This window comes from Methanobacterium bryantii, from assembly GCF_002287175.1.
GTDB classification, from domain to species: domain Archaea; phylum Methanobacteriota; class Methanobacteria; order Methanobacteriales; family Methanobacteriaceae; genus Methanobacterium_D; species Methanobacterium_D bryantii.
This window is the reverse complement of record NZ_LMVM01000041.1, coordinates 1-57,074: the sequence shown is the minus strand read 5'-3', so window position 1 is coordinate 57,074 and position 57,074 is coordinate 1. Positions and strand designations below refer to the sequence as shown.

65 protein-coding genes (1 of these 65 running past the window's edge) are annotated in these 57,074 nt (G+C 35.9%); 21 read left to right on the top strand and 44 right to left on the bottom strand.

What is annotated here, in order from left to right:
* Positions 1–229 carry the 5' portion of a 50S ribosomal protein L16 gene (gene rplJ / locus ASJ80_RS16265; protein ID WP_048081877.1) on the bottom strand. 254 nt of this gene lie to the left of the window's left edge, so only the first 229 of its 483 coding nucleotides appear in the window; its start codon is at positions 227–229; its stop codon lies beyond the left edge, outside the window.
* A gap of 127 nt (positions 230–356) precedes the next feature.
* Here rplJ and ASJ80_RS16260 point away from each other — a divergent pair, with 127 nt between their 5' ends.
* From ASJ80_RS16260 to serS, 3 genes are all read left to right on the top strand, one after another.
* Positions 357–1,130, top strand: coding sequence for an ATP-binding protein (locus tag ASJ80_RS16260; RefSeq protein WP_069582480.1), 774 nt, complete (start codon positions 357–359; stop codon positions 1,128–1,130).
* Between the two features lie 15 nt (positions 1,131–1,145).
* On the top strand, positions 1,146–1,385 hold the full coding sequence (locus ASJ80_RS16255) for a KEOPS complex subunit Pcc1 (RefSeq protein WP_069582484.1): 240 nt from the start codon (positions 1,146–1,148) through the stop codon (positions 1,383–1,385).
* A gap of 62 nt (positions 1,386–1,447) precedes the next feature.
* Positions 1,448–2,998 carry a serine--tRNA ligase gene (gene serS, locus ASJ80_RS16250; protein WP_069582488.1) on the top strand — a complete coding sequence of 517 codons (1,551 nt, stop codon included), beginning with the start codon at positions 1,448–1,450 and terminating at the stop codon, positions 2,996–2,998.
* A 294-nt stretch (positions 2,999–3,292) separates the two neighbouring features.
* On the opposite strand, the gene ASJ80_RS16245 is transcribed toward serS, so the two are convergent.
* The 3 genes from ASJ80_RS16245 to ASJ80_RS16235 form a co-directional block, all read right to left on the bottom strand.
* Positions 3,293–3,718, bottom strand: a complete 426-nt coding sequence (locus ASJ80_RS16245; RefSeq protein WP_069582492.1) for a hypothetical protein — start codon at positions 3,716–3,718, stop codon at positions 3,293–3,295.
* Positions 3,719–4,048: 330 nt separating this feature from the next.
* Positions 4,049–4,783: a peptidylprolyl isomerase gene (locus tag ASJ80_RS16240; protein WP_069582495.1), complete on the bottom strand. Its 735-nt coding sequence runs from the start codon at positions 4,781–4,783 to the stop codon at positions 4,049–4,051.
* Positions 4,774–5,874 carry a nucleotidyltransferase family protein gene (locus tag ASJ80_RS16235; protein WP_069582500.1) on the bottom strand — a complete coding sequence of 367 codons (1,101 nt, stop codon included), beginning with the start codon at positions 5,872–5,874 and terminating at the stop codon, positions 4,774–4,776. Before ASJ80_RS16235 ends, ASJ80_RS16240 begins: the two co-directional genes overlap by 10 nt.
* A gap of 158 nt (positions 5,875–6,032) precedes the next feature.
* Here ASJ80_RS16235 and ASJ80_RS16230 point away from each other — a divergent pair, with 158 nt between their 5' ends.
* From ASJ80_RS16230 to ASJ80_RS16220, 3 genes are read left to right on the top strand one after another with little or no spacing between them, the layout of a single operon-like run.
* A complete protein-coding gene (locus ASJ80_RS16230) occupies positions 6,033–8,270 on the top strand; it encodes a phospholipase D-like domain-containing protein (protein ID WP_069582504.1) in 2,238 nt (745 codons plus the stop codon).
* Positions 8,271–8,327: 57 nt separating this feature from the next.
* Positions 8,328–9,608 (top strand): dihydroorotase, encoded by a 1,281-nt coding sequence (locus tag ASJ80_RS16225; RefSeq protein WP_069582506.1) that lies wholly within the window; start codon positions 8,328–8,330, stop codon positions 9,606–9,608.
* 48 nt (positions 9,609–9,656) lie between these two features.
* On the top strand, positions 9,657–9,839 hold the full coding sequence (locus tag ASJ80_RS16220; RefSeq protein WP_069582508.1) for a CooT family nickel-binding protein: 183 nt from the start codon (positions 9,657–9,659) through the stop codon (positions 9,837–9,839).
* 337 nt (positions 9,840–10,176) lie between these two features.
* On the opposite strand, the gene ASJ80_RS16215 is transcribed toward ASJ80_RS16220, so the two are convergent.
* From ASJ80_RS16215 to ASJ80_RS16200, 4 genes are read right to left on the bottom strand one after another with little or no spacing between them, the layout of a single operon-like run.
* Positions 10,177–11,379, bottom strand: a complete 1,203-nt coding sequence (locus tag ASJ80_RS16215) for a 4Fe-4S binding protein (RefSeq protein WP_069582509.1) — start codon at positions 11,377–11,379, stop codon at positions 10,177–10,179.
* A gap of 22 nt (positions 11,380–11,401) precedes the next feature.
* A complete protein-coding gene (gene mvhA / locus ASJ80_RS16210) occupies positions 11,402–12,820 on the bottom strand; it encodes a F420-non-reducing hydrogenase subunit MvhA (RefSeq protein ID WP_069582511.1) in 1,419 nt (472 codons plus the stop codon).
* Positions 12,821–13,759, bottom strand: a complete 939-nt coding sequence (locus ASJ80_RS16205; RefSeq protein ID WP_069582514.1) for an NADH-quinone oxidoreductase subunit B family protein — start codon at positions 13,757–13,759, stop codon at positions 12,821–12,823.
* Between the two features lie 2 nt (positions 13,760–13,761).
* Entirely contained in the window at positions 13,762–14,202 is a 441-nt protein-coding gene (locus ASJ80_RS16200; protein WP_069582516.1) for a hydrogenase iron-sulfur subunit, read from the bottom strand.
* 735 nt (positions 14,203–14,937) lie between these two features.
* Between ASJ80_RS16200 and sufC the strand changes: the two genes are divergently transcribed.
* The 3 genes from sufC to fae all read left to right on the top strand — a co-directional run bounded on the left by sufC (position 14,938) and on the right by fae (position 17,546).
* Positions 14,938–15,690, top strand: coding sequence for a Fe-S cluster assembly ATPase SufC (gene sufC, locus ASJ80_RS16195; RefSeq protein WP_069582546.1), 753 nt, complete (start codon positions 14,938–14,940; stop codon positions 15,688–15,690).
* Positions 15,672–16,904: a SufB/SufD family protein gene (locus ASJ80_RS16190; protein ID WP_069582519.1), complete on the top strand. Its 1,233-nt coding sequence runs from the start codon at positions 15,672–15,674 to the stop codon at positions 16,902–16,904. Before sufC ends, ASJ80_RS16190 begins: the two co-directional genes overlap by 19 nt.
* Before the next feature lie 147 nt (positions 16,905–17,051).
* Complete coding sequence (gene fae, locus ASJ80_RS16185) at positions 17,052–17,546, top strand: formaldehyde-activating enzyme (protein WP_069582521.1); 495 nt, start codon at positions 17,052–17,054, stop codon at positions 17,544–17,546.
* 37 nt (positions 17,547–17,583) lie between these two features.
* Here fae and ASJ80_RS16180 read toward each other — a convergent pair whose 3' ends face one another.
* Positions 17,584–17,781, bottom strand: a complete 198-nt coding sequence (locus ASJ80_RS16180) for a DUF5320 domain-containing protein (RefSeq protein ID WP_069582523.1) — start codon at positions 17,779–17,781, stop codon at positions 17,584–17,586.
* Positions 17,782–17,903: 122 nt separating this feature from the next.
* On the opposite strand from ASJ80_RS16180, the gene ASJ80_RS16175 reads away from it, so the two are divergent.
* Positions 17,904–18,296: a winged helix-turn-helix transcriptional regulator gene (locus ASJ80_RS16175; RefSeq protein WP_069582526.1), complete on the top strand. Its 393-nt coding sequence runs from the start codon at positions 17,904–17,906 to the stop codon at positions 18,294–18,296.
* A gap of 29 nt (positions 18,297–18,325) precedes the next feature.
* Here ASJ80_RS16175 and ASJ80_RS16170 read toward each other — a convergent pair whose 3' ends face one another.
* Both ASJ80_RS16170 and ASJ80_RS16165 read right to left on the bottom strand, forming a co-directional pair.
* The gene (locus ASJ80_RS16170) at positions 18,326–18,598 is read right to left on the bottom strand and encodes a PRC-barrel domain-containing protein (RefSeq protein ID WP_048081859.1); all 273 of its coding nucleotides are present in this window, start codon (positions 18,596–18,598) and stop codon (positions 18,326–18,328) included.
* Positions 18,591–19,184 (bottom strand): NTP transferase domain-containing protein, encoded by a 594-nt coding sequence (locus tag ASJ80_RS16165; RefSeq protein WP_069582528.1) that lies wholly within the window; start codon positions 19,182–19,184, stop codon positions 18,591–18,593. The genes ASJ80_RS16170 and ASJ80_RS16165 overlap by 8 nt, the downstream gene beginning before the upstream one ends.
* A gap of 156 nt (positions 19,185–19,340) precedes the next feature.
* Between ASJ80_RS16165 and ASJ80_RS16160 the strand changes: the two genes are divergently transcribed.
* Positions 19,341–20,201: a zinc metalloprotease HtpX gene (locus ASJ80_RS16160; protein WP_069582530.1), complete on the top strand. Its 861-nt coding sequence runs from the start codon at positions 19,341–19,343 to the stop codon at positions 20,199–20,201.
* A 92-nt stretch (positions 20,202–20,293) separates the two neighbouring features.
* Here ASJ80_RS16160 and ASJ80_RS16155 read toward each other — a convergent pair whose 3' ends face one another.
* The 15 genes from ASJ80_RS16155 to mcrB all read right to left on the bottom strand — a co-directional run bounded on the left by ASJ80_RS16155 (position 20,294) and on the right by mcrB (position 32,395).
* The gene (locus tag ASJ80_RS16155) at positions 20,294–20,497 is read right to left on the bottom strand and encodes a DUF2795 domain-containing protein (protein ID WP_069582533.1); all 204 of its coding nucleotides are present in this window, start codon (positions 20,495–20,497) and stop codon (positions 20,294–20,296) included.
* A gap of 419 nt (positions 20,498–20,916) precedes the next feature.
* Positions 20,917–22,398 (bottom strand): methanogenesis marker 14 protein, encoded by a 1,482-nt coding sequence (locus ASJ80_RS16150; RefSeq protein ID WP_069583241.1) that lies wholly within the window; start codon positions 22,396–22,398, stop codon positions 20,917–20,919.
* A 212-nt stretch (positions 22,399–22,610) separates the two neighbouring features.
* On the bottom strand, positions 22,611–23,543 hold the full coding sequence (gene mtrH, locus ASJ80_RS16145; RefSeq protein ID WP_069583240.1) for a tetrahydromethanopterin S-methyltransferase subunit H: 933 nt from the start codon (positions 23,541–23,543) through the stop codon (positions 22,611–22,613).
* A 16-nt stretch (positions 23,544–23,559) separates the two neighbouring features.
* Entirely contained in the window at positions 23,560–23,811 is a 252-nt protein-coding gene (gene mtrG, locus ASJ80_RS16140; RefSeq protein WP_069583239.1) for a tetrahydromethanopterin S-methyltransferase subunit MtrG, read from the bottom strand.
* A 6-nt stretch (positions 23,812–23,817) separates the two neighbouring features.
* The gene (gene mtrF, locus ASJ80_RS16135) at positions 23,818–24,012 is read right to left on the bottom strand and encodes a tetrahydromethanopterin S-methyltransferase subunit F (RefSeq protein WP_069583238.1); all 195 of its coding nucleotides are present in this window, start codon (positions 24,010–24,012) and stop codon (positions 23,818–23,820) included.
* A gap of 12 nt (positions 24,013–24,024) precedes the next feature.
* Positions 24,025–24,744 (bottom strand): tetrahydromethanopterin S-methyltransferase subunit A, encoded by a 720-nt coding sequence (gene mtrA, locus ASJ80_RS16130; protein WP_069583237.1) that lies wholly within the window; start codon positions 24,742–24,744, stop codon positions 24,025–24,027.
* Between the two features lie 12 nt (positions 24,745–24,756).
* On the bottom strand, positions 24,757–25,062 hold the full coding sequence (gene mtrB / locus ASJ80_RS16125) for a tetrahydromethanopterin S-methyltransferase subunit MtrB (protein ID WP_069583236.1): 306 nt from the start codon (positions 25,060–25,062) through the stop codon (positions 24,757–24,759).
* A 12-nt stretch (positions 25,063–25,074) separates the two neighbouring features.
* The gene (mtrC, locus tag ASJ80_RS16120) at positions 25,075–25,893 is read right to left on the bottom strand and encodes a tetrahydromethanopterin S-methyltransferase subunit MtrC (RefSeq protein WP_069583235.1); all 819 of its coding nucleotides are present in this window, start codon (positions 25,891–25,893) and stop codon (positions 25,075–25,077) included.
* Positions 25,893–26,621 (bottom strand): tetrahydromethanopterin S-methyltransferase subunit D, encoded by a 729-nt coding sequence (mtrD, locus tag ASJ80_RS16115; protein ID WP_069583234.1) that lies wholly within the window; start codon positions 26,619–26,621, stop codon positions 25,893–25,895. The genes mtrC and mtrD overlap by 1 nt, the downstream gene beginning before the upstream one ends.
* An 11-nt stretch (positions 26,622–26,632) precedes the next feature.
* Complete coding sequence (gene mtrE / locus ASJ80_RS16110) at positions 26,633–27,520, bottom strand: tetrahydromethanopterin S-methyltransferase subunit E (protein ID WP_048081847.1); 888 nt, start codon at positions 27,518–27,520, stop codon at positions 26,633–26,635.
* 59 nt (positions 27,521–27,579) lie between these two features.
* Positions 27,580–29,232, bottom strand: a complete 1,653-nt coding sequence (mcrA, locus tag ASJ80_RS16105) for a coenzyme-B sulfoethylthiotransferase subunit alpha (RefSeq protein WP_069583233.1) — start codon at positions 29,230–29,232, stop codon at positions 27,580–27,582.
* A gap of 17 nt (positions 29,233–29,249) precedes the next feature.
* Entirely contained in the window at positions 29,250–29,999 is a 750-nt protein-coding gene (gene mcrG, locus ASJ80_RS16100; protein WP_069583246.1) for a coenzyme-B sulfoethylthiotransferase subunit gamma, read from the bottom strand.
* A 2-nt stretch (positions 30,000–30,001) separates the two neighbouring features.
* Positions 30,002–30,598 carry a methyl-coenzyme M reductase I operon protein C gene (gene mcrC, locus ASJ80_RS16095; RefSeq protein WP_069583232.1) on the bottom strand — a complete coding sequence of 199 codons (597 nt, stop codon included), beginning with the start codon at positions 30,596–30,598 and terminating at the stop codon, positions 30,002–30,004.
* A complete protein-coding gene (gene mcrD, locus ASJ80_RS16090; protein ID WP_048081844.1) occupies positions 30,595–31,038 on the bottom strand; it encodes a methyl-coenzyme M reductase operon protein D in 444 nt (147 codons plus the stop codon). The genes mcrC and mcrD overlap by 4 nt, the downstream gene beginning before the upstream one ends.
* A gap of 28 nt (positions 31,039–31,066) precedes the next feature.
* Entirely contained in the window at positions 31,067–32,395 is a 1,329-nt protein-coding gene (gene mcrB / locus ASJ80_RS16085) for a coenzyme-B sulfoethylthiotransferase subunit beta (protein ID WP_048081843.1), read from the bottom strand.
* A 296-nt stretch (positions 32,396–32,691) separates the two neighbouring features.
* On the opposite strand from mcrB, the gene mmp10 reads away from it, so the two are divergent.
* Entirely contained in the window at positions 32,692–33,939 is a 1,248-nt protein-coding gene (gene mmp10 / locus ASJ80_RS16080) for a methyl coenzyme M reductase-arginine methyltransferase Mmp10 (protein ID WP_069583230.1), read from the top strand.
* Between the two features lie 98 nt (positions 33,940–34,037).
* Positions 34,038–35,369 (top strand): methyl-coenzyme M reductase glutamine C-methyltransferase, encoded by a 1,332-nt coding sequence (locus ASJ80_RS16075; RefSeq protein ID WP_069583228.1) that lies wholly within the window; start codon positions 34,038–34,040, stop codon positions 35,367–35,369.
* Between the two features lie 44 nt (positions 35,370–35,413).
* On the opposite strand, the gene larC is transcribed toward ASJ80_RS16075, so the two are convergent.
* The 3 genes from larC to ASJ80_RS16060 form a co-directional block, all read right to left on the bottom strand.
* Positions 35,414–35,920, bottom strand: a complete 507-nt coding sequence (gene larC / locus ASJ80_RS16070; RefSeq protein WP_069583226.1) for a nickel insertion protein — start codon at positions 35,918–35,920, stop codon at positions 35,414–35,416.
* An 18-nt stretch (positions 35,921–35,938) separates the two neighbouring features.
* Complete coding sequence (locus ASJ80_RS16065; RefSeq protein ID WP_069583224.1) at positions 35,939–37,717, bottom strand: hypothetical protein; 1,779 nt, start codon at positions 37,715–37,717, stop codon at positions 35,939–35,941.
* Between the two features lie 138 nt (positions 37,718–37,855).
* Positions 37,856–38,488 carry a class I SAM-dependent DNA methyltransferase gene (locus ASJ80_RS16060; protein WP_069583223.1) on the bottom strand — a complete coding sequence of 211 codons (633 nt, stop codon included), beginning with the start codon at positions 38,486–38,488 and terminating at the stop codon, positions 37,856–37,858.
* 444 nt (positions 38,489–38,932) lie between these two features.
* Here ASJ80_RS16060 and ASJ80_RS16055 point away from each other — a divergent pair, with 444 nt between their 5' ends.
* Positions 38,933–39,751 carry an Mrp/NBP35 family ATP-binding protein gene (locus ASJ80_RS16055; RefSeq protein ID WP_069583245.1) on the top strand — a complete coding sequence of 273 codons (819 nt, stop codon included), beginning with the start codon at positions 38,933–38,935 and terminating at the stop codon, positions 39,749–39,751.
* Positions 39,752–39,871: 120 nt separating this feature from the next.
* Here the strand turns inward: ASJ80_RS16055 and ASJ80_RS16050 are convergent, their stop codons facing one another.
* The 13 genes from ASJ80_RS16050 to ASJ80_RS15990 all read right to left on the bottom strand — a co-directional run bounded on the left by ASJ80_RS16050 (position 39,872) and on the right by ASJ80_RS15990 (position 50,275).
* Positions 39,872–40,297, bottom strand: a complete 426-nt coding sequence (locus ASJ80_RS16050; RefSeq protein ID WP_069583222.1) for a metal-dependent transcriptional regulator — start codon at positions 40,295–40,297, stop codon at positions 39,872–39,874.
* A complete protein-coding gene (locus tag ASJ80_RS16045; RefSeq protein ID WP_069583221.1) occupies positions 40,294–41,502 on the bottom strand; it encodes a cation diffusion facilitator family transporter in 1,209 nt (402 codons plus the stop codon). The genes ASJ80_RS16050 and ASJ80_RS16045 overlap by 4 nt, the downstream gene beginning before the upstream one ends.
* 23 nt (positions 41,503–41,525) lie before the next feature.
* Positions 41,526–42,275, bottom strand: a complete 750-nt coding sequence (locus ASJ80_RS16040; protein WP_069583220.1) for a radical SAM protein — start codon at positions 42,273–42,275, stop codon at positions 41,526–41,528.
* A complete protein-coding gene (locus ASJ80_RS16035; protein ID WP_069583219.1) occupies positions 42,272–43,168 on the bottom strand; it encodes an ATP-binding protein in 897 nt (298 codons plus the stop codon). Before ASJ80_RS16035 ends, ASJ80_RS16040 begins: the two co-directional genes overlap by 4 nt.
* A complete protein-coding gene (locus ASJ80_RS16030) occupies positions 43,165–44,025 on the bottom strand; it encodes a nucleotide-binding protein (RefSeq protein WP_069583218.1) in 861 nt (286 codons plus the stop codon). Before ASJ80_RS16030 ends, ASJ80_RS16035 begins: the two co-directional genes overlap by 4 nt.
* A gap of 82 nt (positions 44,026–44,107) precedes the next feature.
* Positions 44,108–44,296 (bottom strand): 4Fe-4S dicluster domain-containing protein, encoded by a 189-nt coding sequence (locus ASJ80_RS16025; protein WP_069583217.1) that lies wholly within the window; start codon positions 44,294–44,296, stop codon positions 44,108–44,110.
* Between the two features lie 77 nt (positions 44,297–44,373).
* Positions 44,374–44,781: a NifB/NifX family molybdenum-iron cluster-binding protein gene (locus ASJ80_RS16020; RefSeq protein WP_069583216.1), complete on the bottom strand. Its 408-nt coding sequence runs from the start codon at positions 44,779–44,781 to the stop codon at positions 44,374–44,376.
* Between the two features lie 528 nt (positions 44,782–45,309).
* Entirely contained in the window at positions 45,310–46,158 is an 849-nt protein-coding gene (locus tag ASJ80_RS16015; protein WP_069583215.1) for an Mrp/NBP35 family ATP-binding protein, read from the bottom strand.
* 111 nt (positions 46,159–46,269) lie between these two features.
* On the bottom strand, positions 46,270–46,647 hold the full coding sequence (locus ASJ80_RS16010) for a NifB/NifX family molybdenum-iron cluster-binding protein (protein WP_176720212.1): 378 nt from the start codon (positions 46,645–46,647) through the stop codon (positions 46,270–46,272).
* 16 nt (positions 46,648–46,663) lie between these two features.
* Entirely contained in the window at positions 46,664–47,260 is a 597-nt protein-coding gene (locus tag ASJ80_RS16005; protein WP_069583214.1) for a DUF134 domain-containing protein, read from the bottom strand.
* Positions 47,261–47,610: 350 nt separating this feature from the next.
* The gene (locus ASJ80_RS16000) at positions 47,611–48,681 is read right to left on the bottom strand and encodes a metallophosphoesterase (protein ID WP_069583213.1); all 1,071 of its coding nucleotides are present in this window, start codon (positions 48,679–48,681) and stop codon (positions 47,611–47,613) included.
* Positions 48,682–48,863: 182 nt separating this feature from the next.
* Positions 48,864–49,775 (bottom strand): methanogenesis marker 7 protein, encoded by a 912-nt coding sequence (locus tag ASJ80_RS15995; RefSeq protein ID WP_069583212.1) that lies wholly within the window; start codon positions 49,773–49,775, stop codon positions 48,864–48,866.
* The gene (locus ASJ80_RS15990; protein WP_083240905.1) at positions 49,760–50,275 is read right to left on the bottom strand and encodes a hypothetical protein; all 516 of its coding nucleotides are present in this window, start codon (positions 50,273–50,275) and stop codon (positions 49,760–49,762) included. The genes ASJ80_RS15995 and ASJ80_RS15990 overlap by 16 nt, the downstream gene beginning before the upstream one ends.
* A 284-nt stretch (positions 50,276–50,559) precedes the next feature.
* Between ASJ80_RS15990 and ASJ80_RS15985 the strand changes: the two genes are divergently transcribed.
* Positions 50,560–50,823, top strand: coding sequence for a PRC-barrel domain-containing protein (locus ASJ80_RS15985; protein WP_069583211.1), 264 nt, complete (start codon positions 50,560–50,562; stop codon positions 50,821–50,823).
* 63 nt (positions 50,824–50,886) lie between these two features.
* Here the strand turns inward: ASJ80_RS15985 and ASJ80_RS15980 are convergent, their stop codons facing one another.
* Complete coding sequence (locus ASJ80_RS15980; RefSeq protein ID WP_069583210.1) at positions 50,887–51,159, bottom strand: hypothetical protein; 273 nt, start codon at positions 51,157–51,159, stop codon at positions 50,887–50,889.
* 230 nt (positions 51,160–51,389) lie between these two features.
* Between ASJ80_RS15980 and ASJ80_RS15975 the strand changes: the two genes are divergently transcribed.
* From ASJ80_RS15975 to ASJ80_RS15950, 6 genes are all read left to right on the top strand, one after another.
* Entirely contained in the window at positions 51,390–51,602 is a 213-nt protein-coding gene (locus ASJ80_RS15975; protein WP_048081831.1) for a TRAM domain-containing protein, read from the top strand.
* A gap of 98 nt (positions 51,603–51,700) precedes the next feature.
* A complete protein-coding gene (gene comB, locus ASJ80_RS15970; protein ID WP_069583209.1) occupies positions 51,701–52,372 on the top strand; it encodes a 2-phosphosulfolactate phosphatase in 672 nt (223 codons plus the stop codon).
* A gap of 14 nt (positions 52,373–52,386) precedes the next feature.
* Positions 52,387–53,619, top strand: coding sequence for a TraB/GumN family protein (locus tag ASJ80_RS15965; RefSeq protein WP_069583208.1), 1,233 nt, complete (start codon positions 52,387–52,389; stop codon positions 53,617–53,619).
* 155 nt (positions 53,620–53,774) lie between these two features.
* Entirely contained in the window at positions 53,775–53,987 is a 213-nt protein-coding gene (locus ASJ80_RS15960; protein WP_069583207.1) for a DUF1922 domain-containing protein, read from the top strand.
* 38 nt (positions 53,988–54,025) lie between these two features.
* Complete coding sequence (locus tag ASJ80_RS15955) at positions 54,026–55,615, top strand: GTPBP1 family GTP-binding protein (protein ID WP_069583206.1); 1,590 nt, start codon at positions 54,026–54,028, stop codon at positions 55,613–55,615.
* A gap of 427 nt (positions 55,616–56,042) precedes the next feature.
* On the top strand, positions 56,043–56,663 hold the full coding sequence (locus ASJ80_RS15950) for a hypothetical protein (RefSeq protein WP_141705169.1): 621 nt from the start codon (positions 56,043–56,045) through the stop codon (positions 56,661–56,663).
* A 230-nt stretch (positions 56,664–56,893) separates the two neighbouring features.
* On the opposite strand, the gene ASJ80_RS17390 is transcribed toward ASJ80_RS15950, so the two are convergent.
* A partial coding sequence (locus tag ASJ80_RS17390; RefSeq protein ID WP_218833795.1) for a hypothetical protein occupies positions 56,894–57,074 on the bottom strand: 181 nt, incomplete at its 5' end.

Sequence of the window (57,074 nt, the reverse complement as noted above, 5' to 3'; positions counted from 1 at the left end):
ACACCCTTATTTTAAGATGGTAACCCATTCTACCTGCCCTTCGCTGCATATACTTGTTTGAAGCGATCCTTGCTGCTTCTAATGCATTGTGAGATAATTGTGTCGGTTTTTTAACCGCTAGACTTACTGTCAAAGGGAATTCTGCTGAAAGGTTCCCCATATCATATTGAACTATCCTGGAGCCAGGAATTTTTCTTATATAGTCTTTTCTTGTGTATGCTCTAGTCATTAATAATCCTCCTCTATAACTTTCTTAGGTCTATAACTTAATAAATCTTCCATCCTATATATACAATGATCACATAAAGAAATAGTAGTTACCTCTGATATACGGTCATGTATATAGGTGAAATTATATGAAAATTGCAATAACTGGAAAAGGAGGGGTCGGTAAAACAACCCTTTCTGGTACATTAGCATGTATATTGTCACAACGTTATAAAGTATTCGCTATAGATGCAGATCCAGACATGAACCTTGCATCAAGTCTTGGAATTATGGAGCCAATTAGCCCCATATCCAAGATGAAGGATCTTATAAAAGAAAGAACCGGTGCAGAACCCGGATCATCATTTGGAGAAGTTTTTAAAATGAATCCAAAGATAAGCGACCTTCCAGAGTCTTTATCTATAAATTATGACAGTGAAGGCAATTTAAAACTCCTTGTAATGGGCACCATTGACAAGGGGGGCGAAGGCTGTATCTGCCCCGCTTCTGTACTCCTTAAAGCACTCATGAGAAATTTAATTCTTAAAAAAGATGAATTTATTATACTTGACATGGAAGCAGGGATAGAACACCTTGGTAGAAAAACTGCCGAAGCAGTTGATTTAATGATCATCGTTGTTGAACCAGGACTTAAATCCATTGAAACCGCAGCAAGGATTAAAAAACTCGCCGGCGATATTGGTATCCCTAAACTTGCATGTGTTATAAATAAAGTGTCCAATAAAATGGAAGAAAATTTTGCAACTCAAAAAATTAAAGAACTCGGGCTTGAAGTTATTGGCACTATTCCAAGGGACGAAGAAGTTATAAGAGCTGATATGGAAGGGCACCCACTTGCCAAGTATCCTGACTCGGCAGCTTTTAAATCAATAGCCAAAATTGCAGAAAATATTTTAAGTTAAATTAGAAGGTAAACCATGCAAATAGAATCTACAATTATTTTCACGTATGAAACAGAAGAAGAAGCCAAAATAGCTTTAGGATCACTTAAACCAGACAATATGGGTTTTATTGAATCATGTGTTGAAAATAACAGTCTTATTTGTAAGTTAGATTCAGAATCACTTCGAACTACTCTTGCAACGGTAGATGATATTCTTTTTTGCGAGATGATGGCCGAAAAAGTGATTGATTTTACAAAAGAAGAAATTAAATAATCCAAGAATAAAACATAATTTATATTTTATTTATAATTACAGTTTTTAAAAGGTGAAATTACATGAAATTCACTCTTAAAGGAGAAATATTATTCAGTAAAGATGCAGAAGATGCACGTAAAGATATAGAAGAATTTATAAACCACGCTAATAATGAAATATTCTTAAAAGGAGTACCTGAAGAGCAGGAACAGGATGCATCCCAGATAGTAAGCTGGGATTTAATTGGAAACACTTTGAAGGTTGAAATGGTATCTGGAAGACGGGGAAGGGCACATGATGCGTTATTACGTGTTAAAAAACCACTCACTCAACTTTTGGGTAAACAGTACCGTTTAGGTGTGCGAAAAATAATTGTGAATTATTATAAAATTGAGATACCTACTGAAGAAAAAGTAGATCTGAAAGACGTCCCCTATGTGGACAATTACGAAGTTAAAGATGACGAAGTAGTTCTTGAATTTAAAGATCTGGAAGAAGGGGACTTAAGAAACCATACCATTGATAGAGTTATTAAACACGTGACAAGCGCTATTGCAAGTTCCATTCCTGAAACAGAATGCGGTCCTTCTGATATACTCACCAAGCAGGTGACTAAAGTTGAACCCGGTACAATTTTAGGAAAAAGCTGCATGCAGAAATATTTCTTTGAAGGCGACCCGACTGAAGAAGCTGCTAGACTGGGATGGGTTAAAAAATTCCCGGGCAAAGGCCAGTGGTTCTACGCACCGCCGCTTGTGGCGCTTCAGCATGCATTAGAAGAGATATTTGTAGAAAAACTTATTGAAAAGCTTGATTTTGAGGAATGTCTGTTTCCAAAACTCATTCCAATTCCAGTGATGGAGAAAATGAAATACTTAGAAGGTCTTCCTGAAGGGATGTACTACTGTTCCGCGCCAAGGAGAGACCCATTAGTATTTGATAAATTCCGCAGTGAGCTTGAAATCAAACGCGAAGTCCCAATTGACCTCCTGAAGGAAGGTTTAAAGGATCCTTCTTATGTACTGGCCCCAGCACAGTGTGAGCCGTTCTACGAGTTTTTAAGCCACCAGGTTGTGGATGAAAAGGACCTCCCAATTAAATTCTTTGACAGGAGCGGTTGGACATACCGTTGGGAAGGTGGGGGAGCTAAAGGTCTGGATAGAGTCCACGAATTCCAACGTATAGAACTTGTATGGCTTGGAACACCTGAGCAGTGTAATGAAATAAGGGATCAAACCGTTGAAATTTCCCACCAGATCGCTGATGATCTGGAACTTGACTGGTACACAGAAGTAGGAGACGATCCGTTCTACCTGGAAGGCAGGAAAGTAGAAAACCGTGGAATTGAATTCCCAGATATTCCTAAAAAAGAAATGAGACTTAATGTGCCCGGTCAAGAGAAAGGAGTTGCAATCGTATCTGCAAATATCCACGGAACCCACTTTGTGGAAGGATTTTCAATAAAAGAAACCCACAACCATGGAGTATGGACAGGGTGTACAGGTATTGGTTTAACCCGTATTGTATTTGGGTTCCTTGCACAGAAAGGTTTCGACCCTGAAAACTGGCCAGAAGACGTTAGAAGAAGGTTTAAAAAAGTTAAAGTGCCTAAGTTGCTGACTTGGCCTTAAACTTTATCTTTTTTCTTCTTTTTTTACTTAAAAATCCATCCATTATAAATTTAAAATAGCAATGATCAATCTAAAACCGCTAATAGTAGGATTTTTTACAGCAGTGGTTGTAATCATACTTCTTTCTATTAAAATTAGGGATAGATTAAACAGGAAAAAGGTAATTAAAGAGAGAAAGGAAAAAAGCGCTCGAAAATTTAAAAAAAAAATCGCTGATTATCTCTAATTAAAGTCTAAGAACAATTACCTAACACCAACTAGATTTTCTACTATTTTTTTGCAAATAATCAGTTTCTAAGCTTTTTTATCTCCTTTTTCTGGGTCGTAGTAGCCATCACCGCCGCAGAATTTACATCGGGTTCCACCAGTTCCATGGCATGCAGGGCAGATAATCTCCCCAGTTCCATGGCAGTATGGACAAATAGTTCCATTTTTACATTCGCCAGTACCATTACATGCTTTACAAACTATAACACCCGTTCCATTACATTTCAAGCATATATCCTGCCTGCACCATCCAGTACCTGCGCATGCATCGCACATTTCTCTTTTAGGAGAAGATACATAGTTGTTATTTTCCATAGCTGCTGCTGGAATCAAATTACTGTTGTTAGTCTTTAATGAAGGAGTAGTTCCACCGGTTTGTGACATAACGTATCCTGAAACACCTACTATTGAAATTATGATGACGATTAAACCTATAAAAAGTTTTTTGGCCATAAAAAAATCTCCTATTATTAAAAATTTTATAATTAGTATTATATAAAAATTAATATTTACCTTTATCGATTTTAATAGCAAAAATAGAGAATCTAAAGATCAAACTATAAATTAAACTGTTAATTATGGTTTAAAAAGTAAAATTAAATCTTATAACATCCCCCCAAAATTAATGAAATTTTTGAAAGGTCACAAAAATGATTTAATGAATTATGTCCAAAATAAAGATTCTATAAAAGGATAATACTGGCTTAAAAACTTTTTAAAGGTTTTATAAGCCCAATATTTACTTAAAAATAAAAGAAGTTAATGAAGTTTAAAGCAGCTGAATTATTCTTCTGCTTCAGTTTCTTCTTCTTTTTCTTCTTCAGTGTTTACTTTTTTCTCGAATACATCCACAAATTCGACCCTGTCTATACCCATGTTGTCCCATATATCCCTTGCAATTCTGAATTTTGCATAGGTAATTTGGTTGTCGAATTTAGCCATTTCATTGAGGTAAATCATTACTTTTCCGTCTTCCATTTTTACTTCATGGTCTTCAGGTTTTATATTTGGGTTAGGGTACTGGAGTTCTATGATTCCGTACACTTTTTCTGTGTCGTCTTCAATTATTTTTTCAACTTCCACATCGTATACCAGTGTTTTTCCAGCAAATTCATGGTTGAAGTCTACGGTTACTCTTCCACCACTTATGCTCCTTATTTTACCATTGTGCCCTTCTAATGTGATGTTCATACCTTTTTGAGGTCTGATATTCTGTTTTTTGAATTCACTCATTGGTATAAGCTGGGTTAATTTTGGGTCTCTTACTCCAAATCCTTCTTCTGGAGGTACTTCAATTGATTTCGCTTCACCTACTTCCATGCCAACTAAACCTTTATCAAGTCCTTTTAATACATGTCCTACTCCTACAGCTATTGGGATTGGACCAAAAGTTTTATTTTCAGTGACAAGTCCTGCTTCTTCAGCTACTTCTTCACTTGTTGTATCAAATATATCACCGGTTTCCTGAACTTTTCCAGTGTATTTAAGCCTTATAAAATCTCCTTCTTTTATTGCCATATTTCTATCCTCCTTGTGGGTATATTATTTTTAAAATTTTTAAGTGTGTCCTTATCCTTAAAGTTTAACACGCGGATAACGGATGGATACTTATCAATATATGAGGATACTGTTTTTTTATCTATTCTTGCTTCCATAGATGACAAAATTCTATTTTTATAGTGCCTGCTGAAACCCCATGAAACACATTCTTCTATATCAGCCATATTTTTAAACGGCCTGTTTTTTATGAGGTTTTCTACAGTTTTATCATCTAAAAGTGCAAGCGATTTTAAATATTCTCTTGATCCTTCATTTACAAGTTCAATTATGCCTTCTTCATCTCGACAGTTATGAATGGGAGCCCTTTCACGTGCCACTTCCCTGTTTAAAACTTCAATAGTTTCAGGGGGCAGCATATCTTCAACAGAACTTAAATTTCTTTTTAAAACAGCTTCTCTAATTTTAGTGCCACTTACTCCTTCAATACGCGGTACGAAGATGAATTTATCTTTGAAATCAAAATTTATCTTTTTAAGGGACCTTGAAAGAGATACGATGACATAATTATCTTCATGAAGTTTACCCTTAATTAAAACCTCTTTTGTATCCATATCAATTATTTTGTAGGGTTTTGGAGCTACTCCTTTTCCATCCGAGATTCTATGGAGTATCTCTTGAAAACCTTGAACCGGTTTATAACCCCTAGGAATATAATCTGCATCCAATGCTTTAAAAGTCTTTGCAAGACATAACGAATATTGACCAGAGCCCATTATACCCATTGGAGGGCCTTCTATGACTATATCTGCCCCAACAGCCACCGCAGAATCCGCCCTTGCATGGCGTGACATGATGTATGGCAGCCCCCTGCCGCTTCGCTCAAATAGCCCAGGAACTACTGCAACAAAGATTCCATCTTCAACTTTTTCCTTTGCCCCCATCATGCAGTGCCTGTGACCCATATGCAGTGGAGAATATTCTGTAAAGTCTGCAATTATTTTAAATTCGTTTTCATGCTCTGCATATTCCTGATCCTTTTTACAATCCTCAAATAAGAGTTTTCGATCCCGCTCTATAAAATCTCTGACAAATTCTTGTTTTGAAGGCATGATATTACCTTTCTTTTTTTTTAGATAAATTAATTATTCCCAATGATCAATTTAATATATATAGTGATTAGAGACTTATTAACCAAAACATACGTATAACTAAAATTAAACATTGCTAAAGAATCCATAATCCGTCTAAAACAAGATAAGTGATATTTATGGAAAACACACAGGAAAATAAGATTTATGGACATCTAATTGATGAAAATAAAAAACCTTTATCTAATTTAAAAGTTAAAGCTTTCAAATATTTTTTTTTAAAAAATACGGAACTTGGATCAGCTATTTCTGATATTAACGGTGATTTTCAAATTAATTATCATGTAGAGCCCGAATTACAGGATAATATAAATATAAAACTGGACATCCTTATAGATAATCAAATTATAATGTCTAAATCAAGAGAAAATGTTGCAGATATTCTTGATTTCGAAGATTTAGAAATAAATAATGGCAATATTGGTGTTAAAGGTAGGATTATAGACGAAGAAGGAAATCCCATAGCCGGATTAGCAGTTGTAGCAGAGGATGTTGATTTTGGAAAAATAAAACTAAATGCCATACATTTAGTGGAATCTAAAGTTAAATCATTTATATCTCCAAATATGGATCTTGGTGGCTCTTTACAGTTTATAACAGACAAATATAAAGGGCTTTTCTTTTTAGAAGATGATCTTTTAGGGCACACAATTACAGATGATAATGGATATTACAGGATACTTTATCCCCAAAATAGATACAAGGAAATTGCAGATAAAGAGCCAGATATAAGAATTATTGTTAAAGATAAACTGGGAGTTTTTGAGATTTTAAGGTCCCATGTTCATGAAAATGTGAAAAGTACCATAAAATACATTGATGACATTGTAATAAATCAAAGCATGATAGAGGGATGGTTTGTTACATTAAAAAATAAATCACCATCCAGATTTACCTCCAGTAACAGCTTTGAAATTTTAATAGATAACAAAAAGACACTAGAAAAAATAGTAGATTCAATAGATAATGCAGAATCATATATTTATTTAACCCAATTTGCATTCTATCCTGATTTCATCCCCCGATTTTTTGAGGATGAAAACATATATAAAAAGGATAAACCCCTTGTCGATAAACTTTTAGATGCCGAAAGTAGAGGGGCTGAGGTTAAAATTATAATAAATGAAAATATGGTTATTCCAGATAACTATGATGAACTACATAACTATTTTAAAGACAGTAATGTGAGTGTCAGGAGATTTCCGGCAAGAGGGCCTTATGCCATGCATGCTAAAGTACTGATTGTCGATGGAAAAGAAGCATTCATCTTGGGCTCTCCTTTTAGTCAAGCTTACTGGGATACTAACCAGCATCTAGTTAATGAACCCCGCCGTGGTGAAAAAAATGAAGGCCCTGTTCATGATGTTTCAATATATTTAAGTGGTGAAGCGATAGGACATATAGAAGAATTTTTCATTGAACTTTGGAATTATCTTTCAGATCTCCATTTTAAAGGTAAAGATAAAATTTTTAAAAATGAATCTCTAAATTTAGGAAACACTTCCAAAAATAACCTAAACAATGTAGAATATCAAAATAAAATGTTTCAATATAATAATATGCCCCTCCAAATTGTGAGATCAATTACTCCAGGTACAATAAATGATAAAGGAGAAAAAGGAGTATTTGAGGCGTATAGAAGAGCCATTACTAATGCAGAAGACTTTATTTATCTTGAAAATCAATATTTTACCAATAAATATATTGTCAGCGCTTTAAAAAATGCCCTTGACCATAACCCAGAATTACAGTTAATTATGGTAATTAATGAGGTTCCTGATGTTCCAAGCTACAGGACATGGCAACATTATGGCTTTCAATTAATGGGAATGGATCTAGAAAAATCCGCATTAGATCATCCTAGAATAGGCATATACTCATTATGGTCAGGTGAATTTAAAAATGGAAAAAACAAACTGAGACATTGTTATGTACACAGCAAGGTTGCAATTGTAGATGATATATGGGCCACTATAGGCTCGTCTAATTTAGATGGTTCCTCCCTCAGTTGTGCCGAAGAATTTGGCAGCCGCGATAGTTCAACAAATTATCTCAATATGGAGGTAAATGCCCTATTTTTTGATTTTGATAAGCCAAAAAGAGACACTATAAAAAAATTCCGGCAAGAACTATGGAACGAACATTTAGGGATAGATATTAGCAAATATTCAAGACCCGATAATGGATGGCTTGATCTATGGAAAAAAACAGTTTATGAAAATATCGAAAAATTGGAAAGTGAAGAAATTAATTTTTACGGTGATGCTTTACCTTACAGTCCTAAAAGAAATGCTGAAGAACAGATCAAAGATTTAATAGAAAAATATAGAAGGATAAAAGGAAGATTCAACTTATAATCATTAAAGAAGAATTAACTTAATTAAATATTATCATTCATATTTATGAGGTGCAGAATGATTGATTTATGTCTTAAAAACTGTAAACTTGTCCCCGAGAACAAAGAATGTATTATAGGAATTGAAGAGGGTAAAATTGTATCTATTACAAAGATAGCTCCAAAAAGCGAGGAAACAATAGATATCAAAGGAAATATAGTTTTACCCGGACTTATTGACTCACATGTACATTTTAGAGACCCTGGATTTCCAGAGAAAGAAACTTTTAAAACCGGATCGGTCGCAGCAGCCTGCGGTGGATTTACCACAGTAATGGATATGCCAAATACTAATCCCCCAACCAACACTGAAAAAGCATTTATTGAGAAATTAAACATCGCGAGAAAGAAGAGTGTGGTTGATTTTGGACTGCATGCAGGCGTAGGTAATATTCGTGAGATTAAAAAAATAGCAGAGCTTAAACCTGCATCCTTTAAAATATACATGGACCTTATTGATGATGAGCATCTGTTAGAAATTTTTAAGGAAATTAAGAGGTTACCTGAAGATCAGCTAATATCAGTGCACGCTGAAGATATGGATACAGTTAAAGAATGCACTGATAAAATGAAATCAAGCGGCAGTATAGATCCTGAAATTTATACAGATGCCCGTCCGCCGCTTGCAGAAGATATTGCAGTTTTAAAAGCCACTTCCCTGGCAAAACAGTTGAATTCGAGAATCCATATCTGCCATGTAAGCACTAAAAAGTCTCTTGACATAATTCAAGAAGCAAAAAGTGAAAATTGCATGGTTACATCAGAGATAACTCCCCACCACCTATTTTTAGATGCATCTTATTTTAAAAAATGTGGAAACCTTGCAAAGACCAACCCTCCACTTCGAGATAAAAAATATGCCTTAGGGATTAATGAACTGGAAAAAATAGACGTAATCGGAACCGATCATGCCCCCCATACAATCCTTGAAAAAGAAAAAATAGTATGGGAAGCCCCATCTGGAATTCCCAACCTTGAAACAGCTTTACCTCTACTTTTAACTAAAGTAAATAAAAACAAGATGGCTTTTGGAGATATCAAACGGCTTTTATGCGAGAATCCCGCTGAAATATTTAACCTTAAAAATAAAGGAAAAATTGCAGAGGGAATGGATGCAGACTTTGTAGTGGTTGATATGAAAAAAGAAGGGATAATAAACCCTGGTGAATTCAAGACAAAAGCTAAATATTCTCCATTTAATGGATTTAAAGTTAAGGGCATGCCTGTTATGACAGTAGTCCGTGGGAATGTTGTTATGGCAGATGGAGAAGTTTTTGAAAATAGTGGAAAAATTGTATAATAGCAAATAAAAAATTACATTAAAAACATAACTACGAGTGGTGATAAAATGTGCGAATCAACAGTTTACTCAACCGACGGCGATAAAATAATGGAAGATGCGTTGTTTATAAAAATTGATGGTGAAAATATAGGGCTTACAGACATATTAGGTACTAGAAAAGACATTACTGGGGCAATAGTTGAAATTGACCTTGACAAACATGCCATTTATGTTAAATTAAGTGAATAATCCTTTAATTATAATCTAACTATTCTTTTTTGATAAACCTTTTTAATTTTTGTTAATTAAGAATCTTTCTGTACATTAGTGTAAGTTAAAGATAAAAAGAATTATTATCCGGCTTATTTTTCAAGTGTATTCCTTAATTACAGTACAATACAAAAAGAGAGTATTTACTGACATTTTATTATATTAAATTTCTAGAAAAGTAAATATTTTGATTAAATAGTGATAATTAAACAGGAAAATTAACCTTAATTAATTTGAGTCATAAAAATAGTTTCAATAAATTTTTAAGCAAAAATAAAATTATGGGGGTGGAAAAATCCACCTTTAAAAAACATTCTTATTTTATAGATAATGCTGTGTTTGGACAGTGTTCAACACATTTTTCGCAGAGTACACAGTACCCTTTGACTGGCATTTTCTTGTCGCCTGTGAGTTCCAGCATGTTGTATGGGCATACTTCGACACATTCGCCACATTCATCACAAATTGATGGGCTGAATTCGATTCTATCCCTTTTAACAATTTCGCCGTTAACTTCTTTGTCGATCTGTGTTACTCTAAGAGCTCCAGTAGGACATGTTGATGCACATGCTCCACATCTTGTACACATTGCATAAGATTCGCCTGGTTCTACTCTTATAGCTCCAGTAGGACATACAGGGGCACAACTGCCGTCCAGTATACAGAGTTCTTCGTTTCTAACGAGTCCTTCTTCGGATGCTGGTTTTGCAGGTCCAAGTTCGACTTCGAGATTAATTGCTTCAACTGGGCACATTTTTGCACAGAGTCCACATGCTGCACAGATTTCAGGAAGTTCCACTGAAAGGTCTGCTGCCTTGGCTTCTATAAAGTCACCAGGACATGCTTCGACACATACATTACATCCGATACATGCATCTTTGTTGAGATCGAATGCTACTATATCTTTAGTCCTTTTGACTGGTTCTTTACCTGAAATGTAAACTGCATTCCATGGGCATGTTTGAGAACATACTCCACATTTTATACATGCATCTTCATCAATGTTGATTACTTCCCCAGTTTCAGAAAGGGTAATAGCGTCTACAGGACATTCTTCTACACACATTCCACAGCCAACACAGCCTGAAATGTATATAGGTCCTGTGATGTCTTTTTCAATTACTTTAGGTTCTTTGACTCCTTCTATACCAATGACTTCTACTGGACAAACATCCACACATTTCTGGCACATTACACAGAATCCGTGTAAAGGCATTGTTGTCTGGACTTTTCCTTCATCCATTTTCAGTACATTTGGAGGGCAGACATCTACGCAATCACCACACTGGTTACATGCTGAAGGACTAAACACTATGCGAGTCTGAGTTTTGCCAGTGTCCCCAATTGGCATTTCTTCCGCTTTGAGGGCACCTGTTGAACAGGCTGCTACACATTTTGGTTCGCCAGAACAGAGATCACAGAAAATAACATCTTCAGGTGTTACTGAGATTGCTTCTGTTGGACATACACCTTGACAAGCTCCGCACTTGATACATCCTTCTTTGTTTACTACTATCATTTTTTTTCACCCTTAAATGGTTTTAAAGTTTGTTTATTAAGTGTCCTTCACTGTCGTATACTTCAAGGGTTGAAAGTTTCATTTGACTGTCGATTTCGTGGGTTGCACAGGATAGACATGGGTCGTATGCTCTTATTACCATCTCCATTAGGTTGAAAATACTGTCATCTACTTCTACACCAGGTTTAATGTAGTCTTTAGCAACTTTCTGAATACCCATTTCCATGGATGGGTTGTTCTGGATAGTTGCAACTACAATGTTTGCTTTAGTGACAAGTCCATTTTCATCTGCAGCATAGTGGTGAGTTAAAGTTCCCCTTGGTGCTTCAACAATTCCTACACCTTCACCAGCTGTTTTCTCAAGAGAGTCCTGCCATTTCTGACCGGATAAGTCCTGGTCTAAAGTATCAGCAGCGAGTTCAGCACATGCGAGTAACTCTATGAGTCTTGCCCAGTGGAATAAAAGTGGTTCCTGAGCGTAGCCGAATGTTTTTCTGAATTCGTTGAGGTAATCTTGAGCTTTAGGTGCAACATCAGGCATTTTGTCTACAACGTTTAACCTTGAGAGAGGTGCAACTCTGTAGATACCTTCTGGGTAACCTAAATCTTTAAGATATGGGAATTTCAGGTAGGAGTATGGTTTTGTTTTTTCTGCGATGTAGTCCAGGTAATTTTCAGGAGCAAATTCTGCGTAAGGGTTACCTTCTGCGTCTTTAACTCTTACATCACCGTGGTAAACATCCCATACACCATCGTTTACAAGACCTGTGTGGTAAGTTTTAACGTAACCAAGTTCTTTAACAAGGTCTAAGTTTTCTTCAAAGATTGGAATTGCAGTCTGGATTGTAGCATCTGCTAATTCTACATTTCTTTGAGCTTTTGCCAGTAAGTCTTTTTGAGTTTCATCATCAAGTTCTGTGGAAATTCCACCAGGTAAGTTTGATGTTGGGTGAATTGGCCTTCCACCAGTAGCTTTTACTATTGAAAGAGCGTTTTTCCTGAGTTCTATAGCCTGTAAAGCTAATTCAGGTGCGTCTTTAATGATCTGGAAAACGTTTCTTGTTTTCCTGTCTTTTCCTGCTATAAAGTCAGGAGCTGCGAGGAAGTAGAAGTGAAGTGCGTGGGAGTGCATGTATGAACCCCAGTTCATGAGTTCCCTCATTTTGTATGCTGCTGGGAGAACATCATCCTGAGTGAAACCAAAGATACCGTCGACAGCTTTAGCAGCTGCAAGGTGGTGCTGTACATCACATATACCACAGATCCTTGGTACTATCCTTGGTACTTCTTCAATTTGTCTTCCTTGTAAGAATTTTTCAAATCCACGGAATTCCATAACGTGGAGTTTGGTATCTTGAACGTTTCCTGCATCGTCGAGTTGTACGGTAATTTTAGCGTGACCTTCAATTCTTGTTACAGGTTCAAGTGTTAATTTAACCATCTATTTACCCTCCTGTTTCCTCATTCTCATAGGTACTAATGAAGCTGGAAGTGTGAATGTGTAGAAAGTTCCAACTACATCGTCAAGCTGATCTGCAACTGTTTCTGGATCGATAGTTTTATCAGATTCAACACCGAAGTCAGACCCAATCGCACTGATCATTTTTGCACCCTGGTCAACTACATTTCCAGTTGGTCCGTAGCAACCTCTACAAGGTACAGCTATACTTGGGCATTCTGCTCCACAGAGTGAAACTGTTGCAGGTCCCATACAGACGAGTCCTTGAGTTACTAAACATACTTCTTCTTCAGGTTTTCCAAGTTCGAACTGCCTTTTAATTTCTTCCATTGCCAGCCCTTCAGGCGGTTTTTCTCTTGGACAAACTTCACAGAGGTTTGTTGTTGGTAATTCCAGTGGTTCTCCTTTAAGTAAAGACATTACTGCTTGTGCAACAATGTCAGACCTTGGTGGACATCCTGGTAAGTTTAAATCGACATCTATAACATCACTAAGAGGCCTCATTCTGCTTTCAAATGGAGGTACTTCTTCAGATGGTAAAATACCTTCAGGGTTTATATTACTTGGGCAGTTAATGTAAGCCTCAGTTAAAAGTTCTTCGTTAGTACTTAAGTTTCCAAGTCCCTGAATACCACCATATACTGCACATGTACCGTATGCTATAACAAAATCAGCTTTTTCCCTTACTTTTAGAGCCATTTCGTGGTTTTCTTCGTTACGGATTCCTCCTTCAACGAGAGCAACGTTTACTTCTGGAATTTCATCATATTTTACATCCATTAAAACAGGGCTGTGTTCAAAGTCAGCGAGTTCCATAACGTCTATAAGTGCTTCGTTTATATCTGCAAGCGCTAAGTGACAGCCGGAACATCCTGAGAGCCATGTTGTTAATATTTTGACTTTTTGACTTTCTTCTGCCATGATTATGCCTCCGCTTCTTCAACTTCTGCTAATTGTGCTTTAAGCGGTGATGGTCCGAGATTCTTGACACGAGCTACCATCATTTTAACTGTTTCTGCGAATTTTTCTCCTTCTGATGCGGAGATCCAGTCGTGGTATACTCTTTCTTTTCCAATTCCTAGATCATCTACTAATTTGTAAATTAATCTCATTCTTCTATCTAATTTGTAGTTTCCTGCGTCATAGTGGCAGTCACCGTGGTGACATCCTGCAATTATAACACCATCTGCACCTTCTCTGAATGCTTTAAGAACAAATTGTGGTTCTATACGTCCTGAACACATCACTCTAATTACACGTATGTTCGGAGGATATTGCATCCTTGCGGTACCTGCTGTGTCTGCTCCACCGTAGGAACACCAGTTACAACAAAACATAACGATTTTTATATCATCCTCAGCCATAGAGTTTCCTCCTTGCGTTTCTCAATGTACTAATTAGTGTACTATTACTGTACGTTATATGGATATAAAGACACTAATTATAAAGGTTACTTCTAAGACAATTTCGAAAAGTTTATATATAATGACATGAACCTTCGTTTTCTAAAAAAGGCCAGTATGGACTTAAATTTATTATATTATCTATAATAATGCCCCTTAATTTTATATAACATGATATTTCATCTTTATTTTTCAAAAAAACTAAAATTTATTAAGCTGGCCTTCTACTGTAGAAAATTATTTGTATGTACTTTATTACTTTTGCAACTACATACACATAATATTAGAATTTTTTACATACCGTTCATCAAATTCAACTTTATAATAATATCAAGAGACGACCTTATCATATCAAGTTTTTATGCAATAATATTAACAATAGTTAATTTATATATAACATCAGATATATCCAAAATGAGTTACAAAAAGATTAATTTAATTAAAAAATAGAATTCCTCAAACACAAGTGTTTGAGACCCTTGAAAATTCCCTCAAAAAATCTGTTAAAATCTCTAAAAATTCTTTGAATTTTAGAAAATATGAAGCATTCGAAAATTTTCAATTTTGACAACATTTTTCTATACGTAAAAAATCATAGATTTTTTAAGGTTTTGAGAGTTTTACAGGCAGCAAAATTCTGCAAATTTTGCATGCTTTGAATTTTCGAGTGTAATACTAAAAACGGTGGTGGTAAAACTGCTACTTGAAATAACTGATCTAGCTGTTGAAGTAAATGGAAAAGAAATACTAAGCGATATCGATCTTTATATTAAAGAAGGAGAAACCCATGTGCTCTTAGGACCAAATGGGTCTGGTAAAAGTACGTTGTTTATGAGCTTACTTGGATTTCCTAAGTATGACATAACACGAGGAGAAATTATCTTTAAAGGAGAAGATATAACCAATTTAACCACTACAGAACGTGTAAGAAAAGGTATAGGTGTAAGTTTTCAAAATCCACCCGCCATAAGAGGAGTTAAACTTAACGATCTCCTTAAAATTGAACACGGGGAAAGTGGTGAAGAATTAAGTCCTGAAATGAAGGATCTTGCCACCAAACTTAAACTTGACCAGAGATTCTTAGAAAGAGATGTTAATTTAGGATTTTCAGGAGGAGAAGTAAAACGGTCCGAAATCTTGCAGCTCCTTGCTCAACAACCAGATTTTATCATGTTTGATGAACCTGACTCTGGTGTGGACATTGAAAATGTAGAGCTTCTTGCTGAAGAAATAAATACTCTCTTAGATAAAGACAAAAAGCCAGGTATGAGGCAAAAATCAGGGCTTTTGATAACTCATTTAGGTTATATTCTCAATTTTGTAAGTGCTGATACTGCCCACGTACTTATGGATGGTAAAATAGCCTGTTCAGGGAATCCCACTGAAGTTTTAGAAGACATTAGAAAAGAAGGATTTAAAGGATGTGTTGAATGTTGCAAACTCCACTAGAACGTGCCCAAAAAGCCCATGAAAAGAAAGCTCTTTATGGAGAAGACATAGATCTTGAAAAATTTATAAAAGAAGAAGCAGGGGAACATGAACGCGTAGAAAGAGCTGTTGAAATTCCTAAAAAGGTTCAGGATACATTGCTGAAGGTAGGGGTAGACACCACTGAAAAAGAACGTTCAGGTACATTTATACAGATGGACCAGAGTGGAGTCTATAACGCATCTCCTTCTGAAAGTGTTGAAATAATGGGAATGAATGTAGCGCTGGATAAATATGGATGGCTTAAAGATTACATGTGGAAAGCTGTAGCTCCTGATGCAGATAAATATACTGCACAAACCGCAATAAGAGAATCAGAAGAAGGGAGCAGTGGTTATTTCATAAGATCTTTACCAGGTTCTAAAGAAGTATTCCCGTTACAGGCATGTATGTTCATCGGTGATGAAAAGGTAATGCAGACGGCCCACAACATAATCATTGCAGAAGAAAATTCTGAACTGCATATTATAACTGGCTGTGCCACTGGAGAAGACGTAAGCTCTGCACTTCACGTAGGAGTTTCAGAATTTTACCTTAAACCCGGATCTAAAATTACGTTTACAATGGTACACAACTGGGCAGAACAGGTAGATGTACGCCCAAGAACAGGAATCATGTGTGGAGACGATTCAACTTATATAAGCAATTATATCCTTACAAGCCCCGTTAGAAGTATTCAGTCTTATCCAACAGCTTACTGCAGCGGTAAAAATTCTAAAGTTTTATTCCAGTCAATTCTAGGAGGCCAGAAGGACTCTATATTAGATATGGGATCACGTGTTTATCTAGAAGGGGAAGGAGCAAGCACAGAAATGATTTCAAGGGCAGTTTCCAAGGATAACTCTCAAGTTTATGCCAGAGGACATCTAGCAGGTAGAATGCATGATACCAAAGGACACTTAGAATGTCATGGTCTTGTCCTATCTGATGATTCTATGATATATGCAGTTCCAGAACTGGAAGGTAGTGCCAGAGACTTAGAACTATCTCACGAAGCAGCAGTAGGTAAAATAGCGGAAGAAGAAGTGTTATACCTAATGTCCAGAGGACTTACAGAAGAAGAAGCTGCTTCTATGATTGTAAGAGGGTTCTTAAGCATGGACATTACAGGACTGCCTCAAGAACTTGCAGATGAAACCAAAAGAATGCTCGATATGAGTTTACAGGGCATGTAACTTTTTATTTTTAAACTACTTCTTTTAATCTTCTTTCTTTTTTAATTTAATTAACAGAATCAGAACTGATTTTAGAGTTTATTAAGAAAATAATCTTAAAAAATATTAAATTCCATTAAATACATAAAATAAATGAGAGGTAGTACCATGTATTTAATTGGAGAAGCACGGTTTGGAGAAAAAGTAGAAGTTGCACATATAGATCTCTTAATAGGTGATAAAGAAGGCCCCGTTGGGCAAGCATTTGCGGGTGCTCTTGCAAATCAAATGGACAAGCATACTCCTCTTTTTGCCATTATAGCCCCTAATCTTACAACAAAACCAGTGACACTGATATCACCTAAAGTTTCACTTAGAAGAAAGGGTGATGTTTTAAGGATATTCGGACCTGCACAAAAAGGTGTGGCAATGGCTGTTGCAGAATGTGTGGAAGAAGAAATCATTCCTGAAGATACAGTGGAAGATATTTGCATAGTCTGCAGTGTCTTTATACATCCTGGTGCTGAAGACAATGATAAAATATACAGGAATAATTATGAAGCTGCAAAATTAGCCATAAGAAGAGCATTTACCAAGGAGCCTTCAATTGATGAAATTTTAAGCGAAAGAAACTCTGTTGTTCATCCTCTTTATAAAGGATAAATCTTACATATAATCTAAAAATAAATAGGAGATAAATTTAAGCTTTAAGCTCCTCAATTTTTTGTTTTACGCCTTTAATCTCCTTTTCTAATTCTTCTATGTATTTTTCCAGCATTTCAGCTTTTTCTTCCCTAGTTAAGAAATGTCTATGCATTCCCCCAGAGTGACATCCCCTATGATGCATGCCCCTACCTTTTTTATCTTTATCGTGTCCACAACACCTATCTTCACACATATTAAATCATCTCCTGGTATACATTTAATAGTAAGTATGTGTCTAATATCTAGTATACAAAAGAAAGTATTTAAAATAAAAAGTTTATATTAATAAACAAAGTATACAGAAGGGTACCTGGTATGTGCAAGGAAAGTAATTGTGAAAAAGAGGCTTTTTGCCTTTGTCCCATTCGAGGCATAGTGGATGTGGTAAGTAAAAAATGGGTGATGTGCGTGCTGACATCACTTAGAGAGGATCCACTACGATACAATCAGATTAAAAAAAATATAGGGGAAATATCTCCAAAAACTCTTTCAAATACATTAAAAACATTGGAACATGAAGGATTAATAGAAAGAAATGTTTACGGCGAAACACCTCCCAGGGTGGAATATTCTCTCACAGAATCAGGAAAAGAATTACAAATAGCATTGATACCTCTAGTTGAATGGGTTAGACGCAGGGAAAATCATGATGAACCACATACAGGCCACAAATCCCATAAAAAAAATCAAATTAAAAACAGCACATAATCTTAAAAAAAATTATAAATTAAAAAAATTTAGGCTTCTGAAATAATTATAAACTCGCCCACTTTTTCAACTTTTCCAAATGGAACTAAAAGGTGATCTCCTTTTTTCTTTGCACCTTTAACGTTTATGTTTCGGCCTTTTTCAACTTTTATGACGACATCAGTTATTTTTCCGGTCTTACCGTTTATTATAAGCTCGTCCAGTTCACCCAATATACGTGCATTATTGGTTGCAACCTGATATCCTTTAATTTCGCTCCAGATCTTTTCTTCTCCCTTAATAAGTTTCCTCTCTTCATTCATCCTGATCACCCAATAGATTCTTAAGAAGTTTTATGTCTTCATATGTATTAATGTTTAAGGCTAGTTCTATCCTTTCTATAATTAAAACTTTCTCATCTTGTGCCTTATTAATACTTCTTAATACATTTAATCCAGATGGTATTAAATTCTCAAATCTCATGGTGGGTTTGATACCATATTCCTCAAATACATGAATGGGAACTAAAACACTCATAGCTGGCTTATCAGATTTTTCATATTCCTCAAGAACATGGCTAATTATATCACTATTTACAAGGGGCAGGTCTGCAGTAATAGTGAGTAAAATATCATCTAACTCAAAGTTTGAAATAATAAACCCAAGATCCTGCACATAGCCGTCTCCAGGAGTTTCAATTGTATCCATACCCTGTTCCTTTAAAAAAGATTCAGTTCTGGGAGTGTTTTTACTTGTCGCAACTAATATATTGCTGATTTTATCTGTATTTTTAAGTGCATCAACTACATACTGAACCAATGGCTTTCCATTTACCTCAACAAGTGGTTTTTCCACATCAAGTTTCATCCTTGTTCCTTTTCCCCCAGCCATTATTAAAGCAGTTACCATCTGAAAACACCGAAAATTTAATTATTTATAATTTAGATTTAGTCACACAAAGTTTATATACCTAAACTTACATTTTATAGTATTGTGATCTTTTAGTAACCTGAATAAATAAAAAGATTGAAAAAAGATCAACGTTTAAAAACTGGTGATAATCAAATGTTTGAAAACATTAAAACATTACTCTTATTAGGTGCATTAACCGGCTTATTAATAGGCATAGGTTATTTCATAGGATCATTATTTGGAGTAGGACTTTTTGGAGCGTCAGCTTTCTTCTTACTTGCAATGATCATGAACTTCAGTTCATATTTCTTTTCAGATAAAATTGTGCTTAAGATGTACGGTGCAAGGGAAGTATCAGAACATGAAGCTCCAGAACTCCATTCAATTGTATCAGAACTTGCGCAGAACGCAGGAATTCCAAAACCAAAAGTTGCAATAGTTGAAAGTGCGACTCCGAACGCTTTTGCTACTGGCAGAAGCCCTAAAAAAGCAGTTGTAGCCGTAACTACAGGCATACTGAATTTGCTAAGTAGAGACGAACTTGAAGGAGTTATAGCTCACGAACTTGGACACGTTAAAAACAGGGACATATTGATAAGTGCAGTAGCTGCCACAGTGGGAGGAGCTATAGTCCTGATTGCAAATTATGCAGGAATGTTTGCATTTCTTGGTGGTGGAGAAGATGGAGAAGATTTATTAGGATTAATTGCAATGTCCATACTTGCTCCAGTAGCTGCCACAATTGTTCAACTTGCAGTAAGCAGAACTAGAGAATACAAAGCTGATGAAAGCGGTGCAAAGATATCTGGAAAACCATGGGCACTTGCAGATGCACTTAGAAAACTTCAAATGGGAACCAGTTCAAGACCAATGAGGGACGCAAATCCAGCTACAGCCCATATATTCATAGTAAATCCGTTTGGAGGAAAAACAAAAACTTTAATGAATTTATTTTCAACTCACCCTCCAATAAATGAGAGAATAAAAAGGTTAGAAGAAGTAAAAGCCTTTTGAAAAAATTTCTAATTTTTTCAAGGCCCCGAACATAAAATGTTCGAGGGCATTCTAACTTTACCTATTTTATTTTGAAACTGGTTAAAATTAATTCAACGTCTCCGTGATTTGTCCTCAAAAAGGGAAGCAATATCCGCGGTTGTTCTAAATTTTTCCATTGGAAGATTTTCTATTTTATGGATAACATCATCAGAAGCGTTATTCTTCTTAGCTTGTTCAACCATTTCTTTTTTAGTTGCTGGATAAGATACTCCTTTTAAAGAAGTTATTACATCTTCTGAAGTCACTTCACGCATAATATCATCTCCTCTTAATTTTAAGGTAAATTAGACAAATCTGTAAAATAAAACAACATAATTTAATTACGCTCATGTCGGGATTGTTATTACTATAAGTTATGTAGATCATTGATTAAATAAATGGGAATTTTTTTTTAAATGACTTCAATTAAGCAATATGATAATTTAACATGAGGTATAAACTGTGCACAGGATCATGGACATGAGCGTTTAATTAAATGCATTACAGTATTGGATTTAATTTTTGAAATTTCTAGCTAAAAAATATTACTATAATTTTATAAAAAATTATTAAATTTGGAGAGATCAAAATAAATGATGTAAAAATAGTGATCGCTGTGCAGTTATAAATATTGAAGAATACTTCGTGTAAATAAAAAGAAAATCAAAAAAGATAATAAAAAGAATGGTTTTAATTAATCTATCATACCCTTCTGTTTCTGCAGTTTTCTTCGCTGACCCAGTATACATGCACCGCCCTGTTTTCCGCCGATAGGAATATGTGGTGTTCCCATGGAATTCATGCACCTTGCCATTACAGCAGCACCCATTGCAAGTGCGTCAGATACAAAAATAGTGCCGTTGAATTTATCTTTAGAATAATCAAGGACAAATTCAGGTTTTCTTCCAGTTATTCCTGCTCGGCCTGTTACCCCAAGCATGGAACCGGGTTCAACAACTCCTTCTTCAAAAGCTTCATCAGCTAATCTTTTTACAATATTTGCACTTACATAGTCAAGTGTTGCAAAAAGTGTGTGTATTCCACTATCAGAGTAAATCTCATGACCCATATCAGTTAATTTAGGGATTTTATCCCCATTTTTACCTACATCACACCCTATAAGGGTTGTTCCCGCATCATACGCTGCCTTTGGATCCACAGGCACGGTTCCAAATCTATCCCTGTTTTCCGGAACTTTTCTTATATCTATATGATCATGTACACGTGCTGCATACTCTTCAGCTGCTTTCCAGTCAGCTTTTTTTAATATGTCTCTAGAATAAAGATCTAAAGCTGCTCCACCCCTTTTATCTACCTTTTCAGTTCCACGTATTATTGCATCAGATACTGCCCCTGCAAGCCCACAAAAATTTCCGATCGTGCGTGCATAAGGTTCCTGCCCATTTGTTATCCTTCCTGCAAGAGTTGTTCCAAAATCCATTGAAACACATGGGTTACGGAAATCAATATTAGTCCATTTAGCACCAACTTTAATACCTGCAGTAACGAGTTCCCCTTCCATTTCATTTGCAACAACAGCCTTTCCAGTAGGTGGAAGCACACTTACAACAGCACCGTCAAACATAACCTTTTCAATCAATGTGTAATCCCTTAACCTTTCAGGGAAGCTTTCCTTAGTCATTGCAGGTGCCATCTTACTTGGAGGGATTCCTGCATCAAGACATCCATCTGCAAGGGCAATTATAAGATCTCCAACTTCTTTAGGAGAAGCAAATCCGGCAGTAACTCCTGTTGAACGCACAACAAAATCCAGATCTTTATCTATGTTAATTTTAGAACGTTTTATTGACTCAAGAATAGTGTCTCTTACCATTTCAGAAACTGACTCTTTTGTAAGTTCTACTTCCCATACAGTTTCACCAAAGACATTTTCCCCAGGCTTTGGCGGCCGTATATCCCTGGTCATTTTAACTGTCTTGTCAAGAAGATAAGTTCTACTTGTTTCAAGATTTGTAGCTGTAAGGATACATTTTGTGGTTGTGTTTCCGAGTTCTACAGAAGCAACAATATAATAAGTCTCAGGCTTGGTTGAAAGCCCTGCACCTGCTCTTTTTTTGGTAAATGCTGTTGCCTTCACATCTTCAATTGACACATACCTGCTTTTTGCTATAACTGGTTTTGGACCTCTGCTGAATATTTTCCCCAATAATGACAATGAAATACCCCCTAAAATTAAAACTGTAAATAGATTTAATGGAAAATAATATAAATCTTGTGAAATTTTTCTTTAAATTTGAAAAATAATTTATTTTTAAATAATGTAAAAATACGTATTTTTAGAAAATCAACGAAATTAACTTTAAAATAAGAAAAACCTTAAAAAATAGAGAAAGAGAGCGATTTGAACCGCCTCTTAATTTTTAGAACTTATAACAGTTTGAACATTGGGTGTCCTTCGACTGCTTCAGTTCCTATGTCTTTAGCTGCTTCTGCTATGAATATATCAGCCATAGCACATGCAGGGAACGCCATTCTAGCGTTTTCAATAGGACCGAATAATACGAAGTCACCACCGGCCATTTGCTGGACGATGTTAGAACCTACGTCACAAACAGGCCATGCTTCTTTGTGTTCTTTTTTGTATCCTCTTAACCAGTCCCATGCTGATGGAACGTTGTGAATACCACTACCTACAGGGTATCCCCATTTACTTTTAACAGCAAATGAAGTTCTGCATGCAGGACCTGCACCTTGACCTAAAGGAGTAATAGCTACGTCCATGAATGGTTTATCGATTCCACATTCTTCAGCTGTTTCTAATAATCCTTTGTCTAGTGCTGATCCACCGTTTTCCCAGATGTTGATTTTACCTTCAACACCAGCTTCCATTGGGTTGAAACCGAGAACGATGGATGATGTGATGTCTGTTTCTTTAAGTGCTTCTACTTCAAATGCTTCTGTAGCCATGTTCAGTGAGTTGTATATAGCCCTGTCAGCTAATCCTGCTTCTTGAGCGTATTTTGCACCTGCAGCTCTAGCTTCACCTGAAGTTGAGTCTATCATGAATGGTTTGTCACAAATGTCACCTACAAATTCCAGGTATTTGACTATTGCTTCTGGTGTTGCACCAAAAGTCTGTACAATACATGGGTTTCCAGTAACATCAGACATTTCTTCCATAGTTTTTATACGTTCTTCAGCTGCGTCTTTATCAAAGACACCTGCTTTTTCATCGCTTATAATCTTGTGTCCACCATAAAATATGGTACCTGCCAAAACAGTCGGATATTCACCAGGCTGGCCTCCAACTTTAACTCCGGCAACATCTATTACAATTTGTTCTTTATCAAATCTAAACATATGTAAACCTCCTAATTTACACGCCTAAAGATTGTAGTATTGCGCCTATTGCTACTACTTTGAATGTTATAAACAGGATTATGAGTCCTATTATTATTCCGTATAGGATACCGATATCCCTACCAATTTGTTGACCCATTCTCTGAGAGATTTCACCCCATGTGAATTCTACTTTTTCTTCCATGTCGTCTAATCTCTCATTAGCCTTATTGAAATCATCGGATGGGACAATAACTGTTGGTATATTATCTTCTGCCATATTTATCATGCCCCTCTATCTTATTACCCATAAAATTGGGAGTCCTACTAAGAGTATTGCCAGTATAAAACCCATAACCATACCCTGTATTCTGGTGGCCATAAGTCCGGCAAATAACCTCTGATCTCTACCGATTAATCCTGCTCGGTATTTTACATCTTCTGCTACTTTTCTTATGCCTCTAACATTAGGTTTATTTGATATTAACATCTAAAACCCCCATTATTTCAAGAGTAGTATGGTTCCAATGACCAGTGTAAAGGCTAAACCAAGCATGATTCCCTGAACTTTTCCAGAGTACATACCTGCAAACATTCTCTGTAATCCGCCCACGCTTTTAACCTGGGTTTGAATGTTACGCATTCTAGCTTCGATTAACGCTGTTTCAGGAGCTACAGGCCTTATTTCTTCGCCTTCTTCTTCTTCTGCGCCACCTTCTTCCACTTTAATGACCATTGCTTCTTCTTCGAATGCACCTGGGTCTTTTTCAATACACTCTTTAACTTTAGCTTGAATTTGTCCAGCATCTTCGATATCAATCATGCTTATGATTTCCATTTGTTGCTGGAACCTTTCTATACCTTCATCTGGAATGTTTTCGATGAATGGTATAGCACCGGTTGCACCGGCAATTTTTCTTTTTTCATCTACACCGTTAGCGTGTAGTGCTTCTATACTTTGACCTGTAATGTGCCCTTGCACTTCAGATCCACATAATATAAGGAATCTTATGTTAGGGTTCGATATCAGGTTTGCAACCATCTTTTCGACTCCTAGGTTCTCGGTTTTACATGGTCCTGCAAGAGCAGTTCCAGCCGCTGCAACTACGTCTTCATTGTGTGATCCGAGTGTTGTTGCTGCTACAGGGCTTTCAGGGTCACCGACTATGTAATCCCCGTTAACCACAGGCCATCCTTCTGCGGGTGATTTCTTATCAGCCAACTAAAACACCTCCTAAATTCCAAATAGAGCGACAAGCAGTATTAGCCCTATTATAAATCCGTAGACCACGTTGGTTAGTTTACCTGCACTCAGATAAGCTCCTTCCCTTCCAGGATATGATCCTGGGGAAACAGTTGTTGGATCTAGGGATGTATATAAATCTTCTACTGCAATTTCTAACTCATCTAATTGTTCGTTTACTGTGTCTAAGGAAACTATTACTGCACCGCCCACTGCGGCCCCTAATTTACCTGTAGAAGGGTCAAGGGTCAGGTTCATTTCAGGAACAACTTTTACTAAAGGTAAAATTTCTGCCATCTTTATTCCTCCTTAGAGCTCCTCTTCTTTAGGCATACCGGACCATGCAACTGATGCTGCGTCTTCGGTTGATGCGTCTATAAATGCTTTGACAGATACCAACCATGCTAAAGTACCGATTATAGGAACTATAGCAACCCATGAGTTACCTGATGCTAGTAATGCTATTAATCCTACTACTGCCATGGAAATAAAACCAGTTGATGCAGCGAGTTTAAGGGTCCTTGTCTGTTTTTCGTTTGGTCCTAAACATGCGTTGAATGGATGCTGGACAGCCATTGTGTTTAAGATAAAGAGCAGTGCTATAAATCCAGTTGAAATAACTGAAGTCTGTATTACTGCCATTGATAAACTTCCGGCTATAGCTACTGAAAATCCAATTACAGATAAAGCAGATGCACCTGCAATTTCAGTTGTACATGGTACTAAAACTGGTATTTTCATTTTAACTATTTTTCTAGCTACTAAAGCAACTATTGCACCTACTATCATAGCTATAACAAATCCTAAAACAGGGCCTGCAAGAGCTAAGCTTGATCCGAATAGGGCTACGCCTGCTATTCCAGCTAATGATCCTATGATACCTATAGCAAGTGACATGTATCCGATTGAAGGTACACCAGTACCTAAACCGTAACTTGCAACTCTTCTTATAGCGTCAGCACCCCATATTATGGCTGCGACTGCACCGAGTGATGCTGTAAGTGCTCCAAATACTGGACCAAGGAATGGTGCTAAGTATATACCTACAAGGCCGCCTATAACTCCAAGAGCTATAGTTTTTGAAGCTGATACATCTGCACCTGCGGGTCCTCCGCCTGCTGCTGACATTATAATACACCTCCGCCTTGAACTAATAATGCTCCTACAATTCCTACCACGAGTGATACAATTATACAAGCTAATGCTCCTCTAGGGAGTCTTTTGAACTTAGGATCGTGGAATCCTTCTATAGTACCTCCTATGTTATAGGAAGCTACAACCGCATTTATGAAGAATGTTCCTAAAGCGAATATTCCTGCAAGTGTTGCGGCAGCTAAAGAGAATGTTGATCCTGCAGGTACTGCATAAGCTGTAGTTGCAGTAAGTGCATTGTAAAGAGCGTAATAAATTAATCCTCCACCAATTCCACCTAAAAGTCCACCTATAATTCCGCTTACAAAACAAACGGTAGGTATTCCGTGACCTTCGGTACCTGGTGTTACATATTTACTTTGTTCCATTTTGGTTATTGGGTCTACATCTACTTTTGCTGATGATGGTACACATCCTACACCCCATACGTATATGAAGTTACCTGCAAGCATGGTTATACCGAGCATTAAACCTGAACCGATAGCACCTGCTGCCAGGATAAGTGGAAGTGACTGACCTGTCATGGCCGCTGCAGTTATGAGTCCTGTCATACCACCACCGGCTGCAAGCATAGCAGTACCGGTTCCTACACCTGTTGCTGTTGCCATAGCTGCTGGAGCACCACCTACAGGTATGAAGTGTACACCTCCACCAATCAGGAGCCCACCAGCGGTTACAGCGCCGATTAAAAATAATGGATCCATATAATTCCTCCTTAATCTCTCTCGTATGGTCCGTACTTGCTTCTGGCAAATACTTCTACCCTGTTGTTGATGATTATCAAGAGTAAGATTATTACAATACCTGCAATTACCCCACCTAGTACTCCAAAGACTATGGTAATCCAGAAGCTTAAGAATACTATGAGACCGAAAGCAAATCCGGTTACAGGTCCACCATATTTAGAACAGAAGTAAACTACATCCATACTATTTCTAGGACCTAATTCTGATTTTCTGGTTACGTCACCGTGAATAGCAACTGGAATACCCCCACCAAATGGGTACTGTTGATACTCCCTTTCAGCACCGTAGTGAACATCCCCAGTGGATGAACCTATAGCACCTATTGTTATTCCCCAGAGCACTGCAAGTAGTGGTAATGGGAATGGGTGTCCTAATCCTTGAATTGGTAAGGTCATTAAGTATGATAATCCTACTATTAAAAATGTTACAATAAATCCATGTCCTGCTATTGGTCCTAAGTGTGATGTTATTACATCAAGGTACACAGGCTGATTGAATTGGGATTGACCAACAATCCTTCCTAAGTACGATGTTGTAGAATATACTGCATGAACCAAAGCAGTTGTTGCTGCACCTGCAGCTATCGCCATTATGACTGGTAGGTGTATTGTTGCCATGAGAACATATGCTAATGAACCTGCGATACCGACCATTGTACCCCAAAGTACTGGTTCGCCTGATACAGCCTTGTTAAACAATCTGTGAACATTACCCATCTGTGGGGCCAGTTGAACCTGAGAGTTTGGGTTACTCATGGAACCAATATCTGATTCAAGGTCCTCAGCAGCTCCTGCAATAGTAGCAGCAGCTCCCATAAGGGCAACAACACCTAATCCTGTTATCATAGGGTCTACCATGTTTTTTTCCTCCTCGTTTTCAATGAAATAAAAAAAATAGGTGTTTGCGTTACACCTATTTATTTAGCTGGAGAGATAAGAGCTCTTTCTCCTGCTGGTTCGAATTCCCGTAATGCACCTTTTGCAAACCCAGCACGTACGTTAGAGAAGTCAAATGCTAAGTTATCGTCTGCAAATGCAATTTTTACCAGTGGGTTGAATACAAATGCATCTTTCCTTGCAGCGTGTGCTGCCTGAGCGATACCTGCGTATTCTCCCTGGTGACCTACGTTCATAGCGTAGTTAGGATAGTTTGCTCCTCTTGCTTCAAGAGGTAATCCTTCGTCTCCACGGATAGCAAATGTATTTGCAGCACCACACTGATCCTGAAGGTCGTATCCGTAGAATCCAAGTCTGGAGTGCTGTTCTTTGTGTAAGTACATGGATAAATACCATCCACTTAAACCAGTTTGTGCATTTCCAGTTGCAAATGCAGTTGAACAACCTGCAGCTGCAGCAGTAACTGCTGCTCTTTGTGATCCACCGAACTGATCTTCAAGAAGTGCTGGATATTCTTCATACTGTTCTAATCCATAGAATGTAACTTCTGAAGCTACATCTAGAACTGTTTCCATAGTGTTTGGTGCTTCTGTCATTCCATATTTGTCTTCTACATATTCTTTACCGAAATATGTGAAGTCGTCAAGAATATTATCTGTGTATGCTGCTGTAGCGTACTGAGTGAATCCTACACCACCTGACATGTATGAACCAAGCCAGATTTGGTCGTAAAGCATTGCACCAGATGCAACAACATCAAGGGTTACCCGTACTGGGTCATCCATGTTTACTCTTGAAGACTGACATATGTCAGCTAAGAAACCGAATGCAATTCCACCAGGTTCATTTTCCCCTCTTGCTCTTCTTACAGGGAGGTATGAACCCATGTGTACAACTTCTGCGTGTTTTGCAGCGTATGCGAAGTCACCAGTTGCGGCTTCCCCTGCTGCTTGTTTGTATGCAGAAATCATAGACATACCAATTTGCATAGCAGACCATCTTGAAGTTGTACCACCATCACAAGTCCTTGAGACTATAGTTGGTATTCTTACAACCTGCCACATTGCGTCCCCTACTTCAGCTTTTAAAACTTCAGCTTGTTCTTCAGGGAACATTTTGTTGATGTTTATAACAAATGCAGGGTCAATTTCGTCTGCTATTTCGTCGTTACCAGTGAAGATTTTCACGTAACTGTCGTATACTAATGATGGGTTTGTTTCCACCATGTGTTCTTGAACAACTGCTGCACCAGGCATAGCGTGGTTTACAGTTTCTAGGTAAGTAGTAATTGTCTCAGGAGTAACTTCTTTACCTAATCTTTTTTCAATAACGTTGTGTGCTGTGTTCAAACCAACAATAACAGTTCTTCTTATGTCATCCCAGAACTGTTGCATTGCAGCGTTGTTTACAAAGTGTAAGTCATCACCTTCCACGTATGTGTCGGTAGTTGAAACCTGGTAAGGCATAAGTACCCTTTGACCGAGTGGTGTACCAACGTCTGGGTTGTACATCGGAATTCCACGTTTTTCGGCTATTTCTTTACCAGCTTTTACAAACTCGGTTTTCCTTTCAGATTGTTTCCAACCACCAAGGTCGTAGAAATGAGTTTTAGATTCTTCTGGGGCTTCTTCAAATTTCTTTTTTAAAGCTTCCATAAATTTTTTATCAGCCATATTAATCACCCTCCTGATTATTCAGGATAGAACCCACCTTGGGATCTTAGTACGTGTATTCTTTGACATACTTCAACTGCGTCTTTGTCGTCTCTGTATGCTTCACCATCTTTTCTGTAAATGGTGGTTTTATCTTTAAGGGTTTCTTCGTCTAATGGAGCTCCTAAAGCTACTGGTTCGTCGAGTTCGTCACCAATTTGGTTTTTGACGGCTTCTACTTGTCCAGTTTCTTTGTTCAGGATCTGTCTTCTGAGCATGTCAAACATCATACCGTCTTCATCAAGCCTTAAGGAGTGACCGTGAACAGATTTTCCTCTTATACCTGATCTTGCAGGGTCAAAGAATTCAGTTTCAAGGAGTTCTTTTGAGATTTTTTCAAGGTCTCTTTCTCTGGCTTCGATAATTTGTCTTCCTGAGAGAGTACCTGCATCTGCTCCTCTATATCTGCATAAATATGCTCTTGATCGGAGATATGGTTGAGCTGGAGCAAAATACATGGAGTCAGTAAACTGTATGTATCTTACTCTGTCACCGGCTTTAGCACCGTCGACAGGTTCAACGAGTTCCCTGATCGGGTCTTCTGGTTCATCCATTTCTTCAAGTGGTGGGTGAGCGCTTGGATATTCCTCACCAGGAGCTCTGTGTCCGAGTATGCTTACAACATCTTCGTCAGAGACTTCCCTCAGTTTTTCAAGTTCATATTCTGGATCTTGGAAATTACTTCTGTTTTGGGCAACCTTACTTGTTCCAGGATAATATTTTGCCATTATCATGCACCTCCTAGTGCTAACCTAACTTTTCTAATAATTTCATCCAACTTTTCTTGGGGACTGGTTTCTCCTCTAATTACGCCGCTTATTATATCCACAATTTCACCTTTTGTTTTAGGCTCCTCGGGCATTACAGCTTTAGTTTTGACACCAATCTTTGCAAAATCTTCAAAGTCAACTGGATATTCACAAATGATTACGCAAGGTTTCTCTACATGTCGAAGTATTAACCGGGCTTTGTACACAATGTGGTGTTTAACACCTCCGAGGTGTACCAGTATAAGTTTATGCATGTTTATTTGCTCTATTTCTGTTGGAGTAAGTCCAAAGAGACTGCCCCCTCCAGCTGCTGGAGCATCATGCGGAACACCGGCACCGGCATTCAACACGAGAGTACTTGTCATTATATTAGCTTCCCGTAACGCGAATGTTATCTCACAGACTGGTTTTGTTATGTGTCTCCTTCCCGGAGACATTGCTATTGTTAAAACATCACTGCCACTCTGGGCAAATGTTCCCCTTTGGGCAATTCCTCCTCCTTCACCCATACCCATCGCTACTCTGCAGTCTACGATGTGTGTGCCCTTACCAATCATTTTTCGTCTTTCCTCTTTAGTATTTGTGCTCTTTCACTGAGTTGTGCGTTCTGGTCAGTTAATCCAACCATTTCATCAGGAATATTATCTAATTCCTCGCCATATTTGAGCTGATCTGAAACTGTTTTCTGTTTTCTTATGAAGTGTCCAATATGGATGTTATATCCAAATGGTAAATGATCTTCACAAACTTCTTTTACATCTTCAATGACGTCTTCTGATTCGATTTCCAGTAGTATTCTACCGGGTTTCACTTGTACTTCTACTTCTTCTCCGCTTACAACTATAATTCTGCGGTCTGGGTGTCCTTCTCTCACTGGAGGAAGTCTCGGTCCGTGTATAATCATTCTTTTGATACCTTCGATGCTATCAAGATCATTTAATAATCTTTCAGCGGTATCTACGTTCAACAATCTGTGTGGAAATATCTCGATATCCATTGACTTAATGCCCCCAAGTTCGGATTACTTAAATATCGCCTTTTATGTCGGCAGCTGCTTCCACTACATATTTGAGTGGTTCTCGGAATTCATCAACTTGACTGTATACGTCTTTGATTAGTCCTGAGGTTGCTTCTGGGGAGAACATCTGTGTACCTGCATCAAGAGCCATTGCAGCCGCTACGCAAGGTATAGCGAATCCTTTACTGTGTCTTGTAACGATGTGGTTACCGTTAAAGATACCAGGTCCACCTCCACCATAGATGGAGTGACTGAAGAATGAAAATCCTACTGCTACACCTTCAGCTCTACCGAAGTCCACACCAGGTAATCCTGTTGCGAATTCAATAATATCGTTGTAGTATAACAATGTTGAGGATACACCCTGAGCTGCTCTTGCAGCACCCTGGTTGACCATAGTAGCTGCCATTTGTCCTGCTGCGTTGTATGCATTCCATTTGGCCAAGTCATCTGTTCCGTATAATTTGAAGTCGCCGCCCATTTCTTTTTCGACGCCTATTACACCATCTTCAGATGCTCTGTTAACTAGGTCCAGTATAACAGATCCTACTGTTCCTTCTTTACCGTTGTCTTTTACAAGATCATATACAATGTTATCAGCATTCATTCCTTGGTAAGCTAAACCAAGAAGGTGCATTCTTTCGAATCTTCCTGTTGCATCTCCCATTTCAAACATAGCTGTTTGTTCGAGGATTGTCGACAAAGCTGCTGCTTGCATTGTGTTTTTGAGAGTTGTTGCAACGACGTGGTTAACCGGAATGTTTCTTAATGCGTAACCTGGACCTTCTAATTTCTGAGGTACATCCAGCATGGTAGCCATGTTTCCACCTGCGTATTCTACGGTTTGTGGATATCTACCTAATACTGCTGCTTTTACCACGTTTGCATCATACATTCCAACGTCGAACTGGTTAACTATAGCCTGAATAAACGCTGACGCAGTTACTAATGATGTTGCTGAGTATTCAGCTGCTGCTTCAAGCCTTAGTGATGGTATTTGTACTAATGCTCTCTTTCCGCCTGCTAAAAGTTCGACTTTTGTGTCGTCGCCTTCTTCCACAAGAATCATTTCTTTTGCTTCTTGTGCTATGGCTTCAGCATTTCCGACTATGTCGAGATCTAATTCTCTTCCTAAAATTTTTCCTCCGGCAACCTTTCCGGATCTTAGAGCGTTCTCTATACCTTCTAGGTTAACTGCTATGGTCCTCTTAATACCCTGCACGATACTTCTGATCGCTGGGTTTCTCAAAGGACTTAGGGCTTCTAGTGGAACTTGTTCTTCAACAAGATTGCCTCTGTCGTCGTACAAGTCGATCTTATCTTCAAATCTTGCCATTTTTTCCCTCCTGAGAAAATTTTCGCATATCAATTCTTATTTAAAGTACCAATCCTCCGATATAAATGAGCCTTGCCAGCACTCATTTATAATAGAATCATTTTTAGTACATATTGATATACGAGACTGAATTTGTAGTCTTATATATTATTAAACTTTCTTTCTGATTAAAGTAGAAAGACTTATAAAGTATAATCGTCTTATGTTTATCTAGTATATTTTACCACTTTTTGATGCAATTAGTTCAATTTTTTTCAGAAATTATTTATTTTATGTGTTAAAACAAAGTAGATACTATGCAAATCGTAGCTGACGTAGGTGGAATACCCGGAAAAGACTGTAACGGTTTTTGTAAATACTGTTACTTTAGAAAAGTAAAAGGCACAGAAGCTCTAGGATGCAAAAATTGTTCTCTAGGTAAAGTTGGGTGTGACAGCTGTACAACTGGTATTAGAGAGATAGGGAACGAATTTCAATCACCTTTTTTTGTTATAAGCTCTGTACAAAACTCCCTTATGTTAGGAGACTATCGTGATGCTAATTTAAAAGTAAATATAAGCGGGGGAGGAGATGTAAGCTGTTATCCTTATCTCTTTGACATCGTTTCTGCATTCTCGGATTTTGGACTCCCAATACATCTTGGATATACCAGTGGTAAAGGTATTACTGATGCTAAAATGGCAGAAGATCTTGTTTCAAAGGAAGTTAATGAAGTAACATTTACTGTTTTCTCCACAGATCCAAATATAAGAAGAGAATGGGTAAACGATAAAACTGCCGAAGAATCCATTAATGCCCTTCAAATATTCTGTGAAAGCTCAGAGGTACATGCCGCTTCTGTTATAGTTCCGGGAGTAAATGACGGCGAAGATTTATTTAAAACATGTTCCAATTTAGAAGACTGGGGTGCAAAAGCATTTATACTCATGCGATTTGCTAATTTCAGAAATCAAGGTTTAATATTAGGTAATGAACCAATATTAGACGGGGTAGTGCCCCATGAACTTGACGAATTTGAAGCATTAGTTAGAAAAATCAATGACGAATTTAATTTCAAAGTTACAGGAACTCCACTTTGTGATCCTGATAACGATACTCCCTTTGCAATTTCAAAGGATAAAAATAAAGATTATTTAGATATATTATCCAAAATCACTTCTGAAGCCACCATATTAACAAGTAAAGTTGCAGCCCCATTTATAGAAAAAATAATTGGAAATATTGAAGCGTCTGATCTTGTTAATGTTGTTGCAGTAGATCAGGATATCGGATGCCTTATTACCCAAAAAGACCTTGAAGAGGTAGATTTCAGCCAGTTAAAAGAGACTGTGATAATACCTGGCCGTGCATATGTACACGATAAAATTGCTGAAGAAGTTTTAAGCAGTGATGGGGTAGATCGGCTGGTTGCAAGAGGCCCTGATAAATTAACTGCTGATGGAGAAATGAGCGGAACTTTAAGCCCTCAAGATGCTCTAAAGCAAGAATTAATCGCTTTTGAAGATTTGATAGGTGCAATAAACTTCTTTGGAGTTCGAAAATAAATTAAAATCTCCCTACTTGTTTTTTTAAATGAATATTTAAATTACTTAAACTTCATTACTACTATGTAAAATTAGTAAAAATTGAATACAGGGATATCATGTCAAAAAGCATTAAGATTACCGTTTTAACTCCTGAATTTTATAATTATGGTGCAATGCTCATTGCAGGTGTTTTAAAAGATGCAGGATACAATGTAGATATTCAAAAAGGTTTTGAAGGAATAATAGATGCCGACATTGTTTTAATAAGTCTTCATTCTACCATACATTTACTCAAATACAGAGAAGAAATTGAAAAAATTAAGAGTTTTAAAATAGTTGGCGGACCCGTAAGCAACAGTCCAGAACTTGTTTTCAAATATCTATCTGTTGATGCAGTTATTATTGGAGAAGGTGAAAGCAGTACCCTCAAAATTCTTGAAAATCTTGAGGCAGATAACCATGAAGCTGATCAACTCAATGAAATTGAAGGCATTGCTTTTAAAAAGGGAAATAAAATAATTAAAACTAAAAAAACAACCTCGTCACCTATGATACGGCCATTACCACTAATACCTGAAGACATCTCATCTGAAAACATACGAGGGGCAAATGTATACATCGAAACCCATAGAGGATGTCCCGGTAACTGTGGATTCTGCCAGGTGCCATGCTTCTTTGGAAGAGATGTCAGGAGCAGGACACTTGACGACATTATAATTGAAGTCAAAGAATTTCTTAAAAAAGGAGCTAAGCGAATTGCTATAAGTGGTGGGACCGGATCTTTATACGGCAGTAAAAAATTTAAAATTACAGATGAATATGCATTTACTGAACTTTTAAAGGAAATAAGCAGTTTAACCGGCCCTCAAAATCTTACAATTCCTGATATTCGTATTGATATGATGAACGATGAAATACTGGAAGCTGTTAAAAATTATACCAACGGATGGATCTTTTTTGGCATAGAGTCTGGAAGTGACAGAATGCTGAGGAAGATGAAAAAAGGAATAAAAGTTGATGATGTTAAAGACGCCATTGAAGCTGCACGAAAACACAATATCAAGATAGCTGGATCTTTTATAGTCGGATATCCTGGTGAAAATGAAGATGACTTTGAAGCTACAGTTGAACTTGCCGATGAATTAATGCTTGATGATTATTTTGTAAGCATCGCAGAGCCAATTCCAGGAACACCCCTTGCAGATGATGTAATTAAAACGCCTTTAAATGAAAATCTGCTGTTTATAAAAAGTGATAAATACAAGAATTACGAATTGAGCATTGCAGAAGAACGCTGCCTTAATTTGATGTTGGATTCATACGTATTTAGAAGTATTCCAGTAGCTATGACTGACAATTTATTTAAAACATTGTTAGAAGAAACTAAATCACAGGGAAACCATATAAGGACTGTAACAGAAATGATACTGGAAGAGAGTGATTTTTAGATTTCAATATTCAAGAATTAATTTCAAAATAAAAAAAATAAAAATTATTTATCAACGCTTATAGTAATTTTTCCGTCTTTAAGAACATTTTCATAGGCCTTAGCCTCTATTATTGTCTTGAGTTTAGAAAATGGTATTTTAATTCCATGGGAATTTAATTCCAGTACCAACGCCTTAATATCTTCGTATTCTGCTTTAAGAGATGTAATCTCATTTCCATCCTTTTTGAGATATTTAACCCTTATATTTGATTCTAAAGCTATGTTTTCTGCAGTTACTGTAACTATTTTTGTTTCTATTTCAAATGGAAATTTCAAATGGTTGTATTCAAATGTTTTAATTCCCAGTGTTCCAAATTCAAGGGCAAGGAGGGAACAAATATCATCTAATCTGTTTTTATCAACATCCACCAGAACCATGTACTCCATCCTTCCCTTTTTAGTGATGGCATTTAAAACATGGATATTATTAGCTCCCTCATCCAATGTCCTTTCAATAATATAAGGTAGGCTTTCCACTGGCAAATCATCTATAGTGGTCATTAGCAGCATTTTAGCACCACATGAATATTAAAATTCTGCCATCACGCGCATAGCTCGCATTGCCACTTCTTTTGCCCGCAGAACACCTCCAGGTATTGCTGAAGATATATAAGCCCCCGCAGCAACTTTTTTTGCTATATCTTCTGGAGAACTGATATTCATAGCCGCAGCAACAGCGGCAGGTACTATAAGGTTAATAATAGTATGGCCTGAAAGCTGAAGTTCTGTAACTGGTACTGCTGCCATAGGTATAGCTTCAAGTATGTCCTTTTTCTTGTTTAAAACTGCATCAGGTATCACTTTATGAGATAAACCTTCAAATACAATTTTCTCCCCGTCAACGGTGATCTCCAGATCTGCGTCTGTGTCAAATCCACAGTATTTCATTAAAAATTCGTTTTTTCTTCTCCGGGCACATCCCTGATACTTTGTGATTTTTATTTTTACTTCTTTTCCAGTCATATCACTGAACATTTTACTGCATGCAACTTCTATATTTTCCATTTTCTCATCGTCCAGCATGCGGACAATTTCATCAAGTTCTTTTCCTTCTTTTAGCTGGTTATAAGTAAATTCTGCACGATTATATACCGCTTTTGCCAGTGCCCCATCTGTGGCAAGTATCAACGCCTTGGTAACCGGACCTCTTTTTACCTGTTCTGACTTCCGGGATATGGTGTTAGTAGCTATTTTTGCGAATTCAGGTTCGATCCAGAAGTTTTCTTTGACTTCTTTTATTTTATCAGCAGCTTTTTCGATATCTCCCCCATCATTCAGGAGTAATTTCATTGCAAGGACTGCATCAGCAGTCATGTGACCCAGCGGGGGCTGTAATGGGCCACCTGAGAAACCTGCCCCTATTATTAAAGATTCTTCAAATGCTGCAAGCATTTCTTCAAATGCCATCATCCCTATAACTGATGGACCTCCAATATCTTTTATTATTACCCCTAAATCACCCACTAAACGCGCTGTATCATATTCTTCTCCTGTGCCCCGGATATGAAGTTTTTCAGGTAATCCTGCAGCTTTTACAGCACCTAAACCTGCAACGTATGCACTGTTGGCCTTAAAGAATTCACCATAAACTTCGCCTACTTCCGAATCAGGGTGGACTATCTCCAGTATCGCAGCAGCGCCCATTATTGCAGATAAAATTGGGCTTGGAGGCATTCCCACGTTAGCATATGCTTTTAACATGCCCCGAGTTCCTGCGGCTGCACCGTTTTTAGCAAGCTCAGGAAAACCAACATCTTCCCCAAGTGCACCGTGGCCGTACAGTGGCCCTCCACCAACGCCAAGTGGAACAATGCTTCCATCTATTCTTGAAATTTTGCCATCAAATATATCGTCATATATAGCTTTCACAGCTGCATAACCTGATATTTTATTGTTCGATTTTGCAGTTGGCACTGCAAGCACACCGCACCTATCAACTCCTGCAATCATCCTGGCTAAAGCCCCTAATTTTCTATTTCCTGCAGGAACTCCTGCCTGTGCATTTGAACCTGCCAGGTAACATAAAACTGCACTTAGTAGAGCCGCATTTGCAGGGTCAGCACCAGAAAGTTTTGCAGAATCTATAGCTTTTTTAAGCACGTCATCTATTGGCAGACGCTGAATATTTTCGTCTGTAAGCATTATTTTAGCGCCTTTTAAGACGTCTTCAGTTATGGAATTGGCCGCGCAAATTGCAGCAATATTTAACATCCCATGCCCTTTAGTAAGGGCTTCTATGCGGTCGTTAGACATCATATCTATATCCGAAGTTGAAGCCATAATGGCAGCTACTATTTCTTTTTCCATAAGAACACCACATAATAATATAAATATTATTTTATTAAAAAATTCCGATATAACTCCGTAATTCAAAATTGTAGCAATTATTGAATTTAATTAAAAATAATAAAATAAATAATACCGTATCTATCAAATATCCTTTTTTTATTTCATTAAAACATATGCTTTAAAGCATGAAAAAGATTTTTTGGATAAGTCCCTAAATGTTAAAAACTTTAATCTTTTTAGAGAATTGAAATTATATTTTTGAATTAATTCTTCGATATATTCGTCTGAATGCCCGTAAACTGCAATATCATATTCTTTATCAATCTCACTGGAAATTCGTGTTTTAGAATCTTTAACTGTAAAAGCAAATGTTCCTTCCTCTTTAAGTATCCTGTGAGATTCCCTGAAGAATTTCTCTAAGTCTTTAAAGAAGTGAAAAATGCCTACTGCAATTACATGGTCAAATGTATGATCCCCATAAGGAAGAATATTTTCATTTAAATCAAATAATTTAAGATGATGAAATATTCCTTTTTTCCTGCAAATATTGAGCATTTCCTCCGAATTATCCAACCCATAAATTTCTAGACCTGCCTTTTGAAAATGAAAAGAGCTAAAACCTGTTCCAATACCCAGATCTAATAACTTATCTCCAGTATCAACATATTCAAAAACCATACCAAATATAATCTCAGAGTTATAACATTCAAATTGTCTGGAAAGAGAATCATAATCCTCAGCACATTTATCATGCCCAGTTTTAACTTTTGGAGGAGTTTCTTTGTGCATAGCAGAACACCTTCTTTTATAATTTGATATTTAACCTAAATGGAATATGTTACTTAAACTATTAAAACTGATAGAAAATCCGTAAATGGTTTCATAAAATATATCATTCTTGTGATTTATTTATTATTTTTTATATAATGAAAAAATCTTTTTTATACATTCATAATTCATAAAACAGCCGTCAAGGGAGTAGATTAAAATTAAAATTATTACTAAGAATGAAAAAATTATAAATAATATTATCTATATAATTTTTATTAAGGATATATGTGATTTATTTGAAAATATAATTATTTAAGCGGAAATAATCCATATTTATACCAAATTAAGTGTTAACTATCATTATAACCCCAATTATAACCCACATAACATTGTATACTAATTTAAATAGTATATTTTATTTTGGAGTTGATAAAAGTGGCCTCTAAAGAGGAAGAACATAAAATGGCCTTAATGCAGCAGGATATTGAAATTATAAAACGTATGCATAAAATTAAGCATAAGATTGCAGTTATGAGTGGAAAAGGGGGAGTAGGCAAATCTACAATAGCAGTGAATTTAGCCGCAGCTTTTGCAAAGAAAGGCTACAAGATCGGCATTATGGATGCAGATGTTCACGGGCCAAATGTCCCTAAAATGTTTGGAGTAGAAGGAAAAAGCCTAAAATTTGATAAAAATGGAATAATACCCATTGAAACCGAAGAAGGTATTAAAGTCATGTCAGTAGGATTTTTCTTATCATCACAGGATACTCCAGTAATATGGAGAGGCCCTGCAAAAACTGGTGTAATAAGACAATTTCTAGCAGAGGTTACATGGGATGATCTGGACATATTAATAATTGATAATCCTCCAGGTACTGGTGATGAGCCTTTAACCATTTTACAGACTGTCCCTTCACTAGATGGTGTTGTACTTGTCACCACACCCCAATCAGTGGTACAAGAAGATGTGGAAAAAAGTGTTAATCTGGTAAAGAATCTAAATATTCCTGTAATTGGAATTATTGAAAACATGTCGGGTTTTATCTGTCCACATTGTAAAAATGAAATTTTAATATTTGGTAAAGACGGCGGTGCCAAAATAGCTAAAGAAATGAATATTCCTTTCCTTGAGAGACTACCATTAAATGTAGAAACATCTGTTGCATCTGACACTGGAATTCCCATTGTAATTAAAGACCCTAAATCAGAAATTTCTATTAAAATATCAGAAATCATGGATAAAATTGAATCAAAATTAAGAGCGGCCCCTAATTCTTAACTTCATTTTTATATATCTCGTAATTTATTCATGAATATATAAATGATAATTTTAAATAATTCATTATCCACTTTCATCCCATTAAACATCCTAATTTAGGGTTTTATTACATTGAAACATTTAATGGGATGAAGTTTTATTATATTCTGGACAATTTTCAATAAATTCTGTAAATTTTTCAATCTTGTTAATTGTTGAATTACTTAATATGTGCTCCATTGCACATGCTTCTTTCTCCGCAGTAGTATCATCAACGCCTAAAACATCTAAAAATTTTTTAAGGGTGTTATGCTTATGTATAATGCCCTCTGCAATTTGTATTCCCCTTTCAGTTAATTTTATTTCACCATATTTTTCCCGGGATACAAGTTTCAGTTTGGAAATTTTATTAACCGCTTCCACCACACTTGAAGGTTTAACATCAAGTTTTTCAGCGATGTCAGTTACTCTGATAGTTCCTTTAACCTTTTTCAAGTTGTACATCACTTCAATATAATCTTCAATGCTTTTTGTTAACTTAGGTAAATCTTCGTTTATCTCACTCATTTATATACATCCATTATCATTTCTTCAAGATTCTTACATCTTGGGACCATGACATCTATCGATTTATCTGATAAAACATATTTTGGGCCTTCACCCACTCCAGTACTTACCAAAACATCTACCTTTTCTTTTTCTAAAAATTCAGCAGTTTCAATTCCTTTCTTTTTTTCCAGTGTAGTTCCAGGATTATCTTTAACTACAGTACTAATTATTTGGCCGTTGACCACATCTGCAATTAAAATATAAGGAGCTCTGGCAAAATGCTCAGAAATATCAGACTGCAAACCATTTTTATTCTCCACAAGAACTGCAACCCTTAACCTTTCCTTTTTAAAAGGTTCTATCTGAACCGTTAAACTGTCTAAATTTTTAATTCTACCTTTTACGGCCTTTTTTATATTCCCTGTAATCTCAGATGCATTTTCCACGGATAATCCTTTTTTGGTTTCAAGATGTAGTTCTGCAAATACAAAGGGACCTGATCTTCTAACTTTAATAGCATGTACCCCTTCAACACCAGCAACATTTTCTGCAATAGTTTTAATTTCTTCAATCTTTTCAGGATCCATGTTGGCATCCAAAAGAACCAATATATCATCTTTTGCCAATTTAAAGCCTAGGTAAATGATTAAAAGTGCAACCAGAATTCCTGAAATTCCCTGTATTCTTAAATAGCCCATGTAAGATGATAGTATACCTACAAAAACGATTATTGACGAAAATATATCGATGAAACTGTGTTTTCCATCATTAATAAGTGCCTGAGAACCTATTGTTCTACCTATCTCCTGTTTATATCTTGCAAGTAAAAACGAAACTACTGCCGATAGAGCAGCAACAAATAGGGCAACAAGAGGTATTTCGATTGTACTTGGATTTAAAAACGCGTTATAAGAATCTAAAGCTATTTCTATACCTGTTATAACTATTATTACCGATATTATCAAAGATGCAAATGATTCAATCTTATAATAGCCATAAGGAAATTTTTCATCTGGCCTTCGCATGGATAGTTTTAATCCAATGTATACTGCCAGAGATGCAACTATATCAGAAAAAGAGTGAATAGAATCTGCTATTAAAGCTATACTTCCAGATAAAAACCCAATTACACCTTTAACTAATGCAAGTAAAAGGTTTATTAAGCTGGAATATATAGCTGCTTTTCCTCCTTTCTTTAAGTTATTTTTAGCTTCGTTATTCATCTAAACACATCATGTTCAACTTGTTATCCTTGTACCGATCTTCCATTTAGCACTTCTTTGTATGATCTGTATTTCTTAGAGTTACAGACGGAAGATACGTTCAATCCTTCAAAGTGCTTCTCAATTTCATACATCTGATCCTCTGATAGGTGACCTTCAGGCGAATGCCTTAAAGGAGTATTTATATAAACTTTATCCGGCTGAATTTCCGCTGCAACCTTTGCTAATTCACCTGCATAATCCTTATTTTTTTCAATAAACATAGTTTGGAGTTCTAATCTTCCTTCGAAAGAACTTTTAAATTTTTTAATCCATTTTAGGATATCTCCAAAATGTAAACCTTTTACAGGACGGTTTATTTCTTCAAAAAGAGAATAATTGTATGCATCAAGTTTTGCAACAACTATATCCAGGTCCCTTAATGTCCTTCGCATTTTTCCTAGAGGGAGTGTTGAAGAATTAGTCAAGATTGCAATTGGCAAGTCTGTAAGTCCCCTTATAACTTCAATTATCTCATCAAGGTTTTTTGCAAGGGTTGGCTCGCCATAACCCGAAATTGTCACTACATCAGCACTTGCTCCAGGAAGAACTCGTTTTAAATCTTCTTCAATTCTATCTGTGCTTATAAATATTTCTTTTTGAATTGTTTTATTGAGTGTAGGGCCGACCTGACAGTATACGCAGTCAAAAGAACAAACATTTTGACATAAAGGGTCAACACCTATTGATCTACCGAACCGCCATGAAGATACAGGGCCAAATACAGTTTTCATATTATTACCTCATCATTTAATTTTTCTAGTATCTGCAGGAAAATATCTGCAAATTCAGGTTCAAACACTACTAAAGGCTTTAGATTAACCAGCGCATAAACGAATTTTTTATCATAGGGTATTTTTCCAAGAATTGGAATATTATTGGAGGTGAAATATTCAGTTATTTCTTCAGTAAATTTATTATTTATATCATATCTGTTAATTACAACTCCATAGGGAATGCTAAAATGTTCAACGACTTTTATTGCTCTTTTAAGGTCCCCAAACGCGGCAGGTGTAGGTTCTGTAACAAGCATTACATAATCACTCCCCCTAACCGATGCAATTACAGGGCACCCAATACCTGCTGAAGAATCCACAATCAAAAATTGTGCGTTAATATCTTCTGCAATTTCTGATGCTCTCATTTTAACAGCTGTTACAACTTTTCCAGAGCCAGATTCACCTATATTTAGTTGCCCAGAAATTACTGGAAAGTTATACTCAGTTTCACCCACATTTATACTTGCATTTTCGACTGGCTCAAGTTCTAAAGCATTTTCAGGACATGCGACAGTGCATGTACCACACCCTGTGCAGAGCAAATCGTTTATTACAGGTAAATTTTTGTTGTAATCCCATTTAACAGCTGAAAAATTACATAAATCCGTGCATTCTTTGCATGCACTGCATTTTTCAGTTATTAAGATGGCTTTTTCACTGGTTTCAACACACTCTAACAGCTTAAAATTTTCCTCTTTTATGCCAAGCACCAGAGCCAGATTGGGTGCGTCCACATCACAATCAGCAGCTACTATTTTGTGTTTATCTGCCAGAAGAACAGCTAATGAAGCTGTTATTGAGCTTTTACCCACTCCTCCTTTTCCTGAAAGGACTGTTATTGTTTTCATAATAAACGCCCCATCCATTCTGCAATTTCTGAAATTTTTTCGTGAACAGCAGGAATACCTTTAGAATAACTTTTAATGATTTCTTTTGTGTAAGGTATCTCTGATAAAATATTTACTCCATATTTACAGTTTAATTCCTGTATTAATCCCAAATCACCTATATTTGATTTGTTTACAATTATTTCAGATCTTATTTCCATGATTTCCAAAAGTTTTAAAATAAGATCCAGATCATGTTTTCCAAGAGGTGTAGGTTCTGCAACCGCAAAAGCCAAATCAACATCCATTAGTGCAGCAATAACATTACAATGGGTGCCTGCAGCCGTATCTACCACCAAAAAATCATAATTTTCTTCCAGTGACGATGCAAAATCAATGGTTGCATTTACGACTGGCGAACTGGACTCGCAGCCTATATCTGTCTCCCCAGATATTAAAATAAAATTTTCAGCAATTCCCGAACGTAATAAAGGTTTTCCCAGATATATACTTCCTACTGCCTGTGTATCCTCTTCAATAGCTTCATTGGGACATGCTAAACGACATGCGCCACATCCTGTGCATTGTCCACTAACTAAAAAAGGAAATTTATTTTTAATTAATATTATAGCGTTTTCTTTGCAAATTTCGCCACATTTACCGCATCTTAAACACTTTTCTTCATTAAAAAATGGGAGAAATATGGTTACGTCCTTTATTTTCTCTCGAGGGATGGACAGGATAATATGATCATCTGGACACTCCACATCTGCATCCACCAGCATAACTTTATAATTTTTTGCAAGTTCTACTGCAAGCGCTGTTGATACTGTTGATTTTCCAGTACCTCCTTTTCCACCGGTTATGGCAACTTTCATAAGATTACCTTTACTTTAAATTTGTTTGAAATCATGTTTTTAATTGGAATTTCTGATTAAATTTTACATCCAATGTCCTAGATCACTCTTGAACTTTTACTGCCTCATTGAGACATACGTCCATACATACTTCACATACACTGCATTCATCTATGTTTTGAACTATAATTTTGCCGTTGTCAATTATAAAGACCTCCATAGGGCAAGCATCCACACATTCTGCACATTCTTCACCGTCACATTTATCGTAGTCTATTGTTATTTCAACCATTTTTTCACCGATTTTATGTTTAAAAGTGTTATCTGGTTTTTTAAAATTCAAAATTACTAATTTTTAAATGAAACAATTTATCTTCGTCCCATTCCACCTCTACCCATTCCTCTACCTCCTGCCCCTGGACCTCCAGTTGCGGGGGTAGCTATTTCTTCTAACTGGCCGTCATTTAATAACTTCAGATTTTCTTCCACAGTTCCTGGTTTGGGCATATATGCTTTTATTCCCACCTGTTTCAAAATATCAAATGCATTTGGACCTACTGCTCCAGAAATTAAAACTTCAACTTCTTGATTTGCTATAAATTGAGCTGCTTTAATTCCTGCACCTCCTCTTTCATTTATTGCAGGATTTTCTACAGATGAATCCCCTTTAATATCACCATTTTCCATATCTGCAATTATAAAATAAGGGCACCTTCCAAATACAAAACTTACCTGCGAATCTAAACTATTTCCCATGGATGTAACAGCTACTTTCATACAAATTCCCCCTTTTCTTAATATTATATCTCATATTTTATTTACAATTTTTCAGTATCCTCTTGAAATTCCTGATTTTCACTTTTACAACCATTTAACTTTTTTTTTATGTCTCCAGAAATTATGGGCAAGGGAATATTTAAAACTTAAAAGTTTTTATTTACCTTTCCAGAATTATTGTTTCCAACTTCAGTAAATCCAGAGGATAATAAATTCATTTCACCAATTTACCTTCTTTAAAATATTTCAAATTGGTCTCGACATTTTTCAAGTTAATTTTATGAACTTTAACTTCTGCATTTTTTAGGATGCCAATGCAACTGGACTTAACTTTCCTGAAATTAAAGTTTCAATTTTGCATCCACCATAAACTGTGCAGCTATTCCTGCTCATTTTTCATTTCTAGCAGGGTTTACTACGTGTAAATTCTTTAATTTTGCCATTCCATATATACAGTTACAAAATAGGAGTATATTCCAAATACAATGCTTATTTTAGAATTTAAGCTGCTCCCTGTTGATTTAACTGCTATTTTCCTGCAGATTCTTCCTTTAGTACCTGCTTCTCTATTTTAGTTACAACTTTCAATATATTTTTAGAGGTTTCAGAATTGCTATTTTCTACCAGAAGAACATCATCTTCTTTTTCAAATCTAATATCAATTGGAATGCTGCCCAATAAAGGTATACCTGTCTTAGATGATATTTCACTGCCCCCTCCTCTTCCAAATAGAGGTATTTCAGTTTCACATTCTGGACAGATAAGTCCCGACATATTTTCTACGATTCCCAGAACCTCGATTTTTAAATGCCGGGCCATGTTTATAGATTTTTCCACATCATCTAAAGATACTGTGTGGGGCGTGGTGACCATTATTATCCCATCAATGGATGGGATTGACTGTAAAATTGCTAAATGCTCATCTCCAGTTCCAGGAGGGCAATCAATTACCAGGATATCCAGATTTCCCCATGATACATCTGAAAGAAATTGCCTTATTGCCGCTGTCTTTTTAGGACCTCTCCATATTATTGGCGAATTTTCATCAGATAAAAGGAACTGTGAAGACATTACTTTCAGGTTTTCTCCTACTTTTACCGGCAATATTCCCTCTTCATTAACTTTAAGGTCTGTTTTTCCAATTTTGAGCATTTTTGGAACGTTAGGACCATGTATATCCACGTCCAAGATACCTGTTTTGTAACCTTTTTTTGCAAAAGATGCAGCAATATTCACTGCCATGGTAGATTTGCCTACTCCCCCTTTTCCACTCATAACTGCAATTTTATGCTTTATCTGGTCCATTCTCTTTGTAATGATAATATCCTGTTGCATGTAAGCTAATTTCTGTTCCTGATTTTCCTGTTCTGTAATCATTTTTTTGTCCTCTTTATCATAAAATAAAAAATATAAATTCAAACTCTAGAAGTAGTTTGAATTTATTTAAATGGCTGATTTGAAGATTAATTAAATATAAATTTAGGAAATTTAACAGTCATTTTCATTACAGGAATTTTCATCTGCAACTGTCAGATTTCCCACTTTCCATTCTTTTAAAACGTCTTTAACTTTTCCAGATGCCCCTGAAAATATTTCCATTTCACCATCACTCAACATGGAAACAGCTTTTGACCCTAAATTCCCACAAATTAATATGTCTGCCTTTGAATTCATTATGATCTCTGCAGGTGTTTTAGAGCCGCCGCTATGCTTACCAAAAATCTCAATTACTTCAATATCTTTAATTTCATTATCTTCATATTTAATTAAAGTGAAATAGGGGGTTTTTCCAAAGTGCATTGAAATGTCTGCCAGTAAACCTCTTTTATCAAGGGTAGGTATGCCTATAATAGTTATTTTCACCATCTCCATCTTTCGCTATTTAATCTGCCCCACATAGTTGAGTGCCGCATTCAGGACACTTGGTATTTCTACATGGAACCCCTGGTATTTTAGGGGCTTCATATCCACAATTTGGACATTTGCAAACTCTTGGTTGACCTGCTCCCATTCCACCGCCAAATCCTCTCCTTCTTCCCATTCCAAGTTGTCCTGGGGGTGTTTGAGCCTCTTCAGCTGTGCTGATTTTATAAATATATTCTGATCCACAGTCTGGACATTTTTCATATTCTTTTTCAGGGCTGTACCATTCAAAGCTACAGCTTTTACATTTATACCTTTCTTTATCTACCACAAAATCTCCTCCTTTAATTTTAATCATTTTACCCTCAATAAGGGCCATTGCAACTTTTCCTCGAGCCAGATTTAAAATCCTGTGAAATGTGGGTTGTGAAACATCCATGATCTCTGCTGCTTTTCCTTGTTTAAGGTCTTGATAATCTTTTAACCTAATTGCTTCAATTTCATCCATTGTAATCTCTACAGGATCAATATGGTCAGCATTACCCTCTAAATCCGGCCTGAAGCATCTGATTTGATGCTCTTGGAATATTCTTCTAAATCTTCTCGGCCTCACCATGTTATGAATATATATTCATAACTGTTATATAAAGGTTTTGAATATTTATTCATAACCCTAAAATGAAAAATTTTGAGCATAATAAAAAAACATAAAATAAACTTTTAATTTATTCAAATCAATTTATTACTCTTTAAAATCATATATAAGTAACATGCATACGTTTTAAATTTTTTGAATAAGTAAACTGCTTATTAAAACATTTAAAGTAGTTTTTAACTATTAAAATTAAAAATTAACCCAGATATACTGATGAAAAATCTAAAGATGTTTATTCATCCTAATTTAAATATAGTTGCACTAACTTGTGAATAAATTAGCATAATGCCCCTATTTACATATATCCCAAATTACTTCTTTTTGAGATTAATTAAGGTTATTTCACTTTTAGAACCAGATCTCATTGGGGGGCCCCATGTTCCAGTTCCCGGAGATACATAAACCTGTGTTCCATTATGATTATATAATCCCTGGAAATACGGAAAAACAAGTCTTCCAAGGAAATTCAATGGGAATATCTGCCCTTTATGAGTGTGTCCTGAAAGCTGCAGGTCAATGCCAGCTTCACTCGCATATTCAACTTCTATAGGTACGTGATACATGAGAAGTGAAGGCTTTGATTTATCAATATTTAACCCCGGAAGTACAGTTTTAAGGTAATTTCTCTGGGTTGAATACCCAACCCCAACTATCTGCAAACCTTCAAATTCAACCACTTCATTTCGCAGTATATTAATATTTGTAGTTTTAAGAACCTCAAAAACGTTTTTCAGCCCTCCATACATATCATGATTGCCTGTTACAAAAAAAATCCGGGATTTAAGTTTATTAATTGAATCAAACATAGAAGGGTGTAAACCTACAGTTCCTTCAACAAGGTCTCCTGTTATTAATACAAGATCTGGATTTAAAAGGCTAATTTTTTTAACTATTTCTTTCATAAATCCAGAATTTCTGATAGGTCCAATATGAGTATCACTTATTTGAGCAATTCTCAATTCTCGCTCTAAATTTAGTATTGGTATCTCAATTTCCCTAATATTCAGATGCAAACTGTTAACAATTGAATATGCGCTTATAACGGAAGCGACTATAATTACTGCAATTCCTGCAGTAAATGACGGAATATTAAATACAAAGTTCAATATTTCATAAACAAGAAGAGTATACCCTAAAACAAGTGCAATACCCATCCACGTAGCAGATAACGTGTAAACTATACGCGTAAATTCATTGGATAAGGTACCTTCAAGTACCGCTGCAACAGGATAAGCAGCGGTAAATATAATTACCATTATTGTGATTATAGTCTGAGATACGCCTAACAGCATGCCCAATCTATTAAAAATATAGTAATCAATAGCTAAGAATCCTAAGAAAAATACGGATAAGAATAGAGCAAGCTGAATAATTCTCCTCATTTTTAGACTCCAATACAAAACCAGTTTTTAATCTTCTTATAGTTACTTCTATATCACATAATATTTTAATTTTTTTATATTATCTCTAAATTATAAAATAATTCGATAATAAACTCCCATTTAATAATAAAATAAAAAATCAGGTGAAAATCAAAGTGCTTTTTTAATATTTAGAGTTATAACTAAAGAATAGAAGATTCAGGTAGCAGCTTAACCAGAATATAATCGTACATTAAAGATCTCCTTATTTCGGAAACATCTTCTAAAATGTACTCATCCACCTTAACTTTTCCAATTTCATCTTTATATTCATCATAATTCAATTTAACCCTTACCCCATCCAGCTGACTTACAACTGGGGCTGGTGAATAAACATCTTTTACTGCATGTATCTGGTTTTCAATCTCCGTTTTTACAAGTATTGATGGCACAATAGGTGGATCTTCAGTTATTTCTTTCCTTCTATCATCAAGAATTCCCTCAACAGTTTCAGCCAGACTTCTGAGGGCCCTGATATGTTCTCCACGTTTAAGCCTGCTGGGAATTCTACCCAATCCCCCCACATATGCACTTGCTCCAGGAATATCCTCGACATCTATATCTGGAGCTCCAGTTACGACTACAGGGATTTCAAGGTCTTCAAAAAGATGTGTTTTGTCCAATATACACTCCCTAAAGCTTCCAAGTGCAAAAACAGCCAGATCATGTTCTTCGATTAGCTTTTTTTCATCCTGTGAAATTCTGGATATGCCCTTTCCAGCTCCACGGGAAAGCCCAATCATGTTGTCCTTTGCTCCATATCTCCTGAGATATTCTGAAATATCACACGCAGAATGGGGAAGGTGCTGCCTTGCAAGAGTTGGAGAAACTATAGCAATCTCCGTACCTGCCATTGGGGCAATTTTTACTGTTCCAAGGAGTTCTTTTGCCTTTTCCTGAACTTTATCCACGTCTTCTATTGGAACAGCAAGTGTTATAACGAGATCCATTTGACTCAGGTTTTCCTGAAGTACAAATCCACCCAGATCTTCTATAAGCTCTGTAATCTCTTCATGCTTGTGAACTCCTCCAGTGTAAGTTAAGGTTTCATACATAATCTTTTCTCCAGAATGTTATACCTCATTTCAGCCCGTTCTATTGCAGATAAAGGTACATTTTTGTGGGACGGTATTTCAACAGTTTCTACATCTTCATTTACCACATTATCTTTCATATAATCAGGATAAACCACAAAATTATAATCTTTATCAGCCACGCTAAAACCCATATCTTTTACTATCTCCTTTAAAAAATTTGAATAAACTTTTACTTTTATCTTTCGATTTTTTTTAGATCCCACAATTTCTTTAATTTCGTAATCTAAAGGGGAAGTTTCAAACTTCTCAGAAAGCATTTCTATACTTTCTTTAATCTGTGAGAACGTATTCAACTTAATTTTAATAGATTTAGTGGATAATTTAGTTTCAGATAAAACAACAGCTATATCTGCTCCAACTGAATCTGGAGTTTTATTTACTACATAGTTTGAAATACCTGCAAGCTTTACGATTTCTTCACACATAGGAGTTGTTACAACTTTTAAGGAAAATTTCATAGTCTACCCTTGGTTTTAAAATATTTAAATTTGATGTTTTTATCAGTTAATATAAAATCATACCTACCACAATTCACCGAATTTTAGAAAATACATAATATGTTTCACTCTTAAAAAATTCATGAATTTTTGAGGAATTTTAATATAATAAAAGCAATATAATATGTATTACAAACAGGAGTGTATCCTATTTATTAAACAGCACATCTTAAAAAGGTTCAAATTGGCTTAAAAAATGTAATTTAAATTAAAAATCTTTATGATTAATTAAAAGAGTGATTAATATGAAAATAGATGATATTAAAGGTAAAGAAGTAATAGATGGAAAAGGAAATGTAGTTGGAGAAGTAGAAGATATCGATTTAGATTTTAGAAACCGCAGAATTGAAGGTCTTGTACTTCGAGAAGCAAGCATCACTGGCAAAATAGGACGTGGAGAAACCAAAGTTATTCCATGCAATATGGTCGATGCAATTGGAGAAAAAGTACTTCTAAAAGGAAAACCACTTACACAAGAAGATTTAGACGTTATAACTGGTGGAGAATAATTAAATCTAAAATATAGAAAATAAAATAATTATTTAAATAAAACAATATTAGACCTGCTTAGATCATTCCACAGCATCTTCCTGAAATTTAAATTTAATAAATGCCACGACTACTCTCTGGAAAAATTCCCTTTTATTATACTCAGATAGATCATCATAAATTGATAACAGTTCATGGGTATCAAAAAGATGATTATCTATCCCCTTTTTAATTATTAATTCTTCCAGTTCAATATCTTTTTCAGGTTCTTTAGTGAAATTGTTGAAAAATGACCCACCCATACTCATTTTGTACTCTTCTACCATTGATTCTATTGTTTTATCATCGTCATTCAAGCCTATCATCCTCTTAAATTTTTATCCTTTAATTCAAATTTTAGTTTGGTTTAATATACTGTTAGTTTTATATGCATGATCAAAACACTTAAATACTATTTTAAATCAATGAAATTCCTTAAATTCTACAAATAAGCAGTTGTTAATAATGTTATGAAAACATTTATATAATAACTTAACCGTATATCTAAATAAGACCAACTTAGTTTTGGTCGAAGGAAGTGAATGAATTGTTCGGAACAGATCAAGGTCCAAAAACTGCCCCTATTTCAGAAGGGGAAGAATATGATGTGAAAATAGAAGATGTGGGTAAAGAAGGCGATGGAATTACCCGTATAAATGGTTTTGTGGTATTTGTACCCGGTACAAAAGCTGGAGAAGAAGTTAAAGTTAAAATTGTTTCTGTAAGAAGACGTTTTGGTTTTGCTGAAAAAATTAGTTAAAATTGTTCTGTAAAGACATTTGGGTACTGAAAAAATTTAATGAGATACCCATTAATTTCGTTTTTATTTGTTAAATTTCCCTATTTTTGGTGTTTTTAATGTTAGTTTCTTTAAGTTTAGATAAATCAATCTCTAAAGATGTTGCAATTATGGTAGATGTTTTAAGAGCTAGTGCTACTATAAATGTTGCTCTAAATAATTTTAATAAAGTTATAGCAGTGAAAGATAAAGATAACGCAATAGAACTTGCCAAAAAGTACAATGCAGTCCTTGCAGGTGAAAGAGATGGAGCTCCCATTCCAGGATTTGATACTGGAAATTCACCGGTTGAAATGCAAAATTTCAGCGGAGACACCCTTGTACTTACCACTACAAATGGTACCCGAATTCTTGAAGGAATAAACGCAACAGCACTGGTTGGATCATTTATAAATGCAAAATCTGTAGCCCAAAAAGCTTCTGAAATTGCTGAAGATCATATAGAAATAGTAATGGCAGGAGTTAGAGGAAGATTTGCAATTGAAGATTTCCTTGGAGCTGGAGAAATAATATCTTACCTTAAAAATTACGAACTTGATGAAATGGCCATGGCAGCATACATGGCATCGAGAGACGAAGAAATGGTTAAAAAAGCAATCATGAATTCAAAGTCTTCTTTGACCCTCCAAAAACTTGGATTTTTGGAAGACATAAAGTTTAGTATTAAAAAAAATATATATGATATTATCCCCATATATGAAAAAGGGATCATTAAGAATTATACAAATTAAAACGTGAGATTTCTATGGCACCAGAATCACTTGAAATAATCGGAACAGCGCATGTATCAGAAAAAAGTGTTGAAAAAGTTCGAAATAGCATTTTAGAGAAAAAACCAGACGTTGTCGCTATTGAACTGGACATTAATCGTTATACTAATCTATTAAATGAAAAAGAAGGGGTTGAAACTCCCAAAGAGGAATTTCAAATTAAAAAACTGATTAAAGGTGACAACCTGACCTTATTCTTAGTTAGCGGATTTTTATCATATATGCAGCGCAGAATAGGTGATGATGTAGGTGTTAAACCTGGATCAGAGATGATGGCTGCAATAGAAGCGGCAAACGAAATAGGTGCAAAAATTGCCTTAATAGACCGTGACATTTCAATAACCCTGAACCGTGCATTAAACAAAATGAGCATCATCGAAAAAATGAAGTTCATATACGGCTTAATAGCATCTTTCTTCAGCAAAGATGAAGAAATTGAAGATATTGAAAGTATAACCGAAGGAGATGCCCTCGAAGAGGTTATGGGCTATTTTAAGGAAATGTCACCCAAAGCATACGATGTTCTGGTAAATGAAAGGGACCAGTACATGGCAAGAATGCTTACAGATATTCCAGATGAAAGTGTAGTTGCAGTGGTAGGTGCGGGGCATAAAGAGGGAATTACAAAATATATCAATAATCCAGATGATATACCTCCACTTTACGACCTTTTAGGCGTTAAAAAATCCAGATTTTCATTTATGCAGATCCTGCTGTTTTTAATACCCGTTGTTTTCATCGCAGTGTTTGCAATGGCATTTTTTAGTGGAATTAATATACAGACCAGCATCCTCCAATACGTGCTGCTAACAAGCGGATTATCCTTTGCAGGTTGTATTCTATCAGGATCAAAGATTTATTCTGCAGTAACTGCATTTGTTGTGGCCCCATTAACAGTTCTACATCCTCTTCTTGCTGCAGGATGGTTTTCAGGAATTGTAGAAGCCAAAGGAAGAAAAGTAGGGATGGATGACCTGGCAGGTTTTAAAGACTGCGAAAGTTTAAGGGATTTCTGGGATAACAACCTTTTTAGAGTTTTAATAGTTGTAGTTGGGACCAATATTGGTGCATCCATAGGGGCATTCCTTACGATACCCAATGTATTTTATCCATTAATTCTCAAAATTTCTGCAGTCATTAATCCAATAATTATTACAATTTTTAACACATTCAACCCGATATTAGGCAAAGTTTTTGGATGGGGATGATTGCAGACCGAAAGCCAACTTTTTGGCCAAATTAGATATTTCTAAATTCTTTTTTTTAAAAAATTTTAAATAAAGTGAAGTTACATTATTAATACAATCCAGTGAATTTAAAAATTAAAACAAAAATAATATTCAATAAGTTAACACGTGATTTCATGTATCTCATATTTAGATGTAACTGTGGACGTGCAATGTACTCCAAAGAAGGAGTAATTCAAAAAAAATGCGTTTGCGGTAAAATATTTAAGGTTAAAAGTCGACGTATCCTTGCAAAAACTGAAGATGTGCAGTTAGCCATCCAGAAAGTTAAAGAATTACAGGAAGAGAAATACGGCGGCGCGGTTTTTACAACCGCCGATAAAATCTGATATTACCTTATTTAAGAAATTGTAAATAGCTCAATCTCATGACAAGCAGCATCTATAATATTACAAAAAAAGGTGAAAGAAGAAATATAGAATTTAAAGAAAGCCTTAAAAAAGATTATCATCTTCAAAAAGATAGAAAACAGCGCCTTGCATCCCAGATGAAATACAGGATGGAACGGGGTAGCGGAGAAGCTATTTATTTTATAGGTGTAGATGATGATGGAAACCTTCTGGGACTCTCAGATGAGAAAATGGAAGAATCACTATTTGTTTTAAAAAGTATCGCAGAAGAGATAAATTCCACCATTTTAAAAGTTGAAAAGTATCCTGGAAACAACGGCGATGTAGCTCGAGTTTTTATTGGTAAAAAAGATCTTTCTAAGCGAGATCACATGCTTGTAGGCGTTGCAGGACATGTAGACCATGGAAAAAGCACGCTTATTGGTACTTTGACCACCGGCAGCCTAGATGATGGCTCCGGCAGGACACGGATATTTTTAGATCTGCAGAAACATGAAATAGAGAGAGGGCTTTCAGCAGATCTCTCCTTTGCAATCTATGGATTCTGTAATAGAGAACCTGTAAGGGTTAAAAATCCATTAAATAAAAAAGAAAAGGCGAAGGCTGTTGAAGATTGTGACAAGCTCATATGCTTTGTAGATACTGTAGGCCATGAGCCCTGGCTTAGAACAACTATAAGAGGAATTGTAGGTCAAAAGTTGGATTATGGGCTTGTTACAATAGCTGCAGATCAGGGGCCAACTCACATTACCCGAGAGCATATTGGAATTATAATGGCCATGGATTTGCCTTTAATTGTTGTAATTACCAAAATTGACATGGTAAGCGCTGAAAAAATAAAAGACACAAAAGATGAAGTATTCAATCTTTTAAAACTTGTTGGAAGAATTCCTTACATGATAAAAACATGTGAAGACGCTAAATTTGTGGCAGAACACGCTAATCAACATCTTGTCCCAGTGATAAATGTTTCTTCATTAACTGGTGACGGCCTGGAACTTCTTGATGAATTATTTTTAAACCTTGAAGTTGAGGCAAAGGAAGAGGATTCACTAAAACCATTCATGATGTATATAGATAAGATATATTCCGTTGTAGGTGCTGGAGTAGTCGTAAGCGGGACAGTAAGACAGGGAAGAATTAAAAACGGTGATAAACTGCTTCTAGGCCCCGATGGAACTGGAAAATTTATGGACGTTAGGGCAAAATCCATTGAAATGCACTACTACAAAAAAGATTATGCTGAAGCTGGAGATGTCGTTGGAATCTCAATAAAAGGAGCAAATATCGAGGATATTAAAAGAGGCATGATTTTATGTGATCCTAACTATGAAAAACGATCTGTTAAGAAATTTGAGGCAGATGTTGCTATATTAGTACATCCAACAACAATTAAAGAAGGTTATGAATGCATAACTCATATAGAAACAATTGCAGAAACTGTTATCTTTGAACCTCTTGACAAAGAGTATATGTCTGCCGGAGATACAGGTAAAGTTAAAATGCAATTTAAATATAGGCCTTTTTCTGTTAAAGAGGGTCAAAAAATTATATTTAGAGAAGGTCGAAGTAAAGGAATAGGTACAATCACCCGGATCATTGAATGAGAATTAAGTTACGTTAAAAAATAAGATCTAATTATTCTTTTTATGATAAATGAGTTAATATCTACCTACTTTTTATTCCCAAAAACATTGCATTTTCTAATGTAATATCTTTTTATGGTTAAAATTTTAAATTATTTTAAAGGCCTATTATATTATAGCAATCATTTTAAACTGATTAAAATACATTTTAATGCTTAATTACAAAGATATTAATACCTGAAATATGAATATTACTAATAAGATATTACATATTAACTTTTGATCATTTGACACCATGCCTTCAATTTACTTTTCCGTGTTAACTCCATTTAAACATCAAACTATTATTAAACTAAACTACGCCCCCAACCTATTTAAATTCCTTAAAAACCTAACTGGAGGTGATTGAATAAATAGAATCATATGCATTTTGTTATGCCTGTTAATGATGTTCTCAGTAGTTAGCACTAGCTCTGCAGCCGTTATAGGCAGCACTTCATACGGTTATGTAGAAAAGTTTACCTATGGAAACCCCAATTCTAACGTTAAGATTGTATATATAACCGGAGTTCACCCCATGGAGGATGAATTCAGCTACGATGTAGCAAATGTTGTGAGAAACAGATCAAATAGCTTAAACTACAGATATATAGTCTATAAAGTCCATGTAACTAAATCCGCGTCAAACTATACCCAAGGAAGAATAAACGGACAGCTGCTGGCACAAAAATTCGTTGTCCCTAATGTAATTAGAATTAAACCAACATTTGTATTCGATGTTCATGAAAACCACGGCGCTTCAAGCGGATATAAATATTACAGGTTCTTATATCCAATATCAAAAGGTTCTTACACGCTTGGAATTGCCAGATCTATAGTTTACAGAATGCCTTCGCTGGTAATTTACACCCCACCAAATCCAACAAGCCCTCAGTATGTCACTGTACCAATTGCAAATAATGGAACGCCCACCATAATTCTCGAGACATACCACTTTGATTCAGCTTCCAAAAAGCTACAGGATGCAAGAAGATTCGTAAATGCAGTTGACAATACCTATTTTAGATAAAATACTTTATCTTTTTATTTTTTTAATTCCTGATCCTATTTTAAAAATAATTCCAAGATAACTATTTCTTCAAGCATTACATGCTTACAAGTACCTTAACAACACTAAATTAATAATTTAACGCTCATGCCCAGAATGTTGTGTGAATAATATCGCTTCACTCGTGTGTCTGGTTAAGTAAATTGTATTTTTTTTAAGATAAATCCTATATAATCAATTAAAATTACAATTTAACATAATGTATAACTCATGCACAGGGTCATGGACATGTAAAAATCTCTCAAAAAACCGAAGGTTTTTTGGAGCGCAAAATTAGAAATTTTGCAAGCCGTCGAAAATTCGTAGAATTTTTGGGCCGCAAAATTAGAAATTTTGCAAGCCGTCGAAAATTCGTAGAATTTTTGGGCTGCA

Coding starts and splice junctions, on each gene's coding strand:
- ASJ80_RS16055 (WP_069583245.1), top strand. CDS start 38,933: ATGGCCTTAATGCAGCAGGATATTGAAATTATAAAACGTATGCATAAA.
- mcrD (WP_048081844.1), bottom strand. CDS start 31,038: ATGGATATCGAGATATTTCCACACAGATTGTTGAACGTAGATACCGCT.
- ASJ80_RS16200 (WP_069582516.1), bottom strand. CDS start 14,202: ATGGCTGAGGATGATATAAAAATCGTTATGTTTTGTTGTAACTGGTGT.
- mcrB (WP_048081843.1), bottom strand. CDS start 32,395: ATGGCAAGATTTGAAGATAAGATCGACTTGTACGACGACAGAGGCAAT.
- mtrG (WP_069583239.1), bottom strand. CDS start 23,811: ATGATAAATATGGCAGAAGATAATATACCAACAGTTATTGTCCCATCC.
- ASJ80_RS16260 (WP_069582480.1), top strand. CDS start 357: ATGAAAATTGCAATAACTGGAAAAGGAGGGGTCGGTAAAACAACCCTT.
- ASJ80_RS15995 (WP_069583212.1), bottom strand. CDS start 49,775: ATGTATGAAACCTTAACTTACACTGGAGGAGTTCACAAGCATGAAGAG.
- ASJ80_RS15955 (WP_069583206.1), top strand. CDS start 54,026: ATGACAAGCAGCATCTATAATATTACAAAAAAAGGTGAAAGAAGAAAT.
- ASJ80_RS16015 (WP_069583215.1), bottom strand. CDS start 46,158: ATGATTACAGAACAGGAAAATCAGGAACAGAAATTAGCTTACATGCAA.
- ASJ80_RS16230 (WP_069582504.1), top strand. CDS start 6,033: ATGGAAAACACACAGGAAAATAAGATTTATGGACATCTAATTGATGAA.
- mtrB (WP_069583236.1), bottom strand. CDS start 25,062: ATGGCAGAAATTTTACCTTTAGTAAAAGTTGTTCCTGAAATGAACCTG.
- ASJ80_RS16060 (WP_069583223.1), bottom strand. CDS start 38,488: ATGCACAAAGAAACTCCTCCAAAAGTTAAAACTGGGCATGATAAATGT.
- ASJ80_RS16190 (WP_069582519.1), top strand. CDS start 15,672: ATGTTGCAAACTCCACTAGAACGTGCCCAAAAAGCCCATGAAAAGAAA.
- ASJ80_RS16215 (WP_069582509.1), bottom strand. CDS start 11,379: ATGATAGTAGTAAACAAAGAAGGATGTATCAAGTGCGGAGCTTGTCAA.
- mcrG (WP_069583246.1), bottom strand. CDS start 29,999: ATGGCAAAATATTATCCTGGAACAAGTAAGGTTGCCCAAAACAGAAGT.
- ASJ80_RS16170 (WP_048081859.1), bottom strand. CDS start 18,598: ATGAATGAAGAGAGGAAACTTATTAAGGGAGAAGAAAAGATCTGGAGC.
- ASJ80_RS16050 (WP_069583222.1), bottom strand. CDS start 40,297: ATGAGTGAGATAAACGAAGATTTACCTAAGTTAACAAAAAGCATTGAA.
- ASJ80_RS16180 (WP_069582523.1), bottom strand. CDS start 17,781: ATGTGTGAAGATAGGTGTTGTGGACACGATAAAGATAAAAAAGGTAGG.
- ASJ80_RS16000 (WP_069583213.1), bottom strand. CDS start 48,681: ATGAGGAGAATTATTCAGCTTGCTCTATTCTTATCCGTATTTTTCTTA.
- ASJ80_RS16245 (WP_069582492.1), bottom strand. CDS start 3,718: ATGGCCAAAAAACTTTTTATAGGTTTAATCGTCATCATAATTTCAATA.
- mtrC (WP_069583235.1), bottom strand. CDS start 25,893: ATGTCAGCAGCAGGCGGAGGACCCGCAGGTGCAGATGTATCAGCTTCA.
- ASJ80_RS15990 (WP_083240905.1), bottom strand. CDS start 50,275: ATGAAATTTTCCTTAAAAGTTGTAACAACTCCTATGTGTGAAGAAATC.
- ASJ80_RS16235 (WP_069582500.1), bottom strand. CDS start 5,874: ATGCCTTCAAAACAAGAATTTGTCAGAGATTTTATAGAGCGGGATCGA.
- ASJ80_RS16075 (WP_069583228.1), top strand. CDS start 34,038: ATGTCAAAAAGCATTAAGATTACCGTTTTAACTCCTGAATTTTATAAT.
- ASJ80_RS15985 (WP_069583211.1), top strand. CDS start 50,560: ATGAAAATAGATGATATTAAAGGTAAAGAAGTAATAGATGGAAAAGGA.
- ASJ80_RS15960 (WP_069583207.1), top strand. CDS start 53,775: ATGTATCTCATATTTAGATGTAACTGTGGACGTGCAATGTACTCCAAA.
- serS (WP_069582488.1), top strand. CDS start 1,448: ATGAAATTCACTCTTAAAGGAGAAATATTATTCAGTAAAGATGCAGAA.
- mcrA (WP_069583233.1), bottom strand. CDS start 29,232: ATGGCTGATAAAAAATTTATGGAAGCTTTAAAAAAGAAATTTGAAGAA.
- fae (WP_069582521.1), top strand. CDS start 17,052: ATGTATTTAATTGGAGAAGCACGGTTTGGAGAAAAAGTAGAAGTTGCA.
- ASJ80_RS16045 (WP_069583221.1), bottom strand. CDS start 41,502: ATGAATAACGAAGCTAAAAATAACTTAAAGAAAGGAGGAAAAGCAGCT.
- ASJ80_RS16255 (WP_069582484.1), top strand. CDS start 1,146: ATGCAAATAGAATCTACAATTATTTTCACGTATGAAACAGAAGAAGAA.
- ASJ80_RS16155 (WP_069582533.1), bottom strand. CDS start 20,497: ATGCGTGAAGTGACTTCAGAAGATGTAATAACTTCTTTAAAAGGAGTA.
- ASJ80_RS16160 (WP_069582530.1), top strand. CDS start 19,341: ATGTTTGAAAACATTAAAACATTACTCTTATTAGGTGCATTAACCGGC.
- mtrF (WP_069583238.1), bottom strand. CDS start 24,012: ATGTTAATATCAAATAAACCTAATGTTAGAGGCATAAGAAAAGTAGCA.
- ASJ80_RS16205 (WP_069582514.1), bottom strand. CDS start 13,759: ATGGCAGAAGAAAGTCAAAAAGTCAAAATATTAACAACATGGCTCTCA.
- ASJ80_RS16040 (WP_069583220.1), bottom strand. CDS start 42,275: ATGAAAACTGTATTTGGCCCTGTATCTTCATGGCGGTTCGGTAGATCA.
- mtrH (WP_069583240.1), bottom strand. CDS start 23,543: ATGTTTAGATTTGATAAAGAACAAATTGTAATAGATGTTGCCGGAGTT.
- comB (WP_069583209.1), top strand. CDS start 51,701: ATGTTAGTTTCTTTAAGTTTAGATAAATCAATCTCTAAAGATGTTGCA.
- mcrC (WP_069583232.1), bottom strand. CDS start 30,598: ATGATTGGTAAGGGCACACACATCGTAGACTGCAGAGTAGCGATGGGT.
- ASJ80_RS16005 (WP_069583214.1), bottom strand. CDS start 47,260: ATGGTGAGGCCGAGAAGATTTAGAAGAATATTCCAAGAGCATCAAATC.
- ASJ80_RS16025 (WP_069583217.1), bottom strand. CDS start 44,296: ATGGTTGAAATAACAATAGACTACGATAAATGTGACGGTGAAGAATGT.
- ASJ80_RS16020 (WP_069583216.1), bottom strand. CDS start 44,781: ATGAAAGTAGCTGTTACATCCATGGGAAATAGTTTAGATTCGCAGGTA.
- larC (WP_069583226.1), bottom strand. CDS start 35,920: ATGCTGCTAATGACCACTATAGATGATTTGCCAGTGGAAAGCCTACCT.
- ASJ80_RS16065 (WP_069583224.1), bottom strand. CDS start 37,717: ATGGAAAAAGAAATAGTAGCTGCCATTATGGCTTCAACTTCGGATATA.
- ASJ80_RS16220 (WP_069582508.1), top strand. CDS start 9,657: ATGTGCGAATCAACAGTTTACTCAACCGACGGCGATAAAATAATGGAA.
- ASJ80_RS16240 (WP_069582495.1), bottom strand. CDS start 4,783: ATGGCAATAAAAGAAGGAGATTTTATAAGGCTTAAATACACTGGAAAA.
- ASJ80_RS15965 (WP_069583208.1), top strand. CDS start 52,387: ATGGCACCAGAATCACTTGAAATAATCGGAACAGCGCATGTATCAGAA.
- ASJ80_RS15950 (WP_141705169.1), top strand. CDS start 56,043: ATGTTCTCAGTAGTTAGCACTAGCTCTGCAGCCGTTATAGGCAGCACT.
- ASJ80_RS16035 (WP_069583219.1), bottom strand. CDS start 43,168: ATGAAAACAATAACAGTCCTTTCAGGAAAAGGAGGAGTGGGTAAAAGC.
- mtrD (WP_069583234.1), bottom strand. CDS start 26,621: ATGGATCCATTATTTTTAATCGGCGCTGTAACCGCTGGTGGGCTCCTG.
- ASJ80_RS16010 (WP_176720212.1), bottom strand. CDS start 46,647: ATGGTGAAAATAACTATTATAGGCATACCTACCCTTGATAAAAGAGGT.
- ASJ80_RS16225 (WP_069582506.1), top strand. CDS start 8,328: ATGATTGATTTATGTCTTAAAAACTGTAAACTTGTCCCCGAGAACAAA.
- ASJ80_RS16030 (WP_069583218.1), bottom strand. CDS start 44,025: ATGAAAGTTGCCATAACCGGTGGAAAAGGAGGTACTGGAAAATCAACA.
- ASJ80_RS16175 (WP_069582526.1), top strand. CDS start 17,904: ATGTGCAAGGAAAGTAATTGTGAAAAAGAGGCTTTTTGCCTTTGTCCC.
- mvhA (WP_069582511.1), bottom strand. CDS start 12,820: ATGGTTAAATTAACACTTGAACCTGTAACAAGAATTGAAGGTCACGCT.
- ASJ80_RS16165 (WP_069582528.1), bottom strand. CDS start 19,184: ATGGTAACTGCTTTAATAATGGCTGGGGGAAAAGGAACAAGGATGAAA.
- mtrE (WP_048081847.1), bottom strand. CDS start 27,520: ATGGTAGACCCTATGATAACAGGATTAGGTGTTGTTGCCCTTATGGGA.
- mmp10 (WP_069583230.1), top strand. CDS start 32,692: ATGCAAATCGTAGCTGACGTAGGTGGAATACCCGGAAAAGACTGTAAC.